We start from the raw sequence: 57,671 nt of genomic DNA, 5'->3' as shown, positions 1-57,671 counted from the left end.
GTTGGTGGAGAGCGTATCAGCGATCACCCGCCATGCCCAGGCCCGCGGCGACCGCTGTCGCCGGCTTTCGTCATGCCGGCTGTATGGAAGCCGGTGGCTGCGCGGCTTTGACCTCGCCCCAGGGGCGTGGTCCAAGCTGGGCGGGTGAACGACGCGGACCTCATGCTGCCTGGCGAGTTCGGTGCTGCCACTCGGCTGTCGCCGAAGGCGCTGCGGCTCTACGCCGCGCAGGGCCTGCTGGTGCCGGTCTACACCGACCCCGGCAGCGGGTATCGCCGCTATCACCGCGACCAGATCCCACTCGGTCGGCTGATCGGATGGTTGCGCATGCTGGACCTGCCACTGGCCCGCATAGCCGCGCTGCTTCCCCTCGACTCGCAAGCCCGCCAAGCCGAGCTGCGCGCCTGGCTGGCCGCTCAGGAGATCGAGCTCCAGCAGCGGCGTGAGCTGGTGGAGGCACTCGATTACACGAGCCGTGCAACCACCGGTACCCCGACCCTCCGAAGTCGGCCGCAACGCAAACTGCTGTGCCGGGAGCGACGGGTCCACATCGACGAGCTGGAGGCTTTCATAGCCGACGCACAGGAGCACATCCGTGCCCGGTTGCGGGCTGTCGGATTGTCCGACGACGGACCGACCTTGGTGCACTTCCACGGATTCGTGACCCGGGACAGCGACGGGCCAGTGGAGGTCGCGGTGCCGTTCACCGGCTCGGTGGAACCCGTCGACGATCTGCGGGTCAGACTTTCGCCGGCCGGCACCGATGCCGTACTGCCGGTCGCCAAGGCGGACGCCGACTTCCCCATGATCTTGCACGTCTACGGCGTGTTGGAAGCCTGGATCGACGCGCATCGGCTGGTCTGCGTCGGCAGCCCGGTCGAGGTCTGGCCCGGCAGCGATGGCGCGGTCCTCGACGTCACCTATCCCGTCATGCCTAGTGAAGAAGGTTGAGCGATGCATCCCTACATTGGTTCCGGGCACTACTGCTACGCCAACTCACTGGCGATGCTGCTCGGTTCCGCTGCGCCCTCGCCGTCGGTGATCGAGGTGCTGACCGGTTCGCCGTTCGGCTTCGAGTTGCTGGCCGAGCGGCTGCCGCTGTTCGACCCGTACGGCTGGGACCCTGATCGGGGCCTCGATGACGCGATCGCGCTGCTGGGTTGGACCTGCCGACGCCAGGGCGCCGACGACGATGAGCAAGCCCTTGCGATGCTGCGCGACGCGGTCAAGGCCGGCCCGATCCTGGCGGGGCCCGTGGAGCTGGGCCTGCTGTATCACGTGCCCGGGATGAGTGGGCCGATCGAGGCGGACCATTTCGTCACGGTGCTGGAAGCCGACGACAAGCTCATCCGGTTCCACGACCCACACGGACACCCCTACGTGACCCTGCCGACCGGGGATTTCCTCGCCGCGTGGCGCGCCGACACCATCGCTTACCGAACCACGCCCTACACCATGCGCAGTGAGTTCCAGCGGGTCCGAGAGGTCACCGCCGAGGCGGCGCTGCACACGGCCCTGCCCGGTGCGGTCGCCTGGCTGCGCGGACGCGATGACCTCCCGGTGCCACCGGGCACGCTGGGGGGCGCCGACGGGGTCAACCGGCTCGCCGACATGATTACCGGCGGGCTGGATCCCAAGGTGCACGGTCACCTCGTCCACTTCGCGATCCAGGTCGGTGCTCGACGGCTCACGGACGCCGCGACCTCCTTCGCCAACCTGGGCCACGACCAGGCCGCCGCCGTGGCCACCCGACAGGCGCGGCTGGTGGGTAGCCTCCAGTACGACCTCGTAGCCGGGCTCACGACGTCCGCCGCTGAGACGCTGCGGCAGCTTGCCCCGACATACGAGGAATTGGCTACCGTGCTCTGCTAGCTGGGGGTATACGCGGGCGATGCTGGACCCTTCTGGCCACGTAGAGAAAGCTCTGCACTCAAAGCCCTGGCATCGAATCCATCGGTCTACCCGGGCTTTCACGATGAGAGCGGGTGGCGGGAACCGAACCCGCGCCGTCCGCTTGGAGCGGGAGATCATCAGCCGTTGCTCGGTGCTGCTGCCGTCAACGGTGCCTGCAGTGCTGAGCTCTACGATGTGCTCGTGAGCGACTTGAGCCCGACAGGCGTAGCGCTGAGGACCGCCCGGCTGGTGCTGCGGCCCCCGACTGAAGCCGATATTGCCGCGATCTTCGCGATTCACAATGATCCCCGGACCAGCCTGCATAATCCATCTGACGCGCTCGCCGAGCTCGGGGAGGCAGAACAGCTCTATATACGCTGGAACAACCAATGGCAGAGCTGTGGATACGGGTACTGGGTCGTCCGACGCCACGGTAGTGCTCAACAACTGGGTTTCTGCGGAATCAAGCCTATGGAACTGCACGGTATGAAGATCCTCAACCTCTTCTACCGCTTCGCCGTCTCAGCATGGGGCCACGGCTACGCCAGTGAGGCCGCGACCGCGGTCACCACGTGGGCATCCACATCCGTCCCCGACCTGCCGCTGATCGCCCGCGTCAGGCCAGCCAACGTCGCCTCCCAACGCGTGGCCGTCCATGCTGGCCTGTCCCGGGCCGAACACCTCGACGAAAGCGGAGAAGACGGCCTCGATTGGATCTACGCGGCGAACCTGCCGGGCTGAACAGACAGATCAGCCACGAAACCCCGTGGGCCGGGGCTGACGAACGAAGCCACGGACCGTCGATCGCCCCCAAGCACGTACGGCGGCCAACCGCGCAGTGGCGATCGTGAGGAGCGCATGTGTTGGGCGGCGCGGCGACTGTGGTCGGCGCGTACGGTCTGTGCGTACGGTCAGTGCGACGGGACGGCGTTCGGCGCCCGGCCCGGTGTCCCGCCGCTGTCCGGGACCGGCCCCAGCCCGCACGCCGAGCCTGGCCGATTCCCTCGACGCCACCGCCGACAACTCAGCGCGCCGCGAGCACGCCGCCCGCCTCATCGAGGCGATCTCCATGAGCCTGAGGATTCGTACTCGCTGTAGGACGCTCAGGTGTCGTAGGAGCCGTCCCAGGGTGGATAGAAGGCGATGTTATCGGGATAGAGCTCTGCGTACTCGTCGCCTTCGTAATTTTCCAGGACGAGGCCGAAGACCACGCCGTCGAACTGCAGCCGAAATGGGCGGATGGCGATGTCGCCGAACTCGACGTCGGGGAGTTCGGCGAGCCATTCGCTCAGTCGCCGGTCCGCGGCATCTACCGACTCCCTGTGCCTGTCGTCGGCTCCGGTGCACTCGATGCGCGAGTCAAGGTAGCTGCCATCAGGGCTGAAGCGGTGAAGCACGGCATACCACCGCTTATGGGACAACCAATCCTCAGTCCTTGAGTAACCCTCCCGGAAGGCGGCTACGACCCCGCCAAGGAACTGGCCGTCGCGCCACTGGCCGATGTGGTCGGTGTGATAGTCGGGCTCATATGAAATCGGGATGACCTCGGGATACGTCACGCCCCGAACCGTAGCCACCTTGTACGACAATCTCCTGTTCTGCCCTCCCTGAACGGCTGACGCTCTCAAAGTGATTCGCCAACTTCGTCTTGTCGAAGTTGTCATCACATCCGGAGATCTTCCTCGCCCGGGCGGAGGCCGAGCAGGCGCCGCGAAAGATGGCCACGGAGGGCAAAGTCGACTCCACTCGGGATGAGCGGTTTCGTGCGACCGAGCATCGTCTCGATCCTCGAGGAGCGCATGGATACAGGATGGCCCTGACTCGCTCATGTTCCCTGGAGCCAAGGGCGGGCAGGCCTGCGGCACGGGGGGACATGGTGGCCGCCGTGCTGATGGCTGGCTGGCGTGCTCGTGGGTCATCTTCACCGGGCCGCTGCTGGCGATCTCGTCCTCATGACCACGGGACGCGCTCTCCTCGACCGGACTGCGGCGCTCGAGAAGCGAAGCTCGACGGATTTCACTTACATGACCTTCGCCACACGAAAACACCCTCGCGGCCCAATCCAGCGCGGCCCTACGGGAGCTCATGACCGGTATGGGCCACCCATCCACCCGATGGGCACACCATCCTGGAAGCACCATTAGGGCGTTGGCGATACACCGGAGCGGGTGTGCAGATGTTGACGACCCAACAGCCAGCCGCAACCCATCACCGCCACCCCTACGCTGGAGCGAGCGTCACTGGTGAGCGCCGCCGTCCACGCGGATCTCGGTGCCGGTGATGAACGAGCCGTCGTCGGAGACGAGCATCGCCACAACTCCGGCGACCTTCTCCGGCCCAGGAATGCCTCCCGGCAGCGCCGGGGTGAGCTTGAGGAACAGGTCCCAGTCGGTGTCCTCGGGTACAAGGTGACCGATGTTGTCGGTGATCCCGCTGCTGATGCCGCCGGGAACGACATTCACCGCGCGTAGCCCCCGCTTGCCGTACTCGGAGGCGATGCTGTGGGTGAAGGAGAAGATGCCGCCCTTGCTGGCTGAGTAGGCCGCCATGAACGGGTGGGCGAAGAAGGCCGCGGTGGAGCTGAAGTTGACCACCACTCCTCTGCCGCTCTCCAGCAGGTACGGCAGGGCCGCCCGGGTCATCAGGAAGGTGCCGGTCAGGTTGGTCCCGATGACGCGGTTCCACAGCTCAAGCGAGCATTCGTGGGTGTGTGCGCCGCGCAGGATGGCCGCCGCGTTGATCAGGGCGTCAAGCCCGCCGAGCTCGGCAGCAGCCTCGCTGACCAGGGAGTTCACCGAGTCCTCCGAGGAGATGTCCACGGTGGATACGGTGAGGCGGTCGTTTCCGGCCAGTTCGGCTGTCTCGTTCAGGGCGGCCGCCGAGATATCGGCGGCGACCACGCGCGCGCCCTCTGCGAGCAGTCTCAACGTCGTCGCCCGGGCGATGCCGGACCCGGCGCCGGTGATCAGGATGCGCCGATCAGTCAGCCGTTCCACTTACATGACCTCCTCGAATGATGCGGGACCGCCGGACAGGGCGACTCCGTCGACCACCCGCCCTTCGGCGACCCGCTGGATGAACGCGACCGTGCGGTCCACGGCCTCGGTGGCCTCGGGCAGGAATCCCGTGGCCAGGTGCCAGACGTGCTGCATGTGTGGCCAGACCTCCAGCTCCACCTCGACTCCGGCCCGCGCCGCCTGGACGGCCAGGGCGAGGGAGTCGTCGAGGAGCAGTTCGGCGCCGGATGCCTGGATGAACAGGGGAGGTAGCCCGGTGAGGTCGGCCAGGGCCGGGGAGGCGTAGCCGTCGGTCGGAGGGCGTCCGGCAAGGTAGTCGGCCGACATGATCGGTCCGCTTGACGGCTTGATGATCAGGTCGGTGTCGGCGTTGGCCTGCCAGGAGCCACGAGCGTAGTTCTCCAGCCGCAGGTCGAAGACGCCGCAATAGAGGAACCCTGCGGCGGCCCGGGTGTCGGCGGCGTCGCGGCGTCGGAGCAGGAGCGCCGCGGCCAGATTCGCTCCAGCAGACTCCCCGCCCACCACGATCCTGGCCTCCGGCCACCTGTCGAGGGCGTCGAGGTAGGCCGCTTCGCAGTCGTCAAGCGCGGCCGGGTAGGGATGCTCGGGCGCGAGCCGGTAGTCCGGCAACAGCACGCGGGCGCCGGTGCTCGCCGCCAGGTGCACTCCGGCCTGCCGGCCGTTCTTCGCGGTGCCGATGCGGAAGCCGCCACCGTGGATGAAGAGGATGACCAGGTCGTCGCGGGGCTCGGCAGGGCTCAGCAACCGCCCGAAGGGGTGCACCTCATCGGTGATGCCCGGGACATCCTGGTAGAGATCTCCGACAGCCTCGGCGCCCAAGCGTTCCTCGTCGAGGGTGACGTCCTTACCGTTCTCGCGGAACTCGCGGAACATCGCGAGGAGAAGGTCATATGTCCGGCTCGGCATCGCACCTACTTACACGTGACAGTAGACGACGTACACGTGGCCACTTTCACGTGTAACTTGGGAGTTCGCAGACGTTAACATCTCTGCTGCAGGCAGGCAACGGCGACGAGGGCAGCGTGGCGGACAAGAAGCGCAGGATTACGAGCGTGGACGTGGCGCGGGAAGCGGGCCTGTCGCGGGCCACCGTCAGCTTCGTGCTGAACAACACGCCCGGCCAGTCCATCCCCGAGGCGACCCGGCAGCGTGTCCTGCGGGCCGCGGACAAGCTGGGCTATACGCCCTACGCGCCGGCCCGCACACTGCGCAGCGGGCGGAGCGACGTGGCGCTGTTCGTCCTGCCTGATTGGCCGCAGGGACCGACCATGGCGGCGCTGGTCGACCGGGCGGCACAGGTTCTGGGCCAAGCCGGGCTGACCCTCATCACGCACGTGCACGCGGGTCATGACGACGGGCTGGCGCAGTTGTGGAGCGCCCTCAGCCCGGCCGCCGTCTTCGGCATGCGGCCCTTCACCGCCGCAGAGCTGGAGGGCATGAGGCGAGTGCGCATCCCGGCCGTCCTGCCTCCTGTCGAGCAGCCCGGCTACGACGTGGGCAGCACCTTGTGGATCAATGGTGTCGGCAGGTTGCAGGCCCAGTATCTGATCGGCAAGGGGCACAGGCGTCTGGCCTACGTCCTGCCCGACGACCCCCGGCTGGAGGTGTTGGGGCGGGGTCGCGCCGAGGGCGCGATGCAGGCGTGCGGCGAAGCCGGCCTGCAGGAGCCGGTGGTCCGCACGATCACGCTGGATACCGAGTCGGCGGCCTCGGCGGTGGCGAGCTGGCAGAATACTGCGACCGCCGTGTGCGCCTACAACGACGAGGTCGCCCTGGCTGTGCTGGCCGGGATGCGGGCGCTTGGCGTGAGCCTGCCAGTGATCGGCGTGGACGACATTCCCGCGGCCCGCTTCGCCGTTCCCGCGCTGACGACAGTCGCGCAGGACAGCGGCGCGATCGGTGAGCGCATCGCCAAAGCGCTGATCAAGGCACTGAACAACGAAGATCCCGAGCTGGGATCGCTGCCATCCGACCTCATCCGCGTCGTCGAACGCGACTCCGCCTAACGAGAAGAGGCAACCCGAGCGAAACGTGACCTCGACCCTACTTGCACGTGTAAGTAGCGCGTGGTTAACATCCACGACACACCCTCCCCCCTCCTCGACCTGCGGGGTCTCCATGAGCACACCAGCAACGCCCACCCTGCCCACGGTGGGCTCCCGCTACATCGGCCTGATGGTCCTGGCCCAGTTCGGCGTCTTCCTGGCGTTCATCACGCCCGTAGGCATCTCCCTGTCGATCCGGGTCGGCGAACTCGCTCCCGGACACGAGGAGTACCTCGGCTACATCACCGGCGTGGGCGGCCTGGTGCCTCTCGTCGCGGGACCCCTGCTCGGCGCGCTCAGCGACCGCACCCGCACCCGGTTCGGCCGCCGCCGCCCGTTCATCCTCGGCGGCATGCTGCTCGGTGTCGTCTCCCTGCTCGTCATGGCCCTGGCACCGAACATCCCGGTGCTCGGCCTGGGCTGGGTACTGGCCCAGTTCGGGTGGGGCCAATCCTTCGGCAACCTGCTCACCTCCCAGGCAGACCGGCTTCCGGAAGAGCAGCGCGGCAAGGTCGCCGGGCTCGGCGGGTTCGCGACACTGGTCGCGCCGGTCATCGGCGTCGTGATGGCCGGAGGGCTGGCGGGCGACGCCCTCCTGCTCTTCCTCGTGCCCGGCGCGGTCGGCGTGCTCACCATCGTGCTCTTCGTCTGGCTGGTCGACGAGGCCGACAGCCGCGACCTGCCCGCGGCAGAGCCGCTGACGGTGAGGTCGCTGCTGGCCATGTACACGTGGTCCGTCCGGAAATATCGAGACTTCTCCCTCAACTGGGCGGGGCGGTTCGCGTTCTACTTCGGGTTGACCCTCAACACCACCTTCACCGCCTTCTTCTTCGCCTCCCGCCTGGGCGTGAAGGTCGAAGAGGTGGCCGGAACGCTCGCCGCGGTCGCTGGGCTCGGCGTGCTGGCCACCGCCGCGGGCGCGATGGGCGGCGGATTCCTGTCCGACCGACTGCGCCGCCGACGCGTCTTCGTCCTGACCGCCGGAGCCGTCTACGCGCTGGGCACCGTGACCATGGCGCTGTCGTCGAGCGTGCCGCCGCTGTTCACCGGCTCGATCATCTGCTCGGTCGGCCTGGGCATGTTCTCGGCCGTGGATCAGGCGCTGGCCTTGGACGTGCTGCCGGAGCGGGAGACCAATGCCGGCCGCTACCTGGGCGTGTTCGGCTTCGCCACCTCCATCCCGCAGTCGGCCGCCCCCTTCATCGCCCCGCTGTTCCTGACCGCCGGCGGCGCGGAGAAGAACTACACCCTGCTCTATCTGGTGGCCGCCGCCTGCACCCTGATGGGCGGCCTGGTCGTCCTGCGCATCAAGTCAGTCCGCTAAGGAGTCCCACATGTTCGTGGCACCGTCGTTCCCGCTCGAACCCGCTGGTCCGGCGCCCTATTTCCGGGGTGAGTTCACCGCCGACCGGCAGCCCGACCGGGCCCTCCTGGAGGTGACCGGACTCGGCATCGTCGAGCCGTACCTGAACGGCATCCGGCTCGGTGACGAGGTCCTGGCCCCCGGCTGGACCTCCTACCGGCACCGGCTCCAGGTCAGCACCCACGACGTGACCACCCTGGTCAAACCCGGCGCGAACGCGCTGGGCGCGATCGTGGGTGACGGGTGGGCGGCCGGGCGGATCGGTTACGAGGGCAAGAGCAAGCACTACACCGACCGGCCCGCGCTGTTCATGCGCCTGGAGATGACCTTCGGCGAGCAGACCGTCGTCGTGGAATCCGACGGAAGCTGGAGCGCGGGGACCGGGGCCATCGTCGCCAACGGCCTGTTCGACGGCGAAACCTACGACGCCCGGCGTGAGCCGTACGGCTGGAGCGAACCGGGTTTCACCGGCGACTGGTCCGCGGTGGAGCCGTTCGACTGGAATCCCGAGGCGCTGGTTCCGATGGTCGCCGACCCGATCCGGCGCATCGAGGAGATCGCGCCCGTGAGCATCACCGGGAAGATCGTCGACTTCGGGCAGAACCTCACCGGCTGGATCAAGCTCACCACCACCGGCGAGGCCGGTCAGACCATCACGATCCGGCACGCCGAACTCCTCAACGACGGCGAACTGAACGTCGAGACGCTACGCACGGTCAAAGCCACCGACCGCTACATCCACGCGGGCGGCACGGTCACATGGGAGCCGCGGTTCACCTTCCACGGCTTCCGCTACGTCGAGATCGACGGGCCTTTCGACGAGGTCAAGGCCGTGGTGGTGCACAGCGACATGCGCCGCACCGGCTGGCTGGAGACCTCGGACGAACGGCTGAACCGGCTGCACGCCAACACCGTCTGGTCGATGCGCGGCAACTTCGTCGGCGTGCCCACCGACTGCCCGCAGCGCGACGAGCGGCTGGGTTGGACCGGCGACATCAACGCCTTCGCGCCCACCGCGGCCTTCCTGTACGACGTGCGGGCCGTCCTGGGTTCCTGGCTGGCGGATCTGGCCGCCGAGCAGCAGGAGAAGGGGTTCGTGCCGTGGGTGGTGCCCGACGTGCTGTCCAATCCCTCCGCCCCCACCGCGCTGTGGAGCGATGTGGCGGTCAGCCTGCCCTGGGTGCTTTACCAGGAGTACGGCGACGCCGAGATCCTGCGCCGCAGCTACGACTCCATGGCCGCCTTCATCCGCGACGTGGAGGGCAGGCTGGATGCCGACGGACTGTGGAGCAGCGGCTTCCAGTTCGGCGACTGGCTCGACCCCGACGCCCCCGGCGACAACCCGGCCGGAGGCAAAACCGACCGGCACCTGGTGGCCGCCGCCTACCTGGCCAAGACCACCCGGGAAATGGCCGACACGGCGGAACTGCTCGGCACCGAAGACGCCGCCCGCTTCCGGACGCTGGCCGACAAGGTACGGCAAGCCTTCCGTTCCGAATACGTCACCGCGAACGGCCGGATCGCCGGTGAGACCGCCACCGCCTACGCCCTGGCCATCTGCTTCGACCTGCTCGATCCCGACCAGGAGGCCAGGGCGGGCAGGCGGCTGGCTGAGCTGGTCGCCAAGGCCGGGTACAAGATCTCCACCGGGTTCGCCGGAACCCCGCTGATGCTGCCCGCGCTCAGCCGCACCGGGCACCTGGAGGAGGCCTACCTGATGCTGATGGAGACAGGCTGCCCGAGCTTCCTCTACCCGGTGATCATGGGTGCGACCACGATCTGGGAACGCTGGGACGCGATCGCGCCCGACGGCACGCTCAAGCCCAGCGGCATGTCCTCGCTCAACCACTACGCCCTGGGCGCGGTGACCGACTGGCTGCACAAGACGATCGGCGGGTTGGCGCCGCTGCAACCGGGCTACCGCAAAGTGCTCATCGCCCCGCAGCCCGGGGGCGGCCTCACCCACGCCACGCTCACCCACTGGACCGTGCCCGGTGACGTCCGCATCGCGTGGCGGGTCGAGGAGCGCCAGGTCAGGCTGGAGGTGGACGTGCCCGTCGAGGCGACCGTCCGCCTGCCGTACACCGGCGAGACCATCGAAGTCCAGCCCGGCGAGCACGCCTGGAGCTACGAGCTGCCCGAGGGGTACGGCGAGCGCGAGCCGTACACGATGGACACCTCACTCAAGACGCTCGCGGCCGATCCGAAGGTGTGGCAGGCCCTCACCGAGGTGTTCGCCAAGCATTTCCCCGGCATCCCCCTCGACGGCGACGCGCCGGAGGCGGCGGCGTTCTCCCTGAACACCGTCCTGGAGTTCATCCCCGGCCCGTCCCAGGAACTGGCCGACGACCTGAAGGCAGCCATCCAGTGAATCTTGAACAGAAGGCGTCCCTGCTGTCCGGCCGCGACTTCTGGAGCACCAAACCGGTCGGCGAGATCCCCTCGGCGGTGCTCAGCGACGGCCCGCACGGCGTGCGCAGGCAGACCGGCGAAGCAGACCACGTAGGCATCCACGACAGCCTCCCGGCGACCTGTTTTCCGCCCGCGGTCGCGGTCGGCTCCAGCTGGGACCCCGCCGTCGCCGGTCGGCTGGCCGCGGCCGTCGCACGTGAGGCCCGGGCGCTGGATGTGCAGGTGAGCTTGGGACCGGGGGTGAACATCAAACGGTCACCATTGTGCGGGCGCAACTTCGAGTACTACTCCGAGGACCCACTGCTGACCGGCGTGCTGGCCACCGCGCATGTCAAGGCGTTGCAGTCCGAGGGGGTGGGCGCGTCGGTCAAGCACTTCGCGGCCAACAACCAGGAGACCGGCCGGATGCGGGTCAGCGCCGAGATCGACGAGCGCACCCTGCGGGAAATCTACCTGCCCGCCTTCGAACGCGTGGTCAAGCAGGCCCGGCCCGCCACGGTGATGGCCGCCTACAACAAGGTGAACGGGGTCTACGCCTCCCAGCATCCGTGGCTGCTCACCCGGGTGCTGCGCGAGGAGTGGGGTTTCGACGGAGTCATCGTCTCCGACTGGGGCGCGGTCAACAACCGGGTCGCCGCCTTGAAGGCCGGGCTCGACCTGGAGATGCCCGGCAATCCCGGCAACGACGCCCAGATCGTGCAGGCCGTACTTGATGGACAGCTCGACGAGGCCGACGTGGACCGCAGCGTCGCCCGCGTCCGGGAGATGGTGGGCCGCTGGCGGCCCGCGCCGGCGGAGTTCGACGCCGACGCCCACCATGCCCTCGCCCGCGAACTGGCCGCCGACTGCGCCGTGCTGCTGAAGAACACCGACGCCGTGCTCCCGATCGGCCCCGATGCGCGCACCATTGCCGTCGTCGGGCCCTTCGCCACCGAGCCGCGCTTCCAGGGCGGGGGCAGCTCCCACGTCAACCCCACCCGGGTCGACATTCCCCTGGAGGAGATCCGCAAGCTGGCCGGAGACCGGACCGTCACGACCGACCCGGAGGGCGCAGACCTGGCGATCGTATTCGCCGGACTGGCAGACCTGGACGAATCGGAAGGGTACGACCGGGGCACCATCGAGCTGCCCGGCGAGCAGGTCGAGCTCATCCGCGCCACCGCCTCCGTGGCCCGCCATACTGTCGTGGTGCTCTCCAACGGCGGTGTCGTCTCCCTGGAGGGCTGGCATGACGAGGTCGACGCCATCCTGGAAGGCTGGCTGCTCGGCCAGGCCGGCGGCGGCGCCCTGGCCGACCTGCTGTTCGGTGTGGTCAGTCCGTCCGGGCGGCTGGCCGAGACGATCCCACTGCGTCTGCAGGACACCCCGTCGTACCTGAACTTCCCCGGCGAGCAGGACGTCGTCCGCTACGGCGAAGGCGTCATGGTCGGCTACCGCTACCACGAGACGGTGGACAGGCCGGTCCGCTATCCGTTCGGCCACGGGCTCGCCTACACCGCCTTCGCCGTCAGCGACCTGACGGTGGAGGTCACCGGCTCCTCGACCGCTCACGCTTCGGTGAAGGTCGCCAACACCGGTGGGCGGTACGGCAAGCACGTCGTCCAGCTCTACATCTCCACCCAGGCGGGACCTGTCCGCCGCCCGGTCCGGGAGCTAAGGGCCTTCACCAAGGTCGCGCTCGAACCCGGCCAGGCCACGACCGTCACCTTCGACCTCGACACTCGTGCCTTCGCCTACTGGGACGTCGCCGAAGGCCGCTGGCTGGTCGCGCCCGGCTCGTACGCGATCCAGATCGGCGAGAACGCCTCGCGGATCGTCGCGGAGGAGACCGTCGAGCTCGCCGGGGAGGTGATCCTCAAGCAGCTGAGCCTGGACTCCAGCGTCGGTGACTGGTTCGCGCACCCGGTCGTCGGGCCGATGCTCATGGGGCACATCGCGGCGACGATGACTCCGGAGCAGCAGGCGCAGGCGGCCGAGCACGCCGACATGCTGCGCATGATCGAGTCACTGCCGATGTACCAGTTCATCAGCCCGATGGGCGTGCAAATTCCGGCCGAGACGGTTCAGGAGATGATCGAACTCAGCCGACAGGGCAGCTGATAGGGGCATATGGACGATCACATGGCGGGCCGTGACGCGGCCTTGCCATGTGATTCCACCGCAGGCCCGATCAACGGCGCCAGCCAGGGGGCAACGCCGAGTCTCAGCCCTAGTGACCACACGTTGCCGAAGGAGAAGGCGAAGGTCAGGGCCGCGATGGTCAGCATCGTGGCCGTGACGATCCGCCGAGCTGCGAATCGGCGGGATGGCCTCTATCCTCGGCCACGGGATCGATGATGAGCTTGAACACCTAGACATCGATCCCACGAGCAGCAAGGATCTCCCGCCACGGCCTCCCCTGAGGAACGGGTGCGCCGGCAAGAGCCTGCTGGGCGCGGACGTGCATCTGACGGCGCCCCTCGGGATCCTTTGCGGTGTCACACGCGGAGATCCACCAGCGGTGCACGAAAGCGTTCAGCGCCCCAAGATCCAGGCTCACCCTGACCTCGTCGAGCACGGCCTTGAGCCCGGCGTCGAAAGCTTCGCGATCTTCCGGGACGATCAGCGCGGCACGGATGGCCCGCAGGTTCTTCTCAGGCAGAGGCGAGCCGACGGAGATGAAATCCTGCGGCTGTGCGGTCATGCCCGCTTCCTTCCTTGTCCTCTAGAGACTACAGAGGAAGGGTGACATCCTTCACGCACCCACGAGAGCTGGGCCTGCCAAGCCCCTGTTCAGAGCCGTTCGCGCGGCTGCTCGTCGGGACCCTGGCTGGTCAGACCCGCCCCGGTCAGTTCGTGATCGTCCGCTTGAGAGGCGCAACGCTGTGTGCCTCCCCGCGGTGCGGTGATCTCAGAGTTTGTACAGCTTGTTGAATGGTGTCGTGATTCGTTCCTGCCGTGATCCGAAATCGACGACCACGGCGACCTCGTCTTCTACGCCGATGACGACACCAAGGCCATACCGGTCGTGGGTCACCTGGTCGTTCACGCTGAACCGCTCGGCAGGCGGGGCGGGTGGCGGAGGTTTGAAGGGACTTGTGGACAGGTGAGGGCGTGACTCGCCGCTTGCTGACTTCATTCCCTCCAGTATGCGCCGCTTCTGAGAACGCTCACGACGTAGGATCGACAAGCTCGCCTAAATGATCAAGGTCCGGGTGAGGATTCGACTCCTGATTTGGGCCTTCGAGTCTGGAGCGGGCGACGGAAACCGAATCCCGCGCTGTCGGTGGGGACCGGCTACGCGGTCCTGAGCTGGGAAAGCCGAGGCAGGTCAGGGCGGCCGGTTGACCGTGGAGGTGGGACGGGCGCGGGTCGGCATCCCGCAAGCGATCATCCCGCGCTTCCAGAGCACCTGAGCACCTACGTCGGCATCGAGCCGGGGCGCTGCTCTTCCCCGGATCGAAGGGCGGACCGTTGCGGGCGCATCGGTGAACACGCATACAAGCTGGGTGGACGTGGTCAGGGACATGGGCATGCCTGGCCTGCACTCACATGATCTGCGTCACGCCGGGAACACGTTGTTCCGCAAGCAGCGGATGCGCGAGACCGCTGAGATCGATCGTGCGTGGCGGACCATACAGCGGTGTATCACTGAGGTGCACACCACTGATGGGGAGCGAGCGGAGTGAGCGAGCGCAGGACTTGGGCCGACAGGAAGTCCGAAATACTGAGTCGTCCCGGTGCCGGAGTAGCCTACGAGGCGGCCAAGATCCGGTTCGAACTGGGTGAGACCGTGAGGCTGCGGCGTGAGCAACTGGGGCTGACCCAAGCTGAACTGGCGGAGCGCACCGGGCTGAAACAGCCAGCGGTGGCCCGGTTCGAGGCAGGGGGGACCATGCCGACCATCCCCATGATGGAGCCATTCCTGACCTGGCTTTTCATGGTGAGAGCGGGTGACGGGAATCGAACCCGCGCTGTCAGCTTGGGAACTGCATCGATCACGGCCTGATGAGGCGCTGAGCTGGGCAGAAAGCCGGTCCTGAGTGACCGTGGTTGCCCCCTTGTCACCCCTCCTAATGGCCCGGCGATCAGGGCACTCCAGCGTTCACCTTCTGCCCATCCAGCGTGAACCGGTAGACGATCGACTCCCGTCGTTGGAACCCGGCGCGCTCATACAGGCGGTTTGCCGCCTCCCTAGATGGCCGCGATGTGAGGTCGACCGTGCGGACGCCTGACTTTCTCGCCAGCGCGAGGGCTTCGTCAGTTAGTGCCGCCGCGATGCCTTGTCCACGAGCAGCCTTGTCCACTACAACGTCCTCGACACGCGCACGAAGCCCGGAAGGCAGGGGAAAGATCACCAGCGTCAAGGTGCCTACGATCCGCCCTTGCACGCGAGCCACCAGCACCGTGTTCGCTTCGAAGGTCAGCAGCCGGCCCACGGCCTCACGATCAAGTGCTTTCGCAGTTGTCGACAACTGCGGCAACAGTTGGCCGAGCGCGGCCACGACATCGTTACTCGCCTCGCGCACGATCTCAATCTCGACGCTCATGAACTCGACCTTATCGATCGACCCGCGACCCGTCTTACTCGTCGTGACCGCGACGCGCGCCGCCTCTGATCATCCCGTGGCCCTGGTCTGCTCGGCTTGTCCCGGGTCGATGGTTGGCGGGATGATCAGGATTCCACCTCAGCCACATGCGGCCCTGGGACCCCCGCGCGGCGATCATCCCGGAGCCGGCGTGTCCCCTCCGGAGGCTGGGGTTTCGTTGAATCGCATCAGTGTCCATCTCGGGGGTGGCCACTGTGTGGGGTCCTGGTCGGTGACCCATTCTGTTATCGAGGCGGGGGACACCTCCAGGTCGAAGGGTCGATAGACCGGTAGTAGTCCGAGCGCGTTGAAGGAGATCTCGACCGTCTCGGCATGGCCGACGAGGATGATGGTTTCGCCGCGGTGGCGGTGGGCGAGGTCGGTGATGGTGCGGCTGGTGCGTGTCACCATCTCGGCCCAGGTCTCGTTGCCTTGCTGGAAGGGTCGGTAGATGCCGCCGCCTTCGATGTCGAGGCGCTGAGAGAATTCCGCGTGGGTGAGTCCGTCTGCCTCGGGCGGCGTGTGCCATGTGCAGAGCCCGCAGTCTTGCGAGGAGGGTAGGCCGCTGGCCGTTGAGATCACCGCAGCTGTTTCCACGGCCCGTGGCAGAGGCGAGGAGTAGATCGTCGTCTTGTCGCTTCCGATTTCAGCGGTGATCTGCTGGCCGAGTAGCGCGGCCTGTCCGCGTCCGATGTCGGTGAGGCCGCGGCATCCTTTCGGTCCGCCTATCACGCCTTCTCTCTTGTGGAGGGAGTCCCCGTGGCGCACGAAGAAGAGCCGAGTTCGCATGTGGCGGATCATGCCAGAGGTCGTCAGCCAACGCCTGCGATCATGACGAACTGGACGGCGACGGAGCATGGATTCTGGCGGCGGCGCGGCGCTGAAGTCGGCGAGGGCACTGAGTACGGCGGCGCGCCGCGCCGCCGCTTGATACCTACAAGAACAATTCAGCAAGTACTACAGGCCGCTGAGTGCTGCACGGAGAGCGGCGGCCTGCTCGACCCGGGCGGCGTATGGGATTTCGCTCTTGGTTGTGATGTCCGGCTGTTTGAAGGCGTCGCCGATTGAACGTGGGATCACATGTACGTGGAGATGGTGAAGCACTTGGTCCGGGATGGTGTTGTTCTGCTGAATCGTGCTACCGGACGCACCGAACGCCTTGGGCGCTGCTGCTGATACGCGGGCGACGACATCGAAAAGTTCAGTGATGAGGTTGCGGTCGGCGCTATACAGGTCGGTCACGTGCTCTCTTGGGAGAACGAGGCAGTGCCCCATATTCTTGGCTCGTTGCCAGGGCACCGGGATGACGAACACGTTTTCCGTGCGGTATGCGACAAGGTCACGGTCTACAGCACCTGCGCCGATGAGGCAGAAGGGGCACTCGCTCATATGGCCGATTCTGGAGCCCCAATCCGCTGAAGAACAACGGAATTGAGCACCCCATAAAACAATGCAGCAGTGCATGGTCTCGGTTCGGCTCGCGCCGATCGCTTCCCCGTTGACCGTCGCGCCGGCCCCCTCGGCCGCGGAGTACACAGGTTGAATGCCTAGTGTCTTCAAGTCGTGACGGATAGCGCTCGGTGCGATACGACCGTGGTATGCGGTACGGGCAAAGGGGCGGGTACACGCCCGCAGAGCAGGAGCGGCGCGAGCGTCTACGGCTGCAGGCGGCCGAGTGGTTCGAGGCCGGAGAATCGATCAAGACGGTCGCCGCACGGTTACGGGTCCACGAGCGGTCGGTGACCCGCTGGCGCAAGTCCTGGCGCGAGGGCGGGACGCATGCACTGCTGTCCAAGGGGCCGGTGTCGAAGGAGAAGCTGTCGGCCCAGCAGTGGGAGCGGCTGGAGTCCGAGCTGCGGCGCGGCCCGCTGGCCTGGGGATACGACGAGAACCAGTGCTGGACCCTGGCACGGGTCAAGACGCTGATCGGCCGGCTGTTCCACATCGGCTACACCATCGAGGGCGTGGGCAAGCTGCTGCATCGCCACGGCTGGTCGGTCCAGGTCCCGGCGCGGCGGGCCTTGGAGCGGGATGAAGAGGCCATCGCCGCCTGGAAAGAGCAGGTGTGGCCGGTGGTAAAAGCACCGCGGCGGACCTGGGCGCCTACGTGTGTTTCGAGGACGAGGCCGGACAAGGGCTGAGGCCACCGAAAGGACGCACCTGGGCGCCGGTCGGGGACAGGCCGGTGGTGACAGTACGCGGCAAGGGCTCCGGCAGAGTCAACATGGCCGGTGTTGTGGCCTACCGGGACGGTGAGCGGCCGCACCTGTTCTACCGGCTGCATATCTACCGCGGCCGCAAGGGCGCGCCCAAGTCGTTCTCCTGGATGGACTACCGGGACCTGATCGTGGCCGTCCACCAGCACCTGGACGCGCCACTGGTCTGGTGCTGGGACAACCTGAACGTGCACCTGGCCGGCCAGCTCGTCGAGTTCGCCGCTCAGCACGCCGATTGGCTGCGCATCGTCCAGTTACCGGCTTACGCGCCCGAGTTGAACCCCGTCGAGGGCGTCTGGTCTCTACTTCGCCGGGCACTGGCCAACTTCGCCGTCGCCGACCTGCCTGGACTCGTTCGGATCGTCAAACGCAAGCTGAAGAAGATCCAGTACCGGCCTCATCTGCTCGCCGGCTGCCTGGCCCAGACAGGGCTCTCCATCGACGCCCCGGCAAACCTATGACCAACTCTACGAATTCAACCTGTGTAGCAGAGACCCATGAACGGCAGGTCGATCACCCCCAAGACCGCCCGGTCGCGGTCGAACAGCCCGAGCGAGGTCCCGCAAAGCGGGATGCCGTGGGTGAAGTTGGCGGTCCCATCGAGCGGGTCGAGTGACCACATCAACCCGTCTCCCGTACGGCTGATCCCTTCCTCTTCCCTCAGGAATCCGATCTTCGGGGTCTCTCGCGAGAGGAATTCGCGAACGGCATGCTCGACGGCAAGGTCAACCTCGGTCACCATGTCCCGGTCACCCTTGGCGGTGACCACGCCAGGTGCCCTCGTATGAATGATCTCGCTGGCTATGGAGACGGCACGCTCTGTGATCGGGAGGAGGGTCCGGCCATCGATGGTCATACGTGCTTGCTCCGCTCCCACATCTCGGTGAAGACCTGGTCGAAGACGGGGAACAAGCCTTCGGCGGCGGTGTTGTCTCTGATCACAAGCGTGGGGGAGTCGACTCCCCGGGCCTGCGGGAGGTAGGGCTGCACGACGCAGAGCGCTCGGTCCACGATCAGGATGTTGAACCGGATCGTCTCGTCGTAGACGTGGAGTTCGAGGCGCTGGGCTGATGCAGGATCGAGCCGGTCGCGCAGTCTGGTCAGCACGCTGATGTTGAGCGCGGTAAGAGTCGTCAGCGTGTTCTCTATATGGCCCTCTTCTGCTTCGCGGGCACGGATCGCTTGGCCGTTGGGATCGAGGAAGAGGCAGCGGATTCGCGTGCCCGACTCGAGTAGACGCCTGAGCTGGTGATCGGGGTAGTTCTGGCAGAGCATGTTGAGTGACAGGCCCGCGGCATTGATCTCCTTGGCCCTGTCGAGTAGGGCCGATGCGGGATAGGTGGAGGAGAAGGCGGAGCGGCTGCTGAAGACGGCGGTCACATCCGCCATGTGCGGCAGGGCGCCGATCTCGGTCGTGGGGCCGGCGCCTCTGGCTGGCGCTGGCTGGGTTCTTAACTCGTGCTCGACGGAATTCGCGGTGGAGAACAGCGGCCATCCGCCCTGTAGCGAAGGGTCCACCTTCTTGGCCGCCTTGTCGTACTCCTTACAGAACGTGCTGTATGTCTGCCAGTGGCGTTGCGTGAGGAGCTTCTTCAACAGGATCTGCTGGTCAGTCATGATCCGTGCCTCGGGCTGGGGGCCATAGGGGGGCGACTGCGAAGCGGGGGCGCTCGGGCTGGTCGGCTAATGGCCTGTAAGGGCCCGCAAGATCAACTGATCTGGCACGAATCTGGCACGCGAGCGAAATCCGGCCCCCATAAGATCAAAGCCCAGGCACCGAATCCACCGGTCTACCTGGGCTTTCACAGTGAGAGCGGGTGACGGGAATCGAACCCGCGCTGTCAGCTTGGGAACCGGCTACTGATCTTGCCGCGCCGAGCTGGGAAAACATGGGTCCAGGTCAGGGCATGTCGAGTGACCGCGAGTCCCCGTGGGTGAGCGCGGTTCCCCGCCTGTTCTGGCACGGATCTGGCACGTAATCAAGACACCTGCCTCTTCTGTGTACTGATCATGCTAGGCGTGGTCGGCGGTATGCACCTCCGCTTGCGGCGCATCCAAGCTGGGGGCAGAGTTTATGGGTCTACGATCATCTAGTGGGCGCAATCCGAAAAGAACAGATGCATAGATTCGCGGCAATAGTCTTGGCCGCAACGCTTGTGCCAGGCTGCTCGATGCACAGTGTTGCTGATACGAGCGCGCCAGCTAAACTTTCCGGCTCACGAGCAACAAGCCCGAGGTCATCCTTAACTGATCTGACCGAAGTGGTGAAGCAACAGATAATTCTGCACCACGTCGGCGAGAAGGATGGCGAATGGCGGACGTCAGTGAAAGTAGGAAACAACTACCAGGTGGCCGTCGACTGCGTCGGAGCGGTCGGGCGGCTAGAGCTCTCGATCGGCTCTTCATCATTCCCCCGACAGTGCTCGACCGGTTTCAACGTGGTGAAGGTCAGCGGTTATCCCAGGCATAAAGCAAAGTCCCGCCAGTTGGTGGTGAAGGCGCCGCCGGGAGCCAGGTGGGCTCTGCTGATCGCTGAGCGGTCATGAGATGCCCCGGCTCACTCGTCGGCGGCAAGGCATCGCAGTCCGCTGGGCTGGGGCTGAGGAACGAAGTCCCAGACCTTCGATCGCCCTCAACCCCGTATGGCGACAAGCCACAGCGCGATCGTCTACCTATGTTGGTACGACGGCCACCCATAGCTCGGCGACGACGGCAGGAACCCTAGACCCACGGGGACAAATGTGCAGCCCCGACTGGAGGAACGACCTTGGCCCCGTGGCCTTGGTCTGCTTGGCTTTGCCCGGGGCGACGGCGGGCGGGATGATCAGGCTTCCACGTCAACCACCTACGAACCCTGGCCTTGAACCTTGGCGATCACCCTGGAGCCGGAGTAACCCCGCCGGAGGCTGGTCTTGGGGCCGGAAGGAAAGATAAGCGATAATCGCTGCGTGTCTCCTCCCCGTGTGCTTGCTGGCTTCGCCTTTCTACAGATCCTGGTCGTGGGTGCGACCTTCGAACTGCTCGCTCTCGCCCGAGCACACGGCGAAAGTCCGTACGAGGTTGGCCCACACAAGACCGGCGCCTATGTCACCCTGGCATTGAGCTTCATCATCACGGGGATTCTCGCTGCCTGGTTGATCAGGCGGAGTAGGCAGAGCAGAGACGATCAAGATCGTTAGCCTAGCCGCCACGGCCGTCTGCCCCAGCCAGCCGAGGCCTGGATATCGTCCCGGAGCCGGAGGGCACGCCGGAGTCGTGGAAGGACCCCTATGCGAGTGACGAGCTCCTTTGCTGACTGGATCTGGCGATTGGATAAGTTCTTAGGCGGCGGAGAACCTCCAGGCCCTGGACCGCGATTCTCAGCGGCCCACCCTGTGCGGCTCGGGCTCATCATGTGGCCAATATGGACCTGTGTTCTTGCGGCTATCGTCCTGATCAGCGCCGCGGCGGGAGCTGGCCATGCGCTGATCTTTAGGTCGTGGTTGGTTTGCCTGTTGGGCGGAGCAGGCTTGGGAACGCTCTTCATGGGGGTGGGCTTCTTGGAGCGGTGGCGACAGAAGCACTACGGGTATTATCCGCACATGGTTCAGGGTCAGTCTGGCGATCGCGCGTAGCGGCCCGCGCGCGTCGCGCGCGAGAACTGCCCCTAGGCCGCACGCGCAGCGTGCGGGCATGCGCGCGCCGCCCTTGATACCTACAAGAGCTATTCGGCAGTGTGCTGGCTATGTCTCGATCATTCCCGCCCTGAAGGAACACCTGCGGCTCTACGTGTAGGAGCGCTGGTCTTCACTGGGATCAAGGGCAGTCCTATGCGCCGGAGCGGGTGCAACAAGCTCTCCGGCTGGATGGAGGCCGTACGGGCGATCGGCGTGCCGGGCCTGCACTTCCACGATCTTCGTCATGCGGGAACATGATCGCGGCGGATTCGGGCGCTGGCCTCAAGGACCTCATGGTACGCATGGGGCACGACAACGTCCGCGCCGCGATGATCTATCAGCACGCCGTCCGGGGAGCCGACAAGCTGATCATCGACGCCATCGACAAGCACCTGATCGGGCACGAACGGGCACGCGACGATGACGGGGACGACCCGCCTGGCCTGCTGATTCCCGCCGGGTGACCATAAGCCCTAATGGCACGCTAATGGCACGCAGAGATCATCAGCCCTAGGAACCACGAAGCCCAGGTACCGAATCCATCGGTCTACCTGGGCTTTCACACTGAGAGCGGGTGACGGGAATCGAACCCGCGCTGTCAGCTTGGGAACTGCACGGATCGCAGCACGTGTGCGCTCTGAGCTGGGCGGAAACCCGGTCGTGAGTGACCGTGGTTGACCCCTCGTCACCCTGTCTGATTGCACGCTAATTGCACGGCGATCAGCCTGCGGCCTGGTGTTTCTCGCGCGACGCGCGCACTCTGCGCCCTGATCATCCCGTCTGCCGTCGACCCGTCCGAAGGGGAAGCGGGCCAGGGCCACGGGTCAAGGGTGGAGCGCCCGACTGGACGAACGACCCTTGACCCGTGGCCCTGGTCTGCTCGGCTTGCCCCGGGTCGATGGCAGACGGGATGATCAGCTTCCACCTCGGCCATCTACGGCCCCGTTACTCAGCACGGCGATCATCCCGGAGCCGGAGCGCCCCCGCCGGAGGCTGCTGTTGTTTCCGGAGTTCGGTCAGCGCCATGGCAATGGCACCGAGCATGAAGCCTACGCCGACCAGCGCAATTGGGGTTCCTGCCTCGTGGGCAGATTGGCCCCACAAGCCAACGAATCCGCCAAACAGGAGGATGAGGGTGCCTAATACGAGGAAGATGGTCCGTCCGATCATGGGGTGATCGTAGAGCAAGCGCCCGCGCGGTTCCCCGCGCGAGAACGGCCCCCAGGCCGCATGCGCAGCGCGGGGAGGACCGCGCGGGCGCGGCGGCGCGCCGCGCCGCCGCCTTGATCCTCAAAAGAACAATTCGGCAGTGCGCACGGTGCTACTGCGTGTGCGTGGTGAGGTTGACGAGATCGGCGATGAGGTGTGGGTTGGCGGCGATGGTGGCCTGTGCGGCTATGGTGTGCGGGCTGCCGTCGAGGTCAACGACGGTGGCTCCGGCTTCGCGGGCGATGGTGACGCCTGCGGCGGTGTCCCATGGCTGGTTGCTGAGCATGATGTTGGCGTCGATGCGGCCATCGGCGACCCATGCGAGATCGACAGCGGCGGACCCGAACATCCGGACCCGTTGAACGCGGGCGGCGAGTTCTTGGGTGAGTGCGAGGCGAGGCCGGTTGCGTTCGGAAGCATCGGATCCGACGGCGTAGTCGCCCATGGCCACGATCGCGGCCCTGAGGTCGCGTGTCTCGCTCACCTGGATGGGCCGGTCATTGGCAGTGGCGCCGGCGCCTTCGGCTGCGCCGTACCGGAGATCGAGGAATGGGAAGTCGATGACGCCCAGTCGGGCAGTTTCGGCGTCGACCAGGCCGAGTGAGACGCCGCAGAGGGGGATGCCGTGCAGGAAGTTGGCGGTGCCGTCCAGGGGGTCGAGTGCCCACATCAGGCCGTCTCCGGGGCTGCTGACGCCTTCCTCTTCGCCGAGAAAGCCGATCTCGGGTGTTTCTCGGCTGAGGAAGTCACGTACGGCGTGCTCGACGGCGTAGTCAACCTCAGTGGCCATGTCCCGGTCACCCTTGGTGGTGATGATGCCAGGGGCCTTGGTGCGGATGATGTCGGCGGCGAGGTTGGCGGCGTGGTGGGCGATGGGAAGTAGGGTCCGGGTGTCCAGGGTCATACAGATTTGCTCCGCTCCCACAACGAGGTGAACACCTGGTCGAAGACAGGGAAGAGGCCGTCTGCGGCGGTGTTGTCGTTGATCACGAGGGTAGGTGAGTCAACGCCTCGGGCTTGCGGGAGGTAGGGCTGCACGATGCAGCGCGCGTTGTCCACGATCAGGATGTTGAAGCGGATGGTCTCGTCGTAGGTGCGTAGTTCGAGCCGCTCGGCGGCTTCGGGGTCGAGCCGGTCGCGCAGCCGGGTCATGACGCCGATGTTGAGTGCGGTCAGGGTGGTCAGGGTGCCGGGTACGTGCTCCTCCTCAATCTCGCGTGCCTGGATGGCCAGTCCTTTGGGATCGAGGAAGAGGCATTTGATGTGGGTGCCGGACTCCAAGAGGCGCTTGAGCTGGTGGTCGGGGTAGCTTTGGCAGATCGCGTTCAGCGATAGGCCGGCGGCCTTGATGTCGGTGGCGCGGTCGAACAGCGCAGGCGCGGGATAAGCGGAAGAGAATGCGGCCCGGCTGCTGAATACGGCGGTCACGTCGGCCATCCCGGGCATGGCGATGCTCGCCGGATCTGATTCTCGTCGGGGAGGCGGAACGTCGGTGCCGTTGTTGGTCGAGAACAACTCCTTGGCGGTCTTGCCGGGGAACATGGCCTCCAGTACGCGGCAGTGGTCGGAGTACGGCAAGCCTTTGATCTCGCCACTGAGCCAGCGGTGGAGCTGGGCACGGCTGGGAGCGCCGCCCTGCAAGGCGGGGTCCACCTTCTTGGCGGCCTTGTCGTACTCCTTGCGGAAGGTGCCGTAGGTCTGCCAGTGGCGTTCCTGTAGGAGCGCCTTCAACAGGATCTGCTCCGCCATGATCCGCTCCTTGGGGCTGAGGCCGCTGTGACCCAGGGTAACTGCGGCAACGCTTGGAGAGGAGACAAAGACGAGACATTCCGAGACGGCATGATCACAGAGGGGACTGGCGCGGGGTCGAGACGTGACAGGGCCTCGGGCAATCCTCGGTGCATGACTGCTGCGCTGTGCGATTCCTGCTCTGGCCGGGGCTGGAAGTACGTGAGCCTACGTCGCCATGTGGTGGCGGCTCAGGATGCCGACAACGAAGCGTCCGACAGTCGGCACCGCGCCGACTGCTGGCGCTGTGCGGGTACCGGGCGGGTGACGTCGTGATCGTGATCTCCGGATGTCTAAGCCCGCACGTGCCGCTGGCGCAGCCTGATCACATGCGGCTCGTGTGGCGTCCGCCATGCATGAACGAGCCGCCGCCTAGGGTGGTCGCCTGGACCTGTCATTGCCGCGCCACGGTGTATGAGCTGTGCCACAGCGGCGGCGTGGCCTTCATTCGCCGGACGCTTCAGCGGGAGAACGATCCGGAGGTCTGTGAGACCTACCGGTGGCCAGTCGGGGAAGCCGAGAACGTGTGGCGCGCGCTTCTCGGTGGGCATGCCCGATAGCCGGGCGTGGAGGTGGACTCCGGGTGTCCCACCGTTCCGCGTCGGGGGTTGGCGGGGGTTGGCTGTGGTCGCGCAGGCGGTCAGCCCTCGCCAGCTCGGACAAACCTCCCAACCTTGGGGGAGACATGACGAGAATCGGCAGCTAGACTTAACGACAAGTCGAGTTGTTGGGCGGTCGTCATGTCATCCGAAGAGTTCGCGCCTCCTAAGTACGCTCAGATCGTGCAGGCGCTCCGCCAGAGAATCGCGGACGGCACCTATCCTCCGGGCTCGATGCTCCCATCAGAATCACAGCTCATCCGTGAGTTCCATGTGAGTCGCCCGACTGTGGTCCGCGCACTTCAGGTCCTCCAGCTCCGGGGGGTCATCGAACGCGAGCACGGCAAGGGCTCCTTCGTCAAAGCCGCCCCGGCCGCCAACGAGGAAGAGAGCACCCATCCAGCACGAGCCGTACTCGATCGCGCCGAGACCGACGAGAACGCCATGCTCGTGGACGTGGGCATGTACCCCGCTCCGGCGAACGTGGCCAAGCTCCTGGACGTGCCCGAAGGGACGTTGATGGTGCGGCGGCGAGTGCTCTTCCGGGACGCCGAGCGGCCGATTGATCTTGCTACGACTTGGTATTCGGCCAACCGGGTGGAAGGGACGAGCCTGGCCGGCTCCGGCCTGCTCGACGCGGGCATTCGGAAACATTTGTGGGACACCAAAGAGATCAAGCTCAAGCATGTGGTGGAGCGGCTGAGTGCACGTCAGCCCTCAGCCGAAGAGGCCAAACTGTTGGAGGTGCGCAAGTCCGCGCCCGTGCTCGGCGTGCTTGCGAGCGTCTTCAACGGCGGCGGAACCCCCGTGATCCTTGTTGATCTGGTACTTCCCGGCGATCTTCACGAGTTGGAGGACTCGTACGCGCTGTGATCATTAGCGTGCCGTGAGGGGGTCATCCTGATCGTCGGGATGGCCCCTTCAAAACTTCTCGGAAACTCGTGTTGTCAAGTTGGAGGGAGCGGGGTACTTTTAAATCAACTCGACAAGACGAGTTAGCGACAAGACGACTTGTTAGGAGGAGCCTCATGGCTCTGCAAGGTCCCATCCCCGTCACCTTCGCCATGGTCTTCCCGCACGGCTGCTACATCGTTGGTGAGGTCGAGCCCGTCAAGGACTTCGACGCCTCGTCCAACGGCCGGTTCGTGCAGGCACGCGACAAGCAGACCGCAGAGCTGGTCTGGCAGGTCGCGGTCATGGACGGTGACCCGACCCTCAAGCCCGCCCAGAAGACGGTCGCGGTCAAGATCCTCGCCCCGGTCCAGCCGGTGCCCCCGCAGCCGATGCCGGGCCTGCCGTTCACGCCGGTCGAGTTCGACGGCATGTCCGTCACCCCGTACGTCAACGCCGCCGGCCGCCTCGCCTACTCGATCAAGGTCCACGAGATGCACGCTCCCCGCCCGACCGCCCAGACAGCCAAGGCCGGAAAGGACGCCGCCTGATGACCCGTCGCCGTACCCCCCGAACCAGCGTGATCCGGCTGACCACCGGCCGGACCGCCCGGACCCTGCTCCACCCCTACGGCCACCGTGAGCCCGTGCTGGCGCTCGACTTCGGAGCCGCCTGCGTCCTGGTCACCACGCGCGGACCCGTGACCGCGGACGACCTGACGTTCGCGCGCCAGCTTGCCCACGAGGCCGCCCGCTATGCCCGTTCGGTCGAGCGCTCCTTGCTTGCCCTGGGTGGCCGTGAGGCGGCTCCCAAGGGGAGGGCGGCAGCGTGAGCAACCTCGGCCCGTACACCTACGTCACGATGTCGATGCGGCCGGATTCTGACCCGCATCTGGGCGTCTCGTTCTACACCCCCGGCCTGCGCATCAGCGCGGGAACGCTGGCCAGCAACCCACGCCCTTACCTGGAGTTCACCTCGCACGAGGCGCACGTGCACATCTCGACCACCGGTGCCGGAGCGGTCACCGACGCCGACCTGTCCACTGCTCGCGAGATCTTCAACGCCGCCGCGCGCTACCTGTCCGAGTGCGAGCGGCTGCACGCCGAGCAACCGGCGTCCGACCAGGCCACCAACCACGCGGCGGCCTGAGCTGTGTAAGGCGGGGCCGCCAGAAGCGCCAACTTCCGGCGGCCCCTCGGTTCTCCCCTGACACCACATCACGAGAGGCATCAAGCATATGTTCCGCAAGCTCCCTGGTGACGAAGCACGCAGCCTCGTCACCACCACGCCTGACACGGCCGTTGTCTTCCGCCCGGCCGTCGTGACCACTCCGGCTATCGTCACCATCGTCATCTTCGCCTGGCGCGTCCTTGCCCGGCTGGTGCGCCTGGCCTGGCGGCATCCCATCGCCCTCACCGCAACGGCCCTACCCATCACGCTGGGCTGGCTGTACGGCTGGCGTGTGGCCGTTCTCATGGTCGCTCCACCGCTGGCGGGCCTGGCGGCCTGGGCCGTCGTCGATCGCCGTTCCTTCGCCCGCTGGGTCGGCTGGCGGCTGCTGACCTGGTGGCGGCTGATCTGGGTCTACCGCCGCCACTGGCAACCCGTCATGATCGTCTCCGGACTGGGACGGCACATCCGTGGTCGTGACTACCTGCCCCGGCTCGGCAAGGTCACCTGCACGGCGTGGGCCGATCAGGTCACCGTGCGCATGCTCAAGGGGCAGGCGGTCAAGGACTGGGCCGACCGAATCGATCACCTCGCCCAGGGGTTCGGCGCCACCTCCTGCCGCGTGGCGCTGACGCAGGCCGGCCGGATCACGCTGACCTTCCCGCGTACCGATCCCCTGGCCACGCCGATCCCGGCCCTACCCTTGCCCGACGAGCCGACCGTGGGGCCGGTCGAGGTCGGCAAGCAGGAAGACGGGCGGCCATGGCGGCTCAAGGTGCACGGTACGCATGTGCTGGTGGTCGGTGCCACTGGCGCGGGCAAGGGCTCGATCATCTGGTCCACCATTCGCGCCCTGCTTCCGGCCGTGCGGGCGGGCCTGGTCGAGTTGTGGGCGCTGGACCCCAAGCTGATGGAGCTGTCCTTCGGCGGTGCCTTGTTCGGCCCCCACTACGCCGCCACTCCCGATGGGTGCGCCGACCTGTTGGAGCAGGCCGCCAAGGTCATGCAGGAACGCGCCGCGCGCTTCGGCGGTGTCCAGCGCTCCCACACCCCCACCGTGGAGGACCCGTTCATTCTGGTCATCGTCGATGAGGTGGCGTTCCTGACCGCCTACCAGCACGACAGGCAGCTACGTCAGCGCATCTCCGCCGCGCTGGCCACCCTCACCACCCAAGGGCGGGCGGTCGGCGTCGGCGTCCTGGCGGCTCTCCAAGACCCGCGCAAGGAGGTCATGAACATCCGCAACCTGTTCCCCGACAAGATCGCCATGAGGTTGGACGAGTCGGAACAGGTAGACATGGTGCTCGGCGACGGTGCCCGTGACCGTGGCGCCCTGGCCGACCAGATCTCACCGAACCCCACCCTGGGCGCTGGCGTCGGCTACACGCGACTGGAAACCTCACCCGATCCGGTACGGGTTCGCGCTGCCTACGTCTCCGACACCGACATCCGCGCCATGGTCGCCGAGTTCGCCCCGGCGGGCGGTGAGGCCCGATGACCCTGGCCCACTTCCTGGACGGGCTGCGCTGCTGGACCTGCAAGACCCTCAACGCGCTCTGGCTCGACCCATCCCGGGCGGTGGTCGAGTGCCGCGAGTGTGGACAGTCGGCACTGACCTTTCCCGAGAGCGGCGAAGCGACCACGGGGGAGAGGCGATGACAGACCGGTCCACGCCTCGTGCCCTGCGGATGGCCCAACCACTTGCCCGTGATGTGGCTGAGGAGATCGCCAAGCTTCACGGCGTCTGCATCCGGCCCGTTGCGCTCAGGCGGATCGACATGACCACCGGCAAGTCAGAGGTCGTCGATGTCCCGTGCGGTTCGCCGCTGGAGAGCAAGTGTCCTCCGTGCGCCAAGCGGAACCGGCAACTCCGGATGGCGCAGTGCCGGGAGGGCTGGCACCTCGACGAGGAGCCGATCATCACGCCCAACGAGCCGACCGACGGGCAGCGCTGGCTCGTCGAGTTCCGGGCCGACATGCAGGCGAAGCGGGACAAGGAAGGAAAGGCCGGCGGCGACACCGCCGACTTGGACGCCGTTCTCACCGGACTCGACATCGAGATCAACGAGGCCGGGATGCGCGGGAACGTGCTGGGCCGTACGGGCGCCAAGCGAGTCCGCTCAACCAAGCGTCGCCAAGATGCCCCGGACCTGCCCAAGCGGAAGATGGCCAGCACGACTCTGGGGCGGACCTTCGAGGCGGCTGATGGCAAGACTTACCGGCCGTCTCTGTTCGTCACGCTCACCCTGCCGAGCTACGGCAAGGTCATGAACGGCGCTCCCATCGATCCGGACTCGTACGACTACGTGCGGGCTGCTCGTGACGCGCTGCACTTCTCCAAGCTCGTGGACAGGTTCGTGCAGAACCTTCGCCGGGTCGCTGGCTATGACGTGCAGTACTTCGCCACGGTGGAGCCTCAGAAGCGGCTCGCGCCGCACCTGCACATGGCCATCCGCGGCACTCTGCCGCGCGCCGAGATGAAGCAGATAGCGGCGGCCACCTATCACCAGGTCTGGTGGCCGCAGGCCGACGAGGCGTGTTTCGAGGGCGAGCACCTGCCCGTCTGGAACGACGGCATCGGCTACGTGGACCCCGACACAGGGGAGGTGCTCCCCACCTGGGACGAGGCCCTCGACCAGCTTGGCGACGAGCCCATGCACGTGATCCGCTTCGGCGATCAGGTGGACGTCAAGGGCGTGCTCGCCGGGTCACCGGACGCTGATCAGTGCATCCGATACCTGTCCAAGTATCTGACGAAGAGCCTCGGCGAGACGTTGGACGGTCAGGCGCAGCGGGAGCACGCGGCTCGCTTCGTCGATGCCCTGCGTTACGAGCCCTGCTCGCCGACCTGCCCGAACTGGCTGCGGTACGGCGTGCAGCCCAAGAATGCCAAGTCGGGGATGGTCCCCGGTCGGTGCAAGTCCAAGGCACACAAGCCTGAACACCTCGGCTACGCCGGTCGCCGGGTCCTCGTCTCCCGCAAGTGGAGCAACAAGACGCTCGCCGAGCACAAGCAGGACCGCCGTACCTGGGTCCTGGAAGCGCTCGGTCAGGCCGACGAGCCCACTGACCCGCACCGCTACGTCTGGCAGCCCGTCAAACCAGGCGATCCCGATCTGGCGCCGATCGGCGTTCGGCTCCTTCGATCCATCGCCGAACGGCAGCGATGGCGCGCCCACCTGAGACAGCTCGAAGAACAAAGCCTTTCGGCAAATCCACAGGCAGCTTGAGAGGGGGAGATCTTGGACCAACTGTTCACCGTCCCGGAAGCGGCCGAGCTGCTGCACACCTCGGTCCGCTTCGTCCGCAGGCTGATCGCCGAACGCCGGATCGAGTTCGTCAAGGTCGGGCGACACGTCCGCATCCGTGAGTCCGCACTGATCGCCTTCGTCGTCGCGGGCACCGTCGCACCGCTCACAAGCCATGACGTCACGGGGAGGGCTGCCTGATGGCCAAGGGCAACAGGCCGAATCACCGCCGTTTCGGCAACATCCGTCAGCTTCCCTCCGGCCGGTATCAAGCCTCCTACCTCGGTCCGGATGGGCGGCGCCACAACGCTCCCGAGACCTACGAGCGGAAAGGCGACGCCGAACGCGCGCTCTCCCTCATCGAGGCCGAGATCGTCAGGGGAGACTGGATCGACCCCGAGCGAGGCAAGATCAAGCTCAAGGACTACGCCGAGACGTGGATCAAGGAACGTCCGGGCCTGCGTCCGCGAACCGCCGATCTCTACACCTGGACGCTGAACAAGCACATCACGCCTTACCTCGGCAGTGTCCAGCTCGGGAAGCTCTCTACCGCCATGGTCCGGAGATGGCGGGCCGACCTGCTCGGCAAGGGCGTGTCACCGACCATGCTGGCAAAGGCGTACCGGCTGCTACGGGCCGTGCTCATGACGGCTGCGGAAGACGATGGGATCATCCCTCGCAACCCGTGCCGGATCCGTGGGGCAGACGCCGAGCACGCTGAGGAACGTCCAGTGCTGACCGTGCCTCAGGTCTTCGAGCTGGCTGACCGCCTCGGCCGTCGTCCTTTCGGCAACGTGCGCAAGGTCAAGGACGGGGTCTACCGGCTCCGGTTCCAGCGTCATGGGGAGATGCGGACGCATCCCGAGATCTTTCTGACGAGGGCGGAAGCCGAGCGGGCGCTGTGGGAGATGGCCCGTGACGGCAGGGCGGACTCCGATCAAGATCGCCGGTTCCGTGCCATGGTCCTCCTGGCCACCTTCGCGAGTCTCCGATGGGGTGAGGTCAGCGCGCTGCGTCGGATGGACGTGGATCTCGTCGCCAAGACGGTACGCGTACGCGTCGCCTTCGTGGAGCGCTCAACGGGTGGCCTGCTCCTCGGGCCTCCCAAGTCCAAGGCGGGCCGGCGGACCGTGGGCATCCCCGAGAGCATCGTCCCCATCCTCAAGGAGCACTTGGCCACCTACGTCCAGGACGAGCCGGGCGCGCTGATGTTCCCGGCCGCAAAGGGCGGGCCGATGCGGCGTAGCGGCTTCAACACCCGTACGCGCTGGGTGGAGGTGGTCAAGGACATGGGTCTGCCCGGCCTGCACTTCCATGATCTGCGTCACACGGGGAACATGCTGGCCGCGATGTCGGGGGCCGGGCTCAAGGATCTGATGGCCCGGATGGGGCACGACAACGTCAGGGCGGCCATGATCTACCAGCACGCGGTCAGGGGCGCCGACCAGGTGATCACGAATGCCATCGATCAGCAGCTCAAGCAGCACGACGAGGGCCACGATGGCGGCTCGGCGGGTGCGCTGGCTCCCGTGGGCTAATTGCACGCTAATTGCACGGAAGATCGACAAGAGCCCCAGAAACGATCAAAGCCAGGTCGGGAATCCATCCCTGACCTGGCTTTTCAGTCTGAGAGCGGGTGACGGGAATCGAACCCGCGCTGTCAGCTTGGGAAGCTGATGTTCTGCCATTGAACTACACCCGCGTACGACCCCAACTCCGAAGTCGCGCCCCCTACTGTAGCGGAAACTTGGCGTGCAACAGCAATCCCGACCCCGCACAGTTTCCGGTCGGACGGTAAGTTGCTCACCGTGCTGCTATCCGACCGTGACATCCTTGCCGAGATCGACGCCGGGCGGCTTGCCCTCGATCCCTTCGACGAGGACATGATCCAGCCCTCCAGCATCGACGTACGGCTTGACCGGTTCTTCAGGGTGTTCGAGAACCATCGCTACCCCCACATCGACCCGTCCGTGGAGCAGCCGGACCTGACGCGGATGGTCGAGCCCGACGGCGATGAGCCGTTCATCCTGCATCCGGGGGAGTTCGTGCTGGCCTCCACGTACGAGGTCATCACGCTGCCGGACCACCTCGCCTCGCGGCTGGAGGGGAAGAGTTCGCTCGGGCGGCTGGGGTTGCTGACGCATTCGACGGCGGGGTTCATCGATCCCGGGTTCAGCGGGCACGTCACGTTGGAGCTGTCGAATGTGGCCACGTTGCCGATCAAGCTCTGGCCGGGGATGAAGATCGGACAGCTGTGCGTGTTCCGGCTCAGCTCGCCCGCCGAGCATCCGTACGGCTCCGCCAAGTACGGGTCGCGCTACCAAGGGCAGCGTGGGCCCACGCCGTCGCGGTCGTTCAGGGACTTTCACCGCACCAAGGTCTGATAGGGGCTCCCCCCGTTAAGACAAAAAAAGATCTCAAAGTACTCTCTGTCCCGGTGTCGTAGAACATACGTGGGGTAGCCAGAAGGAGAAGGGGACATGAAGTTCGCATTTCGCCTGGTAGCCCGTACCCTCTACACGGACCATCCCCGCACATCTGGAGAACGACGTGCGCCTGCGTCTCACGCCACGTGAGGACAGCTACTACGACCTGTTCGCCGACTCCGCGAACAATCTGGTCACCGCATCCCGCCTGCTAGTGGAGATCATCAGCGACGGATCGGACAGGGAGGCCCTGGCCGAGAAGATGCGTGCTTGCGAGCACGCCGGTGATGAACGCACCCATGCGATCATGAACCGGCTCAACGAGAGCTTCATCACGCCGTTCGACCGCGAGGACATCTACCGCCTCGCGTCCAACCTCGACGACGTGATGGACGCCATGGAGGCAGCCTCCGACCTCATCGTCCTGTATCAGATCGACCATCTGCCGAAAGACGTGGTCAGGCAGGTCGAGGTGCTCGAGCGGGCCGCCGAGCTGACGGCCGAGGCCATGCCGCGGCTGCGGTCCATGAAGAACCTCAACGAGTACTGGATCGAGGTCAACCGCCTCGAGAACCAGGGCGACCAGGTCTACCGCAGGTTGCTGGCCAAGCTGTTCAGCGGCGAGTACGACGCGCTCACCGTCATGAAGATGAAGGAGGTCGTCGACGCCCTCGAAGAGGCGGCCGACGCCTTCGAGCACGTGGCCAACACCGTCGAGTCGATCGCGGTCAAGGAAAGCTAAGCCCTGTGGACCTCACGCTCGCCCTCGTCATCGGCGTGGTCGTCATCTCCCTGGCCTTCGACTACACCAACGGGTTCCACGACGCGGCGAACGCCATCGCAACCTCCGTCTCGACCAGGGCCCTGACCCCCAGAGCCGCGCTCTTCATGGCCGCGGCGATGAACTTCATCGGCGCCCACCTGGGCACCCAGGTCGCCTCGACGGTCGGCAAGGGGATCATCGATGCTCCGGACGGCCCTCACGGGCTGGTCATCGTGGCCTCGGCGCTCATCGGAGCGATCGCCTGGAACCTGATCACCTGGTACTTCGGACTGCCCTCCTCCTCCAGCCACGCGCTCATCGGCGGCCTGGTGGGCTCCGCGCTGGCCTCGGCCAGTGTGGTGCACTGGAGCGGCGTCCTCGAGAAGGTCGTCATCCCGATGGTGCTGTCACCGCTGATCGGGTTCTCCCTGGCGGCCCTGATCATGATCGCGATCTACTGGATCTTCCGTAACAGCCAGCCGGGCAAGACCAACCGGGGCTTCCGCTACGCCCAGACCGTCTCGGCCGCCGCCATGGCGCTCGGGCACGGGTTGCAGGACGCGCAGAAGACCATGGGTGTCATCTTCCTGGCGCTCACCGTCGGCGGCTTCGCCGCCCCGTCCGACCCGATCCCGCAGTGGGTCATCCTCTCCGCCGCCGGGGCGATCTCCCTCGGCACGTACGCGGGTGGCTGGCGCATCATGCGTACGCTGGGGCGGCGCATCATCGCGCTGGACCCGCCCCAGGGCTTCGCCGCGGAGTCGGCGGCGGCGACCGTGCTGTACGGGGCCGCCATCGGGTTCGGGGCACCGATCTCCACCACGCACACGATCACTACGGCGATCATGGGCGTGGGCGCCACCAAGCGGCTCAGCGCCGTGCGGTGGGGGGTCGCCGGGAACATCGTGACCGCGTGGATCCTGACCATTCCGGCCGCCGCCGCGGTGGCCGCCCTGTCCTACTTCATCCTGCACGGAATCGTCGAGTAAGCCCTCGGCTCACGCGGGCCCGTACATCACGTCCACGTCCCAGCGGTTGAAGCCGAGGGACTCGTACACTCTGATCGCCGCCGTGTTGGCCTCGTCCACGTACAGCATCGCCTGGGCGAGGCCGCGCGAGCGCAGGTGGCACAGCCCGGCAATGGTGAGCGCCTTGCCGAGGCCCGTGCCTTGCTGGGTGGGATCTACGCCCACCACGTACACCTCGCCCAGGGGCTCGTGGCCGTGGGACGAGGAGCCGTGGATCTTCGTCCAGTGGAAGCCGGCGAGCCGGTCGCCGCGGAAGGCCAGGAAGAAGCCCTCCGGGTCGAACCACGGCTCCTGTTCGCGCCGGAGCAGGTCGTCCATCGTCCAGGCGCCCTGTTCGGGGTGGTGGGCGAAGGCCGCGGAGTTGACCTTGAGCCAGGCCTCCTCGTCCTGGCCGGGTACGAACGTCCGCAGCCGTACCCCGTCGGGCAGCGTGAAGGCCGCGAGGGGCGCGAAGAGGGAGCGGCGCATCTGCCAGAGCGAGCGCACCCGCTCGAAGCCGAACTTGGCCGCCAGCTCCGCGGCCCCCGCGTGGTCGCCGTGCGCCCACAGGCGCGGCCGGCCGCCCGTGAGCTCCATGACGGAGCTCAGCAGGCGCGTGCCGTGTCCCTGGCGGCGGTGGCCGGGGTGGACGACGAGCTCCACGCTCGGACCCTCGACCTCGTCCGTGGGATCGACGTGGGCGTAGCCCACCAGGATGTCGCCGGCCTCCAGCAGGAGGGAGCGGGCCTGCGGATCGCCGCCGTAGCGGAGGTGGAGCATCACGTGCTCGTTGAGCGGGCGGACGCCGTCGGCCTCCGTCGCCGCCGCTACCAGGCTGAGCACCGCGGCGATCTCGGCGTCATCGAGCCGTTCCCTGACCTTCACGTGTACGCTCACACAACGAACTCTAGGCGGACGACTGGCAAATAACGCTATGTCCTGGCCTGGCAAATCGTTACCTTTGCGACATTGGCCGCATAGCTTGGGGCCGTAACGTCTTGGGGCATGACGTCTCGTTCTTTCCTCCGGCTGGCCATGGCCGGAGCCGTCGCCTCGGGTGCGGTCATGCTCGCCACCCTCCCGGCGGACGCGAGCGGCGGTGCCAAGACGGTCCCCGTGCGGCTGCTCGCGCTCAACGACTTCCACGGCAATCTCGAGCCTCCCACCGGGTCCTCCGGCCGCATGGTGGACGAGAACGGCAAGACGGTCGACGCCGGTGGCGCCGCGTACGTGGCCACGCACATGAAGGCGCTGGCCGACCAGAACACCATCGCCGTGGCCCAGGGCGACCTCATCGGGGCCACCCCGCTGATCTCGGCGGCCTACCACGACGAGCCGTCGGTCGAGTTCATGGGCAAGCTGGGGCTCAAGGTGGCCGCAGTGGGCAACCACGAGTTCGACGAGGGCTACACCGAGCTGCGGCGGATCATGAAGGGCGGCTGCCACCCGGTGGACGGCTGCTCGCCCGCCGGCCCGTGGAAGGGCGCGGCGTTCGACTACGTGGGCGCCAACGTCCTGTTCAAGAACGCCAACGAGAAGAGCGACGCGCTCGCCGCGCTCGGCGGCTCGAGCTCGCCGCAGGTCAAGCAGGTGCTGTCGGACTGGGGCGTGCCCGCGCTGCCGCCGGTCAGCATCAAGTGGATGAACGGCGTGCCGATCGGCTTCATCGGCCTGGTCACGCAGACCACGCCCAGCATCGTGACGAGCGAGGGGATCAAGGATCTCAAGTTCGTGGACGAGGTCAAGGCCGCCAACGTCGCCTCCAAGCTGCTGAAGCTCGTCGGGGTGAGGGCGCAGGTCGTGCTGGTGCACGAAGGCGACCAGGTGACGGCCGGGCAGTCGCCCGACGCGTGCAGCGCCATCCCGGGGGCGGGCAACCGCATCGCCACGCAGGTGGACCCGGAGATCGACGTCGTGCTCAGCGGGCACTCGCACCAGGCGTACCTGTGCAAGGTCAAGGACCCGGCGGGCAACGACCGCCTCTACTCGCAGGGCGGCTCGTTCGGGCGGGTCATCACGCAGGTGGACCTGAACGTGAACGTCAAGACGCGCGACATCGACCGCGCTTCGGTCGTGGCGGACAACCACGTCGTGACCCGGACGGTCACCCCGGATCCCGAAATTTCCGCGTTCGTTCAGACGTGGAAGGAGCGCGTCGCGCCCGTCGCGAACAAGCCCGTCGGCACGATCACCGCCGACATCACGAACGTGGCCGTGCCCTCCGGCGAATCCCCGCTCGGCGACCTCATCGCCGACGCCCAGCTCGCCGCCACGAAGACCGGCGGCAACGCCCAGATCGCCCTGATGAACCCGGGCGGCGTGCGCGCGTCCCTGACGTACGCGGCCTCCCCGGCGAACGAGGGCGACGGCGTCGTCACGTACGGCGAGGCGTTCACGGTGCAGCCGTTCAACAACCTCATGCAGGTCGTCACGCTGACCGGCGCCCAGCTCAAGACGGTGCTCGAGCAGCAGTTCACCGGCGGCCCCAACAACCAGGCGTTCACCAAGATCCTGCAACCCTCGGCGAACTTCACCTACACCTACAGCCGGAGCGCCGCCTGGGGCGCCAAGGTGTCCGACATGAAGATCGACGGGGTGCCGGTCACGGACACGCAGTCGATCCGGGTCGCGGCGAACAACTTCCTGGTGGGCGGGGGCGACGCGTTCCTCGGCTTCAGGGACGGGACCGACCTGTGGAGCGGGCCCCTGGACATCGACGCCTTCGTCGATCACCTCGGTAAGAACAACCCGGTGGCCCCGCCCGCCACCAACCGCATCACCGCAACCGACTGATCCCCTTTTAGCGGCCCCTACGGCCCCGCGGCCCGTCCGGCTCTGTCCGGGCGGGCCGCCTTTGTCACTTCTCGGTCTTCCAGGCCAGCCACTTGCGCGTGACCTCCGCCTCCAGGTCCACCCCGTGGTGGTGGGCCATGAGCAGCACGTGGCACAGCACGTCGGCCAGCTCCGCGCGGAAGCCGGTCTCGAGCTCCTCCGCCGTGCGCCCCTTGGTCCTGGCGCGGCCCGTGCTCATGAGGAACGCCTGCGTCAGCTCCCCGACCTCCTCCTGGAGCTTGAGCAGGAACCAGGTGTCGTCGCGCTCGATCCCGAGGCGTTCCGCGTACTGGCTGGAAATGGATTCGATCTCGGTGGCGAGCCCGCGCAGTTCCATGCAAGGGAGTGTAAAAGCGGCGGCGGTCACGGTGGGCCGTACAGCGGGAGGACGGCCACGAAGCGGGCGCCCGGTGCGTGGTCGGCGATGGTGAGGCTGCCGCCGTGGGCGGCGGCGATCTCCCTGGAGAGCGGCAGGCCCAGGCCGCTGCCCTCCTTGTCCTTGACCCGGGCGCTCTCCAGGCGGGTGAAGCGCTCGAAGACCCGCTCCCGGTCCTGCGGCGGGATGCCCTCCCCGTCGTCGGTCACCGTCACGACGACCTTGTCGCCCTCCACCGACACCTCCAGGTCGATCCTGGTGGCGGCGTGCCTGGCGGCGTTGTCGAGGAGGTTCGTGAGGAGGCGGTCGAGCTGCAGGGTCGAGCCGAAGACCGGAGCCGCGGCGCACAGGTCGGGGACGATGGGCACCGGGGAGCCTTCGCGGCGGCGCACCTGCTCCTGCGCCACGTGGGCCATGTCCACCACGCGGCGCTCCGGGACCGCGCCCGCGTCCAGCCTGGCCAGCATCAGCAGCTCCTCGATGATGCCGGTGAGGCGGTCGGCGGCGGCCAGTGCCCGCTCACCCGTGACCTTCCAGTCCGTCTCGTCCGGGTAGGCGGTCGCCACCTCCAGCTGGGCGCGCAGGGCGGAGATGGGGCTGCGCAGCTCGTGCGAGGCGTCGGCGACGAAGCGGCGCTGGGTCTCGGCGGAACGTTCCAGGCGGTCGAGGGTCTCGTTCGTGGTGGTGGCGAGGTCGGTGATCTCGTCGCCGGTTTCGGGCACGGGCACGCGCCTGCTGAGGTCCTGGCCGGTGATCTCGGCCAGCTCGGCGCGGATGCGCTCGACGGGACGCAGGACGGACCCGACGGTGACCCAGGCGATGCCCGCGACGCTCACCAGGACGAGCGGGGTGCCGGCGAACACCAGGAGATAGACCCAGATGAGGGCTCGGTCGACCTCGGCCAGGGAGGACGCCCCGTACACCGTTTCGGGGCCGTGGGGCGTCCGCACCGTGAGGGCCATGATCAGGTAGTGCGCCTCGGGCTCGTCCGGGCTGCGGTAGACGGTGCGCTCGGTGGTGTAGAGGGTCTCGGCCTTGGGGGGACGGAGGTCCGTCACCTGCAGGCCGGTGGGGACGCCGTGGCTGCTCGCGACCATCCTCCCGTCCGCCGCGACCACCTGGAGCAGGTGGACCCGCATCGGGGGGTCGAGCACCGGGGACAGCTCTCCCGTACGTGCCTCGCTCGCCGCGCGCCGCACGGCCACCTCGACCCTGGCCTGGACGACACCGCGCAGGTTGTCCGGCACGGTGGTGAGCGTGACGGCGGACGTGGCGGTGAAGACCAGCGCCGCTATCAAGGTCGCGACCGCGGTCAGGCGCGCCCGGATCGAGCGCGGAAAGAGCCGTCTCACCATCCCATCCCATCCCCCCTCTGTGTCACTGTGTGTGACATTTACCCTTCGGACGGCGATCGCAATATGACCTCTGGTGAGCGCCCCGGGCTTTCGCTCCTGGCGATTCCGCTGATGGCGTGAGGCCTACCGGCCTGGAGGCGGGCGGGCCAAGGTGGACGGCATGAGGCTTTTGGTGCTGGGCGGCACGGAGTTCGTGGGGCGGGCGGTCGTCGAGGAGGCGCAGGCGCTGGGTTGGGAGGTGACGACGTTCAACCGCGGCAGCCACGAGCCGGCGGCGGGTGTGACGGCCTTGCGCGGCGACCGGACGGCGCCCGGCGGGCTGGCCGCGCTGGAGGGCGGGGAGTGGGACGTGGTGGTCGACACCTGGTCGTGGGCGCCGTCCGCGGTCAGGGACGCCGCGGCGCTGCTGGCCGGCAGGGCAGGCCACTACGTCTACGTCTCCAGCCGCTCGGTCTACGCGCAGCCGGTGCCGTACGGCGCCGACGAGAGCGCGCCCGTCGTGGCGGCTTCGGCCGATGACGGGGACGGCGACTACCCCAGCAACAAGGCGGGGGCCGAGCTGGGCGCGGTCGCGGCCTTCGGTGACCGGGCGCTGCTGGCCCGCGTGGGCACGATCCTCGGCCCGTACGAGAACATCGGGCGCCTGCCGTGGTGGCTGGGCCGGATCGCCCGCGGCGGCCCGGTGCTCGCCCCGGGGCGGAGAGACCTCGGCCTGCAGTACATCGACGCCCGTGACCTGGCCATCTGGTGCCTGGAGGCGGGCCGGCGCGGCCTCGGTGGGGCGTACAACGTGGTGAGCCCGATGGGGTTCGTGACGACGGAGGAGCTGCTGGAGACCTGCGTGAAGGTGACGGGATCCGACGCCGAGCTGCGATGGGTCGAGGCCGAGCGGATCCTGGCGGCGGGGGTGGAGCCGTGGAGGGACCTGCCGATCTGGCTGACCGGCGAGGACTACGACTTCATCCACGGCGGCGACGTGTCCAAGGCGCTGGCGGCGGGCCTGCGGTGCCGGCCGCTGGAGGAGACGGTGCAGGACACGTGGACGTGGCTGCGGGGCATCGGCGGCCAGGCCCCCCAACGCCCCGACCGACCCACCCTCGGCCTGGACCCGGAGGTGGAGGCGAGGCTGTTGCGGCAGGCGTAGGCCAACCGGCAGCGGCGGCTGTTGCGGCGGGCGTAGGCCAACCGGCAGCGGCGGCTGTTGCGGCGGGCGTAGGTCAACCGGCGGCGGCGGGCGTGGTCAACCGGCGGCGGCAGGAGTGGATCAACCGGCGGCGGCGCGGCCGGCCTGGCGGCCTGAGAAGAGGCAGCCGCCCAGGAAGGTGCCCTCAAGGGCGTTGTAGCCGTGCACCCCGCCACCCCCGAACCCGGCGATCTCCCCGGCCGCGAAGAGCCCGTCGATGGGCCGGCCGTCCAGCCCCAGGACGCGCGAGTCGAGGTCGGTCTGGATGCCGCCGAGCGTCTTCCGGGTGAGCACGTGCAGCATGACCCCGATCAGCGGTCCGGCGGCCGGATCGAGGATGCGGTGCGGCGTGACGGTGCGGCCCAGCCGGTCGCCCAGATAGCGGCGCGCGTTGCGGATGCCCTGGATCTGCGAGTCCTTGCTGTACGGGTTCGCGACCTGCAGGTCGCGGGCCTCGATCTGGCGGCGGACGAGGTCGGCGTCGAGCAGCGGCTCGATCGTGAGCTGGTTCATCTTGGCCACCAGCTCGTCCAGGGTGTCGGCCACGACGAAGTCGGCCCCGTTGCGCATGAAGGCCTCCACCGGGGCGGGGGCGCCCTTGCCGAGAAGGCGTTCGCGGAGGAACGCCTTGCGGTCGTTGCGCGTGATGTCGGGGTTCTGCTCGGAGCCCGACAGCGCGAACTCCTTCTCGATGATCCTCTGGGTCAGCACGAACCACGAGTGGTCGTGGCCGGTGCCGCGCAGGTGGCGCAGCGTGCTCAGCGTGTCGTAGCCGGGCAGGCAGGGGTCCGGCAGCCGCCGCCCCAGCGCGTCGAACCACATCGAGGAGGGGCCAGGCAGGATCCGGATGCCGTGGCCCGGCCAGATCGGATCCCAGTTGCGCAGGCCCTCGGTGTAGTGCCACATGCGGTCGCGGTTGACCAGCCGCGCCCCGGCCTCGGCGCTGATGTCCAGCATCCGGCCGTCCACGTACGCGGGCACGCCGGTCACCATGCTCTCCGGGGCGCTGCCCATCCGATCGGGCCAGTAGCGCCGCACCATGTCGTGGTTGCCGCCGATGCCGCCGCTCGTGACGATCACCGCGGGCGCGGCCAGCTCGAACTCGCCGACCTCGTCGCGGTTGGAGGCGACCCCGCGCGGCGAGTCGTCCTCGGCGAGCAGCGTGCCGCGCACGCCTTTCACCGCGCCGCCGCTCATGACCAGCCCGTCCACCCGGTGGCGGTGGTAGAAGGTGACCAGCCCGCGCTCGGCCGCCTGCCGCACCCCGGCGACGAACGGCCTCAGCACGCCCGGCCCGGTACCCCAGGTGACGTGGAAGCGCGGCACGGAGTTGCCGTGCCCGTCCGCGCGCAGGTCGCCACGCTCGGCCCAGCCGACGGTGGGCAGCAGCTTGATGCCGAGCCGATCGAGCCAGGCGCGCTTCTCCCCGGCCGCGAACTCGACATAGGCGCGCGCCCACCGTACGGCCCAGGAGTCCTCGTCCTCGAGCCGGTCGAACTGGGCGCTGCCCTGCCAGTCGTTCCAGGCCAGCTCGAAGGAGTCCGTCACTCCCATCCGCCGCTGCTGCGGCGAGTCGACCAGGAACAGGCCGCCGAAGGACCAGAATGCCTGGCCGCCCAGATTGGCCGCGCTCTCCTGGTCGACCACGGCGACCCGCTTGCCCTTGGCGGTGAGTTCACAGGTCGCCACCAGGCCTGCCAGGCCGGCTCCGACGACGATGACGTCAGCGTTCATGCGCCGATGATTGCGTCTGCGACATCCCCCGGTCCAGGGGGCTGTCACGCGCCCTTCGTCTCCAGCAGGCGGTCGAGCCTGAGCGCGAGGTCGATCATCTCGCACCGGAGGGAGTCGAACTTCTCCATGATCTCGAACTGGGTGGACTTGAAGTGCTCGTTCGTCTGCGCGCGGAAACCGGCGATCTCCACGATGAGGGCCTCGAAGTCCTGGCCCACCTCCGTGCGGACGCCCGCGATCTCGGCCTTCAGCTCGGCGAGGCGGATCGCCGTCTCCGGGACGGGGACCGGCGGGACGGGCCTGTTCGGGCCGGTCTGTGCTGGTACGAGGCCGGAGTGGTGGGAGCGCCGGCCGGGGTCCCTGCCGGAACGCACGAATGTCTCTAGAGCTGCCACCCGGCGTTTCAGGTCGAGGATCTCTGCCTCTACGTTCACGCACTCCTACCTTCGCCATGGCCACCCCGGGCCTCACTCACTGTGTGCACATGATGGCAAGCGGTTCATGATCAGGAGCGAGCGATCGCCGAAGCGGGTGCGGATTTTTCGAAAGCCGGCGCTGAGGGGGGACATGGTGACGGCCACCGCGTGACGCTCCTCCGAAGAGCCACGGTTCGCGTCGAAGGAGCGCAGGGCGATGGCCGCAGGGACCAGTTTGCTGCCTGAGCGGTCTTTGGTGAAGCCCTGTCAGGATCGGTGACTCCTACTTGTCGCGTCGCACCCGTTCGGTCAGGGTCCGGAGCGGGTCACCTTCCCTGGCGGGCGGCCTTGCCGCCGGCACCGAAGAAAAAGACGGTCGCGGCCAGGCCGAGCACGACGACGAGCACGTCGGCGACCAGCGTGAGGGTGGGCAGGGTGATGAACAGGTCGACCGCCTTGAACAGGACGGAGACGATGGCGATGATGACGGCGAAGATCCGGGCGACGCCACCGCCGCGCAGCGCCAGCAAGGCGAGCAGGGCGAGTACGAGCGACCAGAAGATCGTGCTGTAGGCGAGCCCGGAGTAGATCATGTGGAGCCCCTCGAACCGGTCGCTATGGATGTCGACCTCGTCGGGGCTGATGGGGTCAGAGCCCATGTCCGCATTCGCGGCGATTTGTTCTTTGATCGCCTCTGTGCCGGAGATGATGATCCCGATGGGGCTGATCACGTTGAGCGTCGCGGCGGCGATGGCGGCGTACACCGCTCGGGTCAAGTTCGCCGGTCTTTGGGGGTCGTTGACGGCGCGCGGGCCTTCGAAGTGGGCGGGTGTTTGCCGTTCGTACATGGACATGCGGATCCCTTTCCGGAACGTTGTGCGTCTCGACGATGCGGTGATTACCGACCTGTGTCAGGCGCTCCGCGATCGTTGGTGTCGCGCGCATTTCGCGTGGCCTTGAGAGGTATAGCAGATTCGCTCGGTCTTGGAGAATTGCGGCGAATTCTGGAACTCGATCGGCGGGGGGCAAGCGGCTTCGCAGGCGCTGATATCAGCTCCCACCTGCGACGGAAGGCGAAGAGAAGAAAAACGGAAGAGCGATACTCTAATGTTCTGGGACGTCAGCCGGGCGCGCATTGCCGACCGCGACAACCATTAGTGAGCGATTTCTGCCTGGCCGTCAGGACGGCAAAGAATGTTCTTTGTCCGGCGCTCGGAAGATTATTGGCGCGCGCATAAACGCCCCGGGCGCGGGCGCGGGTATGTGGATCCGCCGATCGACCGCCGACGACCACGGCGGCCGATCGGCCCCCGTCGTCCCTTGAGGCCACGACGCTGCTGATCAAGCGCGGGCGGCTGAGATGGGCTGGGTGACGGGGGGTGCCGCTGGCGTGGGACGCCGCCGTCACGCTGACCGCGAGCTACCAGAAGGTGTTCTCCACCGACCCCGCACTCGGTTTCTTCGCCCAGCGCGACCGCTACCAGACGGCGCTGGACCAGGGGAGCTGCTCGCGCCGGCCAGGACCCAGGACGCGATGGAGCAGATCGTGGTCGACTCCACCGTGGACGGGATCCTGGCGGCGCTCTTCGCGGTCCTGGTCGTCGTCGTGATCCTCGACGCCCTGCGCGTGTGGGTGAAGGCGATCAGGTCGCGGGAGCCGCTGCCGACCACGGAGACGCCGTTCGAGGAGTCGAAGATCGTCGTCCCTGCCGGGCTCAGTCGCGACCCGGCAGGAGCGGGCGGCGCTAGAGGCGTAGCTCCGGAGGGAAACCGGTCCACCGCAGGTCGGCGGGCAGGTGGCCCATGTCGTTGAAGAACAGGACGGAGGCCGGGCGCTCCGGGGTGTACCTGATGACGGTCAGGGCGGCGTTGCAGTGGTTGAGGCCGAGCCAGCGCCAGCCGGGGGCGTCCAGCGCGGCACGGACGAGCCAGCCGATCAGGAAGTTGTGTGTGACGACCAGCTCGTGCCGCGTCCCTTCCACCGGCCCGGTGAACAGCTCCTCGGCCTCACGGGCGAGCCGCGCGCCGTCGTCGTCCGGGAACCGGCCGACGAAGCCCAGGAGCTGCTCCGCGTGCTGCGGGGGCAGCTCCTCCTTCTCCGGTACGTACGGGACGAAGTCTCCGGCGGCCTCGGAGACCCGCACGGGGACGTCCGGGAGCTGCTCGGCGATCAGGCGGGCGGTCTGGGTGGCCCTGGGGAGCGGGCCGTGGTGGATGGCGGCGAGGGGGACGTCCTTCAGCCGCCCGCCGAGCAGCGTGGCCTGGCGGCGGCCGCGCTCCGTCAGGCCGCTCTCGTCCGGCGTGGCCTCTCCGTGGCGGGTCAGGTAGAGGTAGCGGGTCATCGGGCCCCTTTTGTTGATTTCGGCGGTACGTCATGGGCATGGTAGGGCGTGGCCAGCGACGAGACACGCGACGGGATCGCGCTCACCAACCTCGACCAGCCGCTCTTCGACGGGGCGGAAGCGACCAAGCGCGACCTGGTCGACTACCTCGACGCCGTCAGCGACCGGATCATCCCGGCCCTGCGCGACCGGGCGCTCTCCGTCATCCGGGTACGGCCGGGGCAGGAGCCGTTCATGCAGAAGAACCTGCCCAAGTACGCCCCCGACTGGATGAGGTCGGTCTCCGTGTGGGCCGAGGCGTCACGCAGGCAGGTGACGTACGCGCTGTGCAACGACAGGAAGACGCTGCTCTGGTTCGCCAACCAGCGGGCCGTGGAGTACCACCCGGCGCTCTTCCTGGGCGACCATCCCACGCACATGGTGCTCGACCTCGACCCGCCCGACGGCGGTGACGCCTTTTCGCTGGCCGTACGCGGGGCGTTGCTGGTGCGCCAGGCGCTGGCCGACGCCGGGCTGGCGGGGGCGGTGAAGACCAGCGGGGCCAAGGGCGTGCACGTGTTCGTGCCCGTGGCCGAGGGGACCGGCATGGAGGACCTGGCGGCGGCCACCCGGGCGCTGGCCGCGCGGGCCGAGCGGCTGGACCCGGCGCTGGCCACCACGGCGTTCATCCGCGAGGACCGCGCCGGCAAGGTGTTCATCGACTCGACCAGGGCGGGCGGGGCCACGGTGGTGGCCGCGTACAGTCCGCGCATCCGTCCCGGCGCGCCCGTGTCCTTCCCGGTGGCGTGGGAGTCGATCGAGGACGTCGCGCCCGCCGACTTCACCGTTCACACGGCGGCGGAGCTGCTGAAGGGGGCCGACCCGTGGGCCGAGCTCATGCCAGAGCCGCAGCGGCTGCCCGCGGACCTGGTCGAGCAGGGGCACACGATCCCGGTCGCCCGCGTACAGGCGATGCACGAGGGCAAACGGCGCGCCCGCGCTCGTCGCGGCGAGTGACCATACACCACCCGCGTCCGCGGTGACCCGCTGGAATGTCCGGATTCTGGCGCGCGTGTGGGCCTTCTCAGTGATCCCTGCCCGGGTTACGTTCGCCTGGCGGCTCGGGGGACTTGCCGCATTCCCGTTCAGCAGAGGGACCTTCATGCGTCGAATCACCATCGCACTGATCACCGCACTCTCCCTACCGCTGGCCATGGCCACGCCCGCCGGCGCCGTCGGCCTGGACGACGCCTTCGCCAAGCTGCTCGTCAAACAGGTCAAGGGCCCGAACGTCAAGAAGCACCTCGAGGCCCTGCAGGCGATCGCCACCGCCAACGGCGGCACGCGCGCCGCGGGCACGCCGGGCTACAACGCCTCCCGCGACTACGTGGCGGGCAGGCTGCGCAAGGCCGGGTACAAGGTGACGCTCCAACCGATCAACTACGTCGAGAGCTGGTCCGAGAACGCACCGCCCACCCTCGCGCTGACCGCGCCCGGCTCGAAGTCGTACGTGCCGAACGAGGACTTCTACTCCTTCCAGCCCTCCCCGGCCGGTGACGTGACCGCGCAGGTCCAAGGCGTGGACCTGACGCTCCCGCCGGCCCCGTCACCCTCGTCGAACAGCGGCTGCGAGGAGTCCGCCTTCGCCGGCTTCGTGCCCGGCCGGATCGCGCTCATCCAGCGCGGCACCTGCGCGTTCGCCCAGAAGATCCGTAACGCGGGGCGCGCGGGAGCTGCCGGGATCATCGTGTTCAACGAGGGGCAGCCGGGGCGGACCGACGCGTTCCCGCTGGACATCGGCGAGTGGCGGGCCGACGTCCCGATGGTCTTCGCCGACTTCGCCGTCGGCAACGAGCTGGCGTCCACGCCCGGCGCGACCGTCCGGCTCAAGGTCGACTCCAAGCTCGTGCTCGGCACCAACGACAACGTGATCGCGGAGTCCCGCTTCGGAGACCCGCGCCACGTCGTGATGACCGGCGCCCACCTCGACAGCGTCACCGCCGGCCCCGGCATCAATGACGACGGCTCCGGCACCGCCTCGATCCTGGAGGTCGCCGAGGAGATGGCGCACTTCCCGGTGAAGAACAAGGTCCGCTTCGCCTTCTGGGCCGCCGAGGAGATCGGCCTGCTCGGGTCCGACCAGTACGTCGAGGCGCTGTCGGAGGCCGAACGCGATCGGATCCGGGTGTACCTGAACTTCGACATGGTGGCCTCGCCGAACTACGCGTACAAGCTGTATGACGGGGACAACTCCGACAACGTCGGCTCCCCGGCCGGGCCGCCCGGATCCGCCGAGATCGAGAGGCAGCTCCAGGCGTTCTACGCCTCGCGCCACCTGCCCACCGTCGGCACGGACTTCGACGGGCGCTCCGACTACGGCCCGTTCATCGCGGTGGGGATCCCGTCGGGCGGGATCTTCACGGGCGCCGAGGGGATCAAGACGGCCGAGGAGGCGGCGCTGTTCGGCGGCACGGCGGGGGCGGCGTACGACGCCTGCTACCACCAGGCGTGCGACACGATGGCCAACATCAACGACACGGCGCTGGACGTGGACGCCGACGCGATCGCCGACTCGATCGCCCGCTACGCCTTCAACCTCCGCTCCATCCCGTCGAGGACCGCCGCTGGGGCGGCGCCGCAGGTCGCCAAGACAGCAACCTGACTCCCGCCACCCCGGCCCGTCCTGGCCGGGGCCGACCGCCACCCGGCCGAGCACACGCCTCTGCCGGGTGGGGCTTTGGTGGTGCATCATGCCTCAGGAGACGAGGACCAGGAGACGAGGACCAGGAGACGAGGACCAGGAGACGAGGACCAGGAGACAAGGACCAGGAGACAAGGACCAGGCAGCGAGGATCGGGCAGCGAGGACCAGGAGGCGAGGCCGCGTCCGTAGCAGGGCCGGGCGCGGCCTCGCGATCCCCCTAGCGGGTGATCTTGACGTCGTCCACGCCCGCCTCCACCAGGGAGGCGCCCGAGGCGTCGGCGGCGTCGATGAGGATGCGGACCGTCTGCCCCGCGAACGCGTTCAGGCTGGCCGTGGCCGTGGCCCAGGCGCCGTTGCGGTTGGCGGCCGAACCCGTCTGGTTCAGCACCGTCGTCGTGGTGGTGCCGACCACGCGTACCCGGAAGTAGTCGGCGCTGGAGGCGTTCGAGCCGTGCGCCAGGTACCACGACAGCGACAGGTTCAGCGGGCCCGTGGACGGGAGCGTGATGGGCGGCGACTGGATCGAGGTGACGCCGCCGTCGATGTCGTAGTCACCGGCCGAGGACCCCGAGAGACGGCCGGTCACCAGGTCGTTGGCGCCGCTCACGGTGGTGCCGAGCTGCTTGGCGCCGCTTGAGGTGGTGTCCTCGGGGTCGCCGCGCTCCCACTGCCCGGTGGTGGCGGTGTCGGTGCTCGACGGGTTGACGGTCCATCCGGTGGCCGACTCGAACGTGTCCTGCCAGACCACGACCGGCGGCACCGCGGTGGCGATCGTCCACACCGCGTACGCGATCGCGTCGGCGTTCCTGTCGAGCGCGGTGTCGTTGATGTTGGCCGCCGTGTCGCAGGAGCGGTGGTAACAGGCGTCGAACGCCTGTCCGGCCGTGCCGCCCCACAGCGTGGCCTGGGCCGAGGACTTGATGCCTTCGGCGCCGGTGAACGTGCCGCCCGCCGGGATGCCCGCCGAGATGAACGGCCCGTAGTCGGAGCGGCCGTCGAAGTCGGTGCCCCGGGTCGGCACCCCGATCGAGGTGAAGTAGTCCTGGAGGGTCTTCTCCAGCTGCGCGGACCCGGCCGGACCGGGCCCGGAGCCGGTGCCGTCGGAGTCGTCGCCGTCGTACAGGAAATAGCCGGGGTTGGGGGAGCCGACCATGTCGAAGTTCAGGTACGCCTTGATCCGCGCGCGATCCGCGGCCGGCAGGTTGTTCACGTAGAACTGCGATCCACGCAGCCCCAGCTCCTCCGCGCCCCACCAGGCGAAGCGCAGGTGCTTGGCCGGCTGGAGCGACTGGCGGGCCACTTCGAGCGCGGTCTCCAGGATGGACGCGCTGCCCGAGCCGTTGTCGTTGATGCCGGGCCCGGCGGTGACGCTGTCGAGGTGCGCGCCGACCATGAGGATGTCGTTGGGGTCCCCGCCCGGCCAGTCGGCGATGACGTTGTAGCCGGTGGCGCCGTTGTAGGTGAACGACTGGAGGGTGGTGGTGAAGCCGGCGGCGTCCAGCTGGCCCCGTACGTAGTTGGCCGAGGCCAGGTAGCCGGGGCGGCCGTGCGCGCGGTTCCCGCCGTTGGCGGTGGCGATGGACTGGAGCTGGGCGAGGTGGGCTTTGACGTTCGCCAGGGAGATGTCCGGCGATGCGGCGGCCCGGGCGGGTATGCCCGGCAGGACGATCGCGAGGGATGACGCGATCACTGCGGCGATGCCTAATCGCACGCCTTTTCCGCAGGTGAGCGGCATGGTGGTGCCTCCATCCGAGGTCGAGAGAGGAAGATCCCGAGATGGTGCTCATAGGAACGTAACCCGTCAAAACGGGTTCGCCTAGGCCTATGAATGGAGGGTCAGACCGGGCCGCAGCGCCGCCAGGACGATCTCGGGCTGGTCGGCGAAGAAACGGATCGAGGTGGCCTCGCCACGGCCGCCGAGCGGGCGCACGAAGGCGATCGGCTCGGTCAGTTCGATCGTCATGTTCGTCTGCGAGGCGACCGCCACGCTGAGCCGCCCGTCCTTGACCGCGACCATCTTGCTCTCGTTGTAGCTGCGGCTGGTCCGCACGGAGGCGATCTGCTCGACGGGCACGCGCAACTCGAAGTACACGCCGTACCGGATGCGCAGCTCGTCGGAGGTGATGACGTGTGGCCTGGTGGCGCAGGAGGCGGCCATCATGACCCCGAACAGGAGCCCGTACACGTCGGCGTAGAGCACCGCGAACCGCAGCCACGCCGGCACGTCGAGCGCGACCAGCAGCAGATCGACCACCACGGTCTCGACCGCCATCGCGAACAGCATCAGCGACAGCACGAACGTCTGCGCCTTCGTGTACGTCGCGACGGCCGCCCCGTCCGGCACCCCATGCCGACGCCGCACCATCCACAGCCCGATGGCGGCCATCCCCTTCAACTCGAATCCCACGATCCGCAGCACGGCTCGGCCCATCGGGTTCCTCTCTCTCGGCGCGATCAACCCCGATTAGAAACGTTGACGTCGCGTCAAGGTCAAGCCGATGGGATTCCGGCTGTCTCGACTGCTCAGAAGGGGATTCAGGGGGCGCTATTGATCTTTGGGAGCCAAGCGGGGAGCCACTGCTCTACCCGGCTTGCGGCTTGAAGATCTTGTCCATCACGACCGCGCCCCTGGTGAGGGCCGGCCGGATCTCTTGCCGGTAGACGGTCTCGGTCACGTGCGTTGATGAGTGACCAACGATGCGGGCGATCTCCTCAATCGCCACGTCGTGAGCGGACAGCAAGGACACGAAGCTGTGCCGTAGCTCTCGCGGACACCAATTGGTGCCGATGCCTGCTGCCTCTGTGATGAGCCTGAATTCCCGCCAGATGTAATAGCGGTTCATCGGGGTTCCGTCTTCTCGACGGAACACGTGTGCGGTGTCGTCTCCTCGTTCTCTTGAAGCGAGGCGTTCTGCTGCCCTGGCTCTGTGTAGCTCGGTCAGGACCCGTACGCCCCAGCCCGAGGGCCGAGAGCAGAGAAGCCGTGGCGAGCCCTCCACATCACCAATGACTCATGCCCTTCCATCCGGTACGTCGCACTCCGTGCCATGTTGATGGCGAAAATCGCCCTTGTAGCAAGATCTTGCGAAAGTTACGCTTTGCCCGTTTGGTAACTGCTCCGAGCTGCACGTGTCAGGACGACGTTCTGCCGGGTGGGTGGAGCTTCGTCCGGCGTCGAAGGGCGCCCTGCGTGGTTCGGAGCGTGACGGCGTATGCGCCGGAGTTTGGCATGGGCTCGTTCTGGGCGAAAGTGTGCCGTGATGGCAGGCATCCTCATAAGCCTGCTGCCGGGGTTCCTCATGTTGCAGTCGTTACCGGCGACTGCCGATGCGGCCGCCCCTGCTGCGACCGCTGCTTTCCAAGGCTCTCTGGAGACGCCGAAGCAGGTTTTCGGGTCCACGACAGCTTTGCCGACGCTCACCTCGACCGAGGCCACGCGGACTTCCGCCAGTTTGGGCACGCCGAAGGAAGACACCGAGGCGCCGAAGAACGCGTTGCCGCGGGAAGAGCGTGAAGGTGTCAGGCGGGAGGCGAGGGCGTCCAGTAAGCCTGTGAGCGGCGGTTCGGCGTTCATGGCGCAGTTGGCGGCTGAGCCGCCGTGTGGGAGCGTCCCGGCGTGGAGAGCCGGCTATGAGGTCGCCGCGTATGAGCGTGCGGCCTACCAGCAGACCATCTGGGAAGCCATGTTGGGAATACCGGGCTATCTCAACCAAAAGCCGCCACCAGATTTTTACCCCGGCACTTACTGGAAGAAGATCGGCCCCTGCCCGCTGCCGCCGGCCCCAACGGTCACCTCGATGTCTCCGGACAACGGTGTGCAATTGATGACGACCACGCCGACGTTGAGCGCGACGGCCACCACATGGGCGGGCGGCACGATCAGCTTCGACTTCGAGGTGTGCGAGAGCCCATCAATGTCCGTCTGCAACACCTACGAGGACTGCTGTCGGACGTCGTCCGGCAGTCGGACGGTGCCCGACGGTGTGCTGGCCTGGGGACGCCAGTACTGGTGGCGAGTCAAGGTGTCAGACGCCTCCAGCATCGGCGGCCAAAGTGCGTACTCGCGGACGCAGTCGTTCGTCGTCGGGGTGCGCCAGCCCACGATCACCTCGCAGTTGTCCACCCCGGGCGTGAACGGACAGGAGTTCCATCAGGCGTCCGGGAACTACACCACCACGTTCACCGATGTCCAGGTGCCGGTGGCCGGCCCGCCGCTGTCGGTGGTGCGCTCCTACAACAGCATGGACCCGCGGCGTGACGCCGCTTTCGGCGCGGGGTGGTCCACGCGCTGGGACATGCGCGTGGTGGAGGAGACCATCCGTGGGCTCGCCTCAGTGCTGGTGACCTACCCGGACGGGCGCCAGGTGCGCTTCGCCAAGAAGCCCGATGGCGGTTACCAGCCTCCGCCCGGCATGTTCGCCACGCTCGCCAAGAACACCGACGGCAGCTGGCGACTGATGGACAAGTCCTCCACCTCGTACGCTTTCGACAGCAGCGGGCGGTTGCTGAAGGTGACCGACCAGCGAGGCCGCACCCAGAACCTGGAGTACGGCAGCGACGGCAAGCTCGCCAAGGCCACCGCTCCTGGAGGCCGGTCGCTCACCTTCACCTGGTCCGGCGCGCACGTCGAAACGGTGACGACGGACCCGGTCGATGGCAAGCCGCTGACGTGGGTTTACACCTACAACGGCGACGTGCTGGAGAAGGTCTGCAACCCGGCGCAGGAATGCACCGTCTACAGCCACAACCCCGGGTCGCTGTATCGCAGCACCGTGCTGGACTCCGACCCAATGGGATACTGGCGGTTCGGGGAAACCACCGGTCGGCCAGCCAAGGACCTGGGCTGGATCGGTAACGCTAGTTACAACAACGATATCGCGTTAAGCCAGCCTGGTGCGCTGGCCGGGACGCCGGACACCGCGGTCGGCATCCCCGCCTCCAGCACTGGGGCGATTGGACTTCCCAGCGGGATCATTCCGCGTGCGGGCGCCTGGGCCTCGATAGAGACCTGGTTCAAAACCGGCGCAAGCGGAACCATCATGACGGTTCAGGGCGATTATTCGTACATTAATTTCCCCATGTTGCAGGTGACCGCGGACGGCAAGCTGGCGGCCGGCTACGACGCCGCGTCCCGGATCGTCACCACGGCTGTGGTCAAGAACGACGCGTGGCACCATGCCGTCCTGACAGCAGAGGGGGACCGGCAGACGCTGTACGTGGATGGTGTGGCCGTTGGGACCTTCAGCGGGGCGATCAGGAATACAAGTTCTTACTATGCCCAGTACATGACGCTCGGCGGCATATCCGCGACGGTCGACGAACTCGCTGTCTACGATCGCCCGCTGTCGTCGGCCGAGGTCGCCCGCCACTACGCGGCCCGGGCCGAGGCGCCGCACAAGCTCACCAAGATCACCCTGCCGTCGGGCCGGATCTGGGCAGCCAACACCTACGACGCGTCCACCGACCGGATCAAAACCCACACCGACAGCAACGGCGGCACCTGGCAGCTCGGCGACCTGACCACCGACAGCACGACGGGTATGTCCACCGTCACGGTCACCGACCCCAACAGCAACACCCTGTCATCCGTCCATGACTCATGGCGCGGCTACCGCCTGGTCTCCCAAACCGACCAACTCGGCAAGAAGGCGACCTACAGCTACGACACCGGCGGCTTCCTGCAAACCATCACCGACCCGAACCTCAACACCGTCACCACCTACAACGACGCCCGCGGCAACGTACTCCAGCGCAGAACCTGCCGAACCAGCACCTGCCAGCTCGTCCGCAGCGAGTACTACCTCAACAGCAACGATCCGTTCGATCAGCGCAACGACCGCGTGCTCAAGGTCCGCGATGCCCGCTCGGCCAGCGCCACCGACAACACCTACGCCACCACCTTCGAGTACAACCAGTACGGCGAGCAGACCAAACAGACCACCCCAGCAACTTCTGATTTCCCGAACGGCCGTTCGGCCACCGTCGCCTACACCGACGGCACTGAAGCGGCGGTCGGTGGCGGCACCACCCCAGCAGGTTTGGTCTCCTCGCAGACGGATCCCAGGGGCAACACGTGGACCTACCGCTACACCGCTGCCGGCGACTTGGCCGAGCAGCGTGACCCCGAAGGGCTTCTGGTCAAGCTAAGTTACGACCCGCTGGGCCGCCTGCGGGAGAAGTCGCAGGTATCGCAGGCCCATCCGGATGGGGTCAAGACCGCCCTCACCTACGACGAAGTGGGGCGAGTGGCGACGCAGACGGAGCCGGGCGTCAAGAATGAGGTGTCCGGCGTCACCCACACCAAGCGCACCACGTACGCCTACGACCCGGACGGCAACAAGCTCAGCGAGACCATCAGCGACCTGACCGGCGGAGACGCCGAGCGTTCCACCGTCTACACCTACGACGCTCACGGCCGGGTCGAGACCTCCACCGATCCCGAGGGCGGTGTGGTCCGCCAGAACTGGAACACCATCGGCAGCCTGGCCACGGTGACCGACGCCAGAGGCGCAGTCATTGAATATGGGTACAGCAAACGCGGTGAGCTGGCCTCGAAGACGCTGAAGGGCTGGACCGGCAGCCCGGTCAACCCGCAACCGGCCAAAGATGTGGTCCTGGAGTCGTTTAGTTACGACGATGGTGGCCGTCTGGCTGTGCAGTCCGACGCCATGGGCCGCAAGACGACCTTCAAGTACTTCAACAACAACCTGCTCGCCCAAAAGACCGCTAGTGCTGTCAAGCTGAACGGCTCCACCACCGCACGCGATGTGGTCCTCGAGGACCACACCTATGACGACGCAGGAAACCAGACCAAGCTGGTCACAGGTGGCGGAAAGGTAACGACCGAGTACGTTTACGACGCGGCCGCTCGCCTGACCTCACAAACCCTCGACCCCGGCGACCTGGGCCTGAACCGCAAGACCGTCTTCACCTACGACGCCAACAACAACACGATCAAGACCGCCCGTACCGGAGCCGGATCGGCCCGTACCGAGATCACCGAGTACGCCTACAACAAGACGAACCTCCTCACCACGACGACCGTCGAGAACGGCGACGTGGACCTCGTCTCCACCGTCACCTACGACGACCGCGGCCTGGCCGTCGCCTCCACTGACCCGCGCGGCAACGCCGACGGCGCCAACAAGGCCGACTTCACCACCGAGATGCGCTATGACGCGCTGGGGCGTCTGGTCGAGGCGACCGGGCCGCAGGTCAAGGTGGAAAAGGCAGGTACAGCTGCCGACGCGCACCCCACGGTCCACTTTGGCTACGACACCCTCGGTGCGAAGACCCACGAGACTGACGCCGAGGGCCGCACGGTGACTTCCACGTTCGACAAGGCCGGCCATCTGACCGACCGACGCGCCCCCAGCTACACCCCACCCGGCGGCACATCGGTCACTCCCACCGCCTCGTACGCCTACGACGCTGCCGGGCAATTGATCTCCACCACTGATCCGCGCGGCTATACGACCACGTTCGACTACGACAAGCTCGGCCGCCAGGTCCGCGTCACCGACCCCGCTCCGGACGGGCAGACCGCAGGCACGTGGGTGACCGAATACGATCTGGCCGGAGAGAAGCTCGCTACCCTCGACCCGACCGGCGCCCGCAGCGAGGCCACATACGACGACCTCGGCCGGCAGATCACCGCCACGCAGATCGAACGCAAGCCCACCAGCGCTGCCTACACCACGACCATGGAGTACGACGACGCCGGCCGCCTGGTCAAGCAGATCGCCCCGGGCAACAAGGCAACGTCGTACACTGTGAATGCCGCGGGCGAGGTCAAAACCGTGACCGATCCACTGACCAACAAGACCACCATGGACTACGACCTGGCCGGCCGTCTGATCAAGACCATCGACCCGAACCGCAACGCCACCACCGCCGAATACGACCTGGCTGGCCGCAAAACCGCGGTTAAGGACCTGGACTCAACCGGCGCAGTGCTGCGAACCTTCGGCTACGGCTACGACGCGGCAGGCAACCAGATCAGCGCCACCTCACCCGAGGGCCACGTCACCAAGCAGACCTTCGACGCGCTGAGCCGGACAACCTCACTCATCGAGCCGGTCTCGGCCAGTGAACAGATCACCACAAGCTTCGGCTACGACGCCACCGGCGCCCGCACCCGCCTCATCGACGGCCGGGGCAACGCCACCTGGACCACCTACAACACCCTCGGCCTGGTCGAAACGGTGACCGAACCGTCCACTACCGCCCACCCGAACCCCGCCGACCGTACCTGGACCCAGATCTACGACAAGGCGGGCAACCAAGTCGCCACCATCCAGCCCGGCGGCGTACGCATCGACCGCACCTTCGACCACCTCGGCCGCCTCACCAAGGAAACCGGCGCGGGCGGCGGCGCCACAACAGCGGAGCGCACCTTCGGCTACGATCTGGCCGACCGCCCCACCACTGCGGGCGACCTGACCGTCGATTTCAACGACCGTGGACTGCCGTTGAAGGTTTCACGTGGCACCGCACAGGAGACGGCCTACGGATACGACGAACTCGGCAACCCCAACCAGCGCATCGACGCCGCAGGAACCTCTACCTTCACCTGGGACAAGGCCAACCGCCTCGAAACCGCCACTGACCCGGTCACCGGCCGCACCCTGACCTACGGCTACGACCCGGCCAGCCGCCTGAAGACCATAACCGCCACCAGCGGCACGGCCAGCACCCAGACCATCGACTACGACAACATGGACCGGATCACCGGCCAGACGCTGAAGAACGGGTCCGGCACGCAGCTCGCCCAGATCACCTACGGGTGGGACAAGGACGACAACCTCACCACCAAGACCACCGTCGGCCTGGCGGGCGCAGGCACCAACACCTACGGCTACGACCATGCCGGACGCCTCACCTCCTGGACCGCCCCCGGCGGCGCCACCACCGCCTATGAGTGGGACGCCGCCGGCAACCGCACCAAGGCCGGGAACGCGACGTTCACCTACGACGAGCGCAACCGACTGACCAGCGGCGACGGCACTGACTACACCTACACGGCGCGCGGCACCCTGGCCACCAGCACTAAGGCGGGCGCCACCACCCAGTACACCTTCGACGCCTTCGACCGGCTCATCGCCGACGGCGACAGTCTCTACAGCTACGACGCCCTCGACCGCATGACTAGCCGCATCCGCGGCACCGCTAAGCAGACCTTCGCCTACGCCGGGCTGAGCAACGACCTGGCCGCCATCAGCGATAGCAGTGGCGCCGTCCAGGCCAAGTACGCCCGCGATGCCAGCGGCGGCCTACTCGGTCTCAAAGAAGGCACCAGCGCGGCCGTGGCGGCGCTCAACGACCTGCACGGCGACCTGGTGGCCACCTTCACCACCAGCCTGCAGATTTCGACCGCCTACGACCCGTTCGGCACCGTCACCGCCCAGACCGGCGCCAAAACGCTGCTCGGTTACCAAGGCGAATACACCGATCCGGACACCGGCAAGGTCAACATGCACGCCCGCTGGTACCAGCCCAGCACCGGCGCCTTCACCAGCCGCGACACCGCCACCCTCAACCCCAGCCCCTCCGTCCAGGCCAACCGCTACACCTACGCCAACGCCTCGCCCCTCACCGGCACCGACCCCACCGGCCACTACACCATCGACAGCGGCTCGCTCGGCGGGGTCGGCTACGGCGGCTCCGGATCGAGCGGCTACACCACCATCCCTGCGGGCGGTTACAGCAGCAGCAAGAGCAGCGGGGGCACGTGCATCGGAAGCTGCTACGGAGGCGGCGGCGTGGTGGAGGTTTGCACCGCCTGCATCACCGCAGGCGAGGCGACTTGGAACTTCGCCGACGACGCCATGGATTGGTACTTCGAGAACTACGTCCTGCCGAGCCTTCCCTCTTTCAGCAACGAGGAGGCGCAGCGAATCGGCGTGATGACGAACGGTATGACGGCACCAGCTGACTACTGGGAAATGTCTGCCAAGCAGCGCGCCGCGGTAACAGATTTCATCTCGTGGGTCAACTTTATGAATCCTTCGATCACGGAGGAGGAGTTGCTCGGCATCATCCGAACTGAATCTGATTCGGAAATGAGAGGTACGTTTGGTAGCAACACCACCTCCAATACTTCGGGCAGGAAGGCCGCCTATCGAACTAAGCCTTATTCGGGAATGGGAGGTCCGTCTGGTAGCAACACCGCCTCCAATGCTCCGAGCAGACAGTCCATTTATGACAAATACAAGGCGATCGCTAAGTATCGTGGCGATATCGACAAGGCCGCCGCGCACCACGGGATCAGCAGATACGTTCTCGCGGCAGTAATCATGTGGGAGAGCACGCATGCGTCGGAAGGCCTAGGGGTAGGTGCCATCGAAGCAATACGCAGAGAGGGATGGAACGCATCGCTAGGCGTTGGCCAACTGGAGGCCTACAAGGCTCGATGGATGCTTATCAAATACTACAGCAATGAAAGGGACTGGACGAAAGC

52 protein-coding genes and 1 tRNA gene (1 of these 53 only partly in view) are annotated in these 57,671 nt (G+C 67.1%); 29 read left to right on the top strand and 24 right to left on the bottom strand.

What is annotated here, in order from left to right:
• Positions 1-144: 144 nt before the first annotated feature.
• From AB0H84_RS01470 to AB0H84_RS01460, 3 genes are all read left to right on the top strand, one after another.
• On the top strand, positions 145-951 hold the full coding sequence (locus AB0H84_RS01470; protein ID WP_357596429.1) for a MerR family DNA-binding transcriptional regulator: 807 nt from the start codon (positions 145-147) through the stop codon (positions 949-951).
• A gap of 3 nt (positions 952-954) precedes the next feature.
• The gene (locus tag AB0H84_RS01465; RefSeq protein WP_357596426.1) at positions 955-1,872 is read left to right on the top strand and encodes a hypothetical protein; all 918 of its coding nucleotides are present in this window, start codon (positions 955-957) and stop codon (positions 1,870-1,872) included.
• A gap of 222 nt (positions 1,873-2,094) precedes the next feature.
• Positions 2,095-2,634 (top strand): GNAT family N-acetyltransferase, encoded by a 540-nt coding sequence (locus AB0H84_RS01460; RefSeq protein ID WP_357596423.1) that lies wholly within the window; start codon positions 2,095-2,097, stop codon positions 2,632-2,634.
• A 362-nt stretch (positions 2,635-2,996) separates the two neighbouring features.
• On the opposite strand, the gene AB0H84_RS01455 is transcribed toward AB0H84_RS01460, so the two are convergent.
• From AB0H84_RS01455 to AB0H84_RS01445, 3 genes are all read right to left on the bottom strand, one after another.
• Positions 2,997-3,452 carry a hypothetical protein gene (locus AB0H84_RS01455; protein WP_357596420.1) on the bottom strand — a complete coding sequence of 152 codons (456 nt, stop codon included), beginning with the start codon at positions 3,450-3,452 and terminating at the stop codon, positions 2,997-2,999.
• Positions 3,453-4,130: 678 nt separating this feature from the next.
• Entirely contained in the window at positions 4,131-4,889 is a 759-nt protein-coding gene (locus tag AB0H84_RS01450) for an SDR family oxidoreductase (RefSeq protein ID WP_357596417.1), read from the bottom strand.
• Positions 4,890-5,837: an alpha/beta hydrolase fold domain-containing protein gene (locus AB0H84_RS01445; RefSeq protein ID WP_357596413.1), complete on the bottom strand. Its 948-nt coding sequence runs from the start codon at positions 5,835-5,837 to the stop codon at positions 4,890-4,892. It lies immediately after the preceding gene.
• Between the two features lie 116 nt (positions 5,838-5,953).
• Between AB0H84_RS01445 and AB0H84_RS01440 the strand changes: the two genes are divergently transcribed.
• From AB0H84_RS01440 to AB0H84_RS01425, 4 genes are all read left to right on the top strand, one after another.
• On the top strand, positions 5,954-6,937 hold the full coding sequence (locus tag AB0H84_RS01440; RefSeq protein WP_357596410.1) for a LacI family DNA-binding transcriptional regulator: 984 nt from the start codon (positions 5,954-5,956) through the stop codon (positions 6,935-6,937).
• Between the two features lie 112 nt (positions 6,938-7,049).
• A complete protein-coding gene (locus AB0H84_RS01435) occupies positions 7,050-8,300 on the top strand; it encodes an MFS transporter (protein WP_357596406.1) in 1,251 nt (416 codons plus the stop codon).
• Between the two features lie 10 nt (positions 8,301-8,310).
• Complete coding sequence (locus AB0H84_RS01430) at positions 8,311-10,710, top strand: family 78 glycoside hydrolase catalytic domain (protein WP_357596403.1); 2,400 nt, start codon at positions 8,311-8,313, stop codon at positions 10,708-10,710.
• Entirely contained in the window at positions 10,707-12,851 is a 2,145-nt protein-coding gene (locus AB0H84_RS01425) for a glycoside hydrolase family 3 C-terminal domain-containing protein (protein WP_357596400.1), read from the top strand. The genes AB0H84_RS01430 and AB0H84_RS01425 overlap by 4 nt, the downstream gene beginning before the upstream one ends.
• A 250-nt stretch (positions 12,852-13,101) precedes the next feature.
• Here the strand turns inward: AB0H84_RS01425 and AB0H84_RS01420 are convergent, their stop codons facing one another.
• The gene (locus AB0H84_RS01420) at positions 13,102-13,434 is read right to left on the bottom strand and encodes a DUF6247 family protein (RefSeq protein ID WP_357596397.1); all 333 of its coding nucleotides are present in this window, start codon (positions 13,432-13,434) and stop codon (positions 13,102-13,104) included.
• 207 nt (positions 13,435-13,641) lie between these two features.
• On the bottom strand, positions 13,642-13,779 hold the full coding sequence (locus AB0H84_RS01415) for a hypothetical protein (RefSeq protein WP_357596394.1): 138 nt from the start codon (positions 13,777-13,779) through the stop codon (positions 13,642-13,644).
• Positions 13,780-14,415: 636 nt separating this feature from the next.
• Here AB0H84_RS01415 and AB0H84_RS01410 point away from each other — a divergent pair.
• Positions 14,416-14,739: a helix-turn-helix transcriptional regulator gene (locus tag AB0H84_RS01410; protein WP_357596391.1), complete on the top strand. Its 324-nt coding sequence runs from the start codon at positions 14,416-14,418 to the stop codon at positions 14,737-14,739.
• A 79-nt stretch (positions 14,740-14,818) separates the two neighbouring features.
• Here AB0H84_RS01410 and AB0H84_RS01405 read toward each other — a convergent pair whose 3' ends face one another.
• The 3 genes from AB0H84_RS01405 to AB0H84_RS01395 all read right to left on the bottom strand — a co-directional run bounded on the left by AB0H84_RS01405 (position 14,819) and on the right by AB0H84_RS01395 (position 16,879).
• On the bottom strand, positions 14,819-15,280 hold the full coding sequence (locus AB0H84_RS01405; protein WP_357596388.1) for a GNAT family N-acetyltransferase: 462 nt from the start codon (positions 15,278-15,280) through the stop codon (positions 14,819-14,821).
• Between the two features lie 174 nt (positions 15,281-15,454).
• Complete coding sequence (locus AB0H84_RS01400) at positions 15,455-16,108, bottom strand: histidine phosphatase family protein (protein WP_357596385.1); 654 nt, start codon at positions 16,106-16,108, stop codon at positions 15,455-15,457.
• 168 nt (positions 16,109-16,276) lie between these two features.
• Positions 16,277-16,879, bottom strand: coding sequence for an HIT family protein (locus AB0H84_RS01395; RefSeq protein ID WP_357596382.1), 603 nt, complete (start codon positions 16,877-16,879; stop codon positions 16,277-16,279).
• A gap of 38 nt (positions 16,880-16,917) precedes the next feature.
• Between AB0H84_RS01395 and AB0H84_RS01390 the strand changes: the two genes are divergently transcribed.
• Together AB0H84_RS01390 and AB0H84_RS01385 are read left to right on the top strand one after the other, a co-directional pair.
• Positions 16,918-17,460 carry a winged helix-turn-helix domain-containing protein gene (locus AB0H84_RS01390; protein ID WP_357596379.1) on the top strand — a complete coding sequence of 181 codons (543 nt, stop codon included), beginning with the start codon at positions 16,918-16,920 and terminating at the stop codon, positions 17,458-17,460.
• Positions 17,385-17,996, top strand: coding sequence for a transposase (locus AB0H84_RS01385; protein ID WP_357596376.1), 612 nt, complete (start codon positions 17,385-17,387; stop codon positions 17,994-17,996). Before AB0H84_RS01390 ends, AB0H84_RS01385 begins: the two co-directional genes overlap by 76 nt.
• 14 nt (positions 17,997-18,010) lie before the next feature.
• Here the strand turns inward: AB0H84_RS01385 and AB0H84_RS01380 are convergent, their stop codons facing one another.
• Both AB0H84_RS01380 and AB0H84_RS01375 read right to left on the bottom strand, forming a co-directional pair.
• Complete coding sequence (locus AB0H84_RS01380; protein ID WP_357596374.1) at positions 18,011-18,391, bottom strand: inositol monophosphatase family protein; 381 nt, start codon at positions 18,389-18,391, stop codon at positions 18,011-18,013.
• Positions 18,388-19,152 carry a DUF5919 domain-containing protein gene (locus AB0H84_RS01375; protein WP_357596371.1) on the bottom strand — a complete coding sequence of 255 codons (765 nt, stop codon included), beginning with the start codon at positions 19,150-19,152 and terminating at the stop codon, positions 18,388-18,390. Before AB0H84_RS01375 ends, AB0H84_RS01380 begins: the two co-directional genes overlap by 4 nt.
• A gap of 2,293 nt (positions 19,153-21,445) precedes the next feature.
• Between AB0H84_RS01375 and AB0H84_RS01370 the strand changes: the two genes are divergently transcribed.
• Positions 21,446-21,655, top strand: coding sequence for a hypothetical protein (locus AB0H84_RS01370; protein ID WP_357596369.1), 210 nt, complete (start codon positions 21,446-21,448; stop codon positions 21,653-21,655).
• A 481-nt stretch (positions 21,656-22,136) separates the two neighbouring features.
• On the opposite strand, the gene AB0H84_RS01365 is transcribed toward AB0H84_RS01370, so the two are convergent.
• The 3 genes from AB0H84_RS01365 to AB0H84_RS01355 all read right to left on the bottom strand — a co-directional run bounded on the left by AB0H84_RS01365 (position 22,137) and on the right by AB0H84_RS01355 (position 24,149).
• Complete coding sequence (locus AB0H84_RS01365) at positions 22,137-22,361, bottom strand: hypothetical protein (RefSeq protein ID WP_357596366.1); 225 nt, start codon at positions 22,359-22,361, stop codon at positions 22,137-22,139.
• Between the two features lie 151 nt (positions 22,362-22,512).
• Positions 22,513-23,304: an inositol monophosphatase gene (locus tag AB0H84_RS01360; protein ID WP_357596364.1), complete on the bottom strand. Its 792-nt coding sequence runs from the start codon at positions 23,302-23,304 to the stop codon at positions 22,513-22,515.
• Positions 23,301-24,149 (bottom strand): DUF5919 domain-containing protein, encoded by an 849-nt coding sequence (locus tag AB0H84_RS01355; RefSeq protein ID WP_357596361.1) that lies wholly within the window; start codon positions 24,147-24,149, stop codon positions 23,301-23,303. The genes AB0H84_RS01360 and AB0H84_RS01355 overlap by 4 nt, the downstream gene beginning before the upstream one ends.
• Positions 24,150-24,928: 779 nt before the next feature.
• Here AB0H84_RS01355 and AB0H84_RS01350 point away from each other — a divergent pair.
• The 9 genes from AB0H84_RS01350 (at position 24,929) to AB0H84_RS01310 (ending at position 31,634) form a co-directional block, all read left to right on the top strand.
• Complete coding sequence (locus tag AB0H84_RS01350) at positions 24,929-25,660, top strand: GntR family transcriptional regulator (RefSeq protein WP_357596358.1); 732 nt, start codon at positions 24,929-24,931, stop codon at positions 25,658-25,660.
• Between the two features lie 155 nt (positions 25,661-25,815).
• A complete protein-coding gene (locus AB0H84_RS01345) occupies positions 25,816-26,229 on the top strand; it encodes a plasmid replication, integration and excision activator (protein ID WP_357596356.1) in 414 nt (137 codons plus the stop codon).
• The gene (locus tag AB0H84_RS01340; RefSeq protein ID WP_357596353.1) at positions 26,229-26,510 is read left to right on the top strand and encodes a hypothetical protein; all 282 of its coding nucleotides are present in this window, start codon (positions 26,229-26,231) and stop codon (positions 26,508-26,510) included. Before AB0H84_RS01345 ends, AB0H84_RS01340 begins: the two co-directional genes overlap by 1 nt.
• Complete coding sequence (locus tag AB0H84_RS01335; RefSeq protein ID WP_357596351.1) at positions 26,507-26,827, top strand: hypothetical protein; 321 nt, start codon at positions 26,507-26,509, stop codon at positions 26,825-26,827. The genes AB0H84_RS01340 and AB0H84_RS01335 overlap by 4 nt, the downstream gene beginning before the upstream one ends.
• An 88-nt stretch (positions 26,828-26,915) precedes the next feature.
• Positions 26,916-28,346: an FtsK/SpoIIIE domain-containing protein gene (locus AB0H84_RS01330; protein ID WP_357596348.1), complete on the top strand. Its 1,431-nt coding sequence runs from the start codon at positions 26,916-26,918 to the stop codon at positions 28,344-28,346.
• The gene (locus tag AB0H84_RS01325) at positions 28,343-28,507 is read left to right on the top strand and encodes a hypothetical protein (RefSeq protein WP_357596345.1); all 165 of its coding nucleotides are present in this window, start codon (positions 28,343-28,345) and stop codon (positions 28,505-28,507) included. Before AB0H84_RS01330 ends, AB0H84_RS01325 begins: the two co-directional genes overlap by 4 nt.
• Positions 28,504-30,078 (top strand): replication initiator, encoded by a 1,575-nt coding sequence (locus AB0H84_RS01320; protein WP_357596343.1) that lies wholly within the window; start codon positions 28,504-28,506, stop codon positions 30,076-30,078. Before AB0H84_RS01325 ends, AB0H84_RS01320 begins: the two co-directional genes overlap by 4 nt.
• Positions 30,079-30,090: 12 nt before the next feature.
• Positions 30,091-30,297 (top strand): helix-turn-helix domain-containing protein, encoded by a 207-nt coding sequence (locus AB0H84_RS01315; protein WP_357596340.1) that lies wholly within the window; start codon positions 30,091-30,093, stop codon positions 30,295-30,297.
• The gene (locus tag AB0H84_RS01310; RefSeq protein ID WP_357596337.1) at positions 30,297-31,634 is read left to right on the top strand and encodes a site-specific integrase; all 1,338 of its coding nucleotides are present in this window, start codon (positions 30,297-30,299) and stop codon (positions 31,632-31,634) included. Before AB0H84_RS01315 ends, AB0H84_RS01310 begins: the two co-directional genes overlap by 1 nt.
• A gap of 93 nt (positions 31,635-31,727) precedes the next feature.
• Here AB0H84_RS01310 and AB0H84_RS01305 read toward each other — a convergent pair.
• Positions 31,728-31,798, bottom strand: a tRNA-Gly gene (locus AB0H84_RS01305).
• Positions 31,799-31,904: 106 nt separating this feature from the next.
• On the opposite strand from AB0H84_RS01305, the gene dcd reads away from it, so the two are divergent.
• The 3 genes from dcd to AB0H84_RS01290 all read left to right on the top strand — a co-directional run bounded on the left by dcd (position 31,905) and on the right by AB0H84_RS01290 (position 34,274).
• Entirely contained in the window at positions 31,905-32,480 is a 576-nt protein-coding gene (dcd, locus tag AB0H84_RS01300; protein WP_357596334.1) for a dCTP deaminase, read from the top strand.
• Between the two features lie 166 nt (positions 32,481-32,646).
• Positions 32,647-33,264 carry a DUF47 family protein gene (locus tag AB0H84_RS01295; protein WP_106243913.1) on the top strand — a complete coding sequence of 206 codons (618 nt, stop codon included), beginning with the start codon at positions 32,647-32,649 and terminating at the stop codon, positions 33,262-33,264.
• 5 nt (positions 33,265-33,269) lie between these two features.
• Entirely contained in the window at positions 33,270-34,274 is a 1,005-nt protein-coding gene (locus tag AB0H84_RS01290; protein WP_357596331.1) for an inorganic phosphate transporter, read from the top strand.
• A 9-nt stretch (positions 34,275-34,283) separates the two neighbouring features.
• On the opposite strand, the gene mshD is transcribed toward AB0H84_RS01290, so the two are convergent.
• Positions 34,284-35,189, bottom strand: coding sequence for a mycothiol synthase (mshD, locus tag AB0H84_RS01285; protein ID WP_357596328.1), 906 nt, complete (start codon positions 35,187-35,189; stop codon positions 34,284-34,286).
• 108 nt (positions 35,190-35,297) lie between these two features.
• Between mshD and AB0H84_RS01280 the strand changes: the two genes are divergently transcribed.
• Entirely contained in the window at positions 35,298-37,085 is a 1,788-nt protein-coding gene (locus tag AB0H84_RS01280) for a bifunctional metallophosphatase/5'-nucleotidase (protein WP_357596324.1), read from the top strand.
• A 64-nt stretch (positions 37,086-37,149) separates the two neighbouring features.
• On the opposite strand, the gene AB0H84_RS01275 is transcribed toward AB0H84_RS01280, so the two are convergent.
• Both AB0H84_RS01275 and AB0H84_RS01270 read right to left on the bottom strand, forming a co-directional pair.
• Positions 37,150-37,461, bottom strand: a complete 312-nt coding sequence (locus tag AB0H84_RS01275) for a pyrophosphatase (RefSeq protein WP_357596321.1) — start codon at positions 37,459-37,461, stop codon at positions 37,150-37,152.
• Between the two features lie 26 nt (positions 37,462-37,487).
• Entirely contained in the window at positions 37,488-38,855 is a 1,368-nt protein-coding gene (locus AB0H84_RS01270) for an ATP-binding protein (RefSeq protein WP_357596318.1), read from the bottom strand.
• A 160-nt stretch (positions 38,856-39,015) separates the two neighbouring features.
• Here AB0H84_RS01270 and AB0H84_RS01265 point away from each other — a divergent pair, with 160 nt between their 5' ends.
• On the top strand, positions 39,016-39,999 hold the full coding sequence (locus AB0H84_RS01265) for an NAD-dependent epimerase/dehydratase family protein (RefSeq protein WP_357596315.1): 984 nt from the start codon (positions 39,016-39,018) through the stop codon (positions 39,997-39,999).
• 120 nt (positions 40,000-40,119) lie between these two features.
• Here the strand turns inward: AB0H84_RS01265 and AB0H84_RS01260 are convergent, their stop codons facing one another.
• The 3 genes from AB0H84_RS01260 to AB0H84_RS01250 all read right to left on the bottom strand — a co-directional run bounded on the left by AB0H84_RS01260 (position 40,120) and on the right by AB0H84_RS01250 (position 42,952).
• Positions 40,120-41,772: an FAD-binding dehydrogenase gene (locus AB0H84_RS01260; RefSeq protein ID WP_357596312.1), complete on the bottom strand. Its 1,653-nt coding sequence runs from the start codon at positions 41,770-41,772 to the stop codon at positions 40,120-40,122.
• Between the two features lie 44 nt (positions 41,773-41,816).
• On the bottom strand, positions 41,817-42,206 hold the full coding sequence (locus tag AB0H84_RS01255; RefSeq protein WP_357596310.1) for a hypothetical protein: 390 nt from the start codon (positions 42,204-42,206) through the stop codon (positions 41,817-41,819).
• Between the two features lie 308 nt (positions 42,207-42,514).
• Entirely contained in the window at positions 42,515-42,952 is a 438-nt protein-coding gene (locus AB0H84_RS01250; RefSeq protein ID WP_357596307.1) for a hypothetical protein, read from the bottom strand.
• 770 nt (positions 42,953-43,722) lie between these two features.
• Between AB0H84_RS01250 and AB0H84_RS01245 the strand changes: the two genes are divergently transcribed.
• Positions 43,723-44,001 (top strand): hypothetical protein, encoded by a 279-nt coding sequence (locus AB0H84_RS01245; RefSeq protein ID WP_357596304.1) that lies wholly within the window; start codon positions 43,723-43,725, stop codon positions 43,999-44,001.
• Here the strand turns inward: AB0H84_RS01245 and AB0H84_RS01240 are convergent.
• Entirely contained in the window at positions 43,934-44,530 is a 597-nt protein-coding gene (locus tag AB0H84_RS01240) for a histidine phosphatase family protein (protein WP_357596301.1), read from the bottom strand. The two genes, AB0H84_RS01245 and AB0H84_RS01240, sit on opposite strands and share 68 nt — an antisense overlap.
• A 48-nt stretch (positions 44,531-44,578) precedes the next feature.
• Between AB0H84_RS01240 and AB0H84_RS01235 the strand changes: the two genes are divergently transcribed.
• The gene (locus AB0H84_RS01235) at positions 44,579-45,526 is read left to right on the top strand and encodes an ATP-dependent DNA ligase (protein WP_357596298.1); all 948 of its coding nucleotides are present in this window, start codon (positions 44,579-44,581) and stop codon (positions 45,524-45,526) included.
• 145 nt (positions 45,527-45,671) lie between these two features.
• Positions 45,672-47,171 (top strand): M20/M25/M40 family metallo-hydrolase, encoded by a 1,500-nt coding sequence (locus tag AB0H84_RS01230; protein WP_357596295.1) that lies wholly within the window; start codon positions 45,672-45,674, stop codon positions 47,169-47,171.
• A 258-nt stretch (positions 47,172-47,429) separates the two neighbouring features.
• Here AB0H84_RS01230 and AB0H84_RS01225 read toward each other — a convergent pair whose 3' ends face one another.
• The 3 genes from AB0H84_RS01225 to AB0H84_RS01215 all read right to left on the bottom strand — a co-directional run bounded on the left by AB0H84_RS01225 (position 47,430) and on the right by AB0H84_RS01215 (position 50,211).
• Positions 47,430-48,923 (bottom strand): M28 family metallopeptidase, encoded by a 1,494-nt coding sequence (locus AB0H84_RS01225; protein ID WP_357596292.1) that lies wholly within the window; start codon positions 48,921-48,923, stop codon positions 47,430-47,432.
• 111 nt (positions 48,924-49,034) lie between these two features.
• Positions 49,035-49,643: a hypothetical protein gene (locus tag AB0H84_RS01220; protein WP_357596289.1), complete on the bottom strand. Its 609-nt coding sequence runs from the start codon at positions 49,641-49,643 to the stop codon at positions 49,035-49,037.
• 151 nt (positions 49,644-49,794) lie between these two features.
• Positions 49,795-50,211, bottom strand: a complete 417-nt coding sequence (locus tag AB0H84_RS01215) for a tyrosine-type recombinase/integrase (RefSeq protein WP_357596286.1) — start codon at positions 50,209-50,211, stop codon at positions 49,795-49,797.
• Positions 50,212-50,472: 261 nt separating this feature from the next.
• Between AB0H84_RS01215 and AB0H84_RS01210 the strand changes: the two genes are divergently transcribed.
• Positions 50,473-57,671, top strand: the 5' portion of a protein-coding gene (locus AB0H84_RS01210; RefSeq protein WP_357596283.1) for an RHS repeat-associated core domain-containing protein. It continues 361 nt past the right edge of the window; the window shows 7,199 of its 7,560 coding nt (coding positions 1-7,199); it begins with the start codon at positions 50,473-50,475; its stop codon lies off the right edge, out of view.

Source organism: Nonomuraea sp. NPDC050786, from assembly GCF_040654115.1.
In the GTDB taxonomy this organism is placed as follows: domain Bacteria; phylum Actinomycetota; class Actinomycetes; order Streptosporangiales; family Streptosporangiaceae; genus Nonomuraea.
Note: the sequence above shows the minus strand (reverse complement) of the source record. Positions and strands in the feature narration are given on the sequence as shown.

Coding starts and splice junctions, on each gene's coding strand:
- AB0H84_RS01465 (WP_357596426.1), top strand. CDS start 955: ATGCATCCCTACATTGGTTCCGGGCACTACTGCTACGCCAACTCACTG.
- AB0H84_RS01445 (WP_357596413.1), bottom strand. CDS start 5,837: ATGCCGAGCCGGACATATGACCTTCTCCTCGCGATGTTCCGCGAGTTC.
- AB0H84_RS01435 (WP_357596406.1), top strand. CDS start 7,050: ATGAGCACACCAGCAACGCCCACCCTGCCCACGGTGGGCTCCCGCTAC.
- AB0H84_RS01430 (WP_357596403.1), top strand. CDS start 8,311: ATGTTCGTGGCACCGTCGTTCCCGCTCGAACCCGCTGGTCCGGCGCCC.
- AB0H84_RS01420 (WP_357596397.1), bottom strand. CDS start 13,434: ATGACCGCACAGCCGCAGGATTTCATCTCCGTCGGCTCGCCTCTGCCT.
- AB0H84_RS01405 (WP_357596388.1), bottom strand. CDS start 15,280: ATGAGCGTCGAGATTGAGATCGTGCGCGAGGCGAGTAACGATGTCGTG.
- AB0H84_RS01400 (WP_357596385.1), bottom strand. CDS start 16,108: ATGCGAACTCGGCTCTTCTTCGTGCGCCACGGGGACTCCCTCCACAAG.
- AB0H84_RS01390 (WP_357596379.1), top strand. CDS start 16,918: ATGCGGTACGGGCAAAGGGGCGGGTACACGCCCGCAGAGCAGGAGCGG.
- AB0H84_RS01380 (WP_357596374.1), bottom strand. CDS start 18,391: ATGACCATCGATGGCCGGACCCTCCTCCCGATCACAGAGCGTGCCGTC.
- AB0H84_RS01375 (WP_357596371.1), bottom strand. CDS start 19,152: ATGACTGACCAGCAGATCCTGTTGAAGAAGCTCCTCACGCAACGCCAC.
- AB0H84_RS01370 (WP_357596369.1), top strand. CDS start 21,446: ATGATCGCGGCGGATTCGGGCGCTGGCCTCAAGGACCTCATGGTACGC.
- AB0H84_RS01365 (WP_357596366.1), bottom strand. CDS start 22,361: ATGATCGGACGGACCATCTTCCTCGTATTAGGCACCCTCATCCTCCTG.
- AB0H84_RS01360 (WP_357596364.1), bottom strand. CDS start 23,304: ATGACCCTGGACACCCGGACCCTACTTCCCATCGCCCACCACGCCGCC.
- AB0H84_RS01355 (WP_357596361.1), bottom strand. CDS start 24,149: ATGGCGGAGCAGATCCTGTTGAAGGCGCTCCTACAGGAACGCCACTGG.
- AB0H84_RS01350 (WP_357596358.1), top strand. CDS start 24,929: ATGTCATCCGAAGAGTTCGCGCCTCCTAAGTACGCTCAGATCGTGCAG.
- AB0H84_RS01345 (WP_357596356.1), top strand. CDS start 25,816: ATGGCTCTGCAAGGTCCCATCCCCGTCACCTTCGCCATGGTCTTCCCG.
- AB0H84_RS01340 (WP_357596353.1), top strand. CDS start 26,229: ATGACCCGTCGCCGTACCCCCCGAACCAGCGTGATCCGGCTGACCACC.
- AB0H84_RS01330 (WP_357596348.1), top strand. CDS start 26,916: ATGTTCCGCAAGCTCCCTGGTGACGAAGCACGCAGCCTCGTCACCACC.
- AB0H84_RS01325 (WP_357596345.1), top strand. CDS start 28,343: ATGACCCTGGCCCACTTCCTGGACGGGCTGCGCTGCTGGACCTGCAAG.
- AB0H84_RS01320 (WP_357596343.1), top strand. CDS start 28,504: ATGACAGACCGGTCCACGCCTCGTGCCCTGCGGATGGCCCAACCACTT.
- AB0H84_RS01310 (WP_357596337.1), top strand. CDS start 30,297: ATGGCCAAGGGCAACAGGCCGAATCACCGCCGTTTCGGCAACATCCGT.
- AB0H84_RS01280 (WP_357596324.1), top strand. CDS start 35,298: ATGACGTCTCGTTCTTTCCTCCGGCTGGCCATGGCCGGAGCCGTCGCC.
- AB0H84_RS01275 (WP_357596321.1), bottom strand. CDS start 37,461: ATGGAACTGCGCGGGCTCGCCACCGAGATCGAATCCATTTCCAGCCAG.
- AB0H84_RS01270 (WP_357596318.1), bottom strand. CDS start 38,855: ATGGTGAGACGGCTCTTTCCGCGCTCGATCCGGGCGCGCCTGACCGCG.
- AB0H84_RS01265 (WP_357596315.1), top strand. CDS start 39,016: ATGAGGCTTTTGGTGCTGGGCGGCACGGAGTTCGTGGGGCGGGCGGTC.
- AB0H84_RS01260 (WP_357596312.1), bottom strand. CDS start 41,772: ATGAACGCTGACGTCATCGTCGTCGGAGCCGGCCTGGCAGGCCTGGTG.
- AB0H84_RS01245 (WP_357596304.1), top strand. CDS start 43,723: ATGGAGCAGATCGTGGTCGACTCCACCGTGGACGGGATCCTGGCGGCG.
- AB0H84_RS01240 (WP_357596301.1), bottom strand. CDS start 44,530: ATGACCCGCTACCTCTACCTGACCCGCCACGGAGAGGCCACGCCGGAC.
- AB0H84_RS01230 (WP_357596295.1), top strand. CDS start 45,672: ATGCGTCGAATCACCATCGCACTGATCACCGCACTCTCCCTACCGCTG.
- AB0H84_RS01220 (WP_357596289.1), bottom strand. CDS start 49,643: ATGGGCCGAGCCGTGCTGCGGATCGTGGGATTCGAGTTGAAGGGGATG.